General features: G+C 34.6%; 63 protein-coding genes (1 of these 63 running past the window's edge). 10 read left to right on the top strand and 53 right to left on the bottom strand.

Features of this window, described 5'->3' with window-relative positions:
- The 3 genes in view from ytaF to PBV87_RS16530 are tightly spaced (at most 55 nt apart) and all read right to left on the bottom strand, a layout consistent with a single transcriptional unit that may run on beyond the window.
- Positions 1–324, bottom strand: the 5' portion of a protein-coding gene (gene ytaF / locus PBV87_RS16540; RefSeq protein ID WP_053984022.1) for a sporulation membrane protein YtaF. 300 nt of this gene lie to the left of the window's left edge; 324 of the gene's 624 nt are visible here — the first part of the coding sequence; the start codon lies at positions 322–324; the stop codon falls past the left edge of the window.
- Positions 325–379: 55 nt separating this feature from the next.
- On the bottom strand, positions 380–1,288 hold the full coding sequence (locus PBV87_RS16535) for a radical SAM protein (RefSeq protein ID WP_271012995.1): 909 nt from the start codon (positions 1,286–1,288) through the stop codon (positions 380–382).
- Between the two features lie 16 nt (positions 1,289–1,304).
- Complete coding sequence (locus tag PBV87_RS16530; protein ID WP_271012994.1) at positions 1,305–4,238, bottom strand: insulinase family protein; 2,934 nt, start codon at positions 4,236–4,238, stop codon at positions 1,305–1,307.
- A gap of 152 nt (positions 4,239–4,390) precedes the next feature.
- Here PBV87_RS16530 and PBV87_RS16525 point away from each other — a divergent pair, with 152 nt between their 5' ends.
- On the top strand, positions 4,391–4,801 hold the full coding sequence (locus tag PBV87_RS16525; RefSeq protein ID WP_053984025.1) for a PaaI family thioesterase: 411 nt from the start codon (positions 4,391–4,393) through the stop codon (positions 4,799–4,801).
- Between the two features lie 67 nt (positions 4,802–4,868).
- Here PBV87_RS16525 and PBV87_RS16520 read toward each other — a convergent pair whose 3' ends face one another.
- From PBV87_RS16520 to PBV87_RS16510, 3 genes are all read right to left on the bottom strand, one after another.
- The gene (locus tag PBV87_RS16520) at positions 4,869–6,086 is read right to left on the bottom strand and encodes a metallopeptidase TldD-related protein (protein WP_053984026.1); all 1,218 of its coding nucleotides are present in this window, start codon (positions 6,084–6,086) and stop codon (positions 4,869–4,871) included.
- Between the two features lie 11 nt (positions 6,087–6,097).
- Positions 6,098–7,435: a TldD/PmbA family protein gene (locus PBV87_RS16515; RefSeq protein WP_271012993.1), complete on the bottom strand. Its 1,338-nt coding sequence runs from the start codon at positions 7,433–7,435 to the stop codon at positions 6,098–6,100.
- Between the two features lie 185 nt (positions 7,436–7,620).
- Positions 7,621–8,349 carry an S-layer homology domain-containing protein gene (locus tag PBV87_RS16510; protein WP_053984028.1) on the bottom strand — a complete coding sequence of 243 codons (729 nt, stop codon included), beginning with the start codon at positions 8,347–8,349 and terminating at the stop codon, positions 7,621–7,623.
- Between the two features lie 248 nt (positions 8,350–8,597).
- Here PBV87_RS16510 and PBV87_RS16505 point away from each other — a divergent pair, with 248 nt between their 5' ends.
- The gene (locus PBV87_RS16505) at positions 8,598–8,783 is read left to right on the top strand and encodes a hypothetical protein (RefSeq protein WP_053984029.1); all 186 of its coding nucleotides are present in this window, start codon (positions 8,598–8,600) and stop codon (positions 8,781–8,783) included.
- An 11-nt stretch (positions 8,784–8,794) separates the two neighbouring features.
- Positions 8,795–9,073 (top strand): spore coat protein, encoded by a 279-nt coding sequence (locus PBV87_RS16500; protein ID WP_053984030.1) that lies wholly within the window; start codon positions 8,795–8,797, stop codon positions 9,071–9,073.
- A 49-nt stretch (positions 9,074–9,122) separates the two neighbouring features.
- Here PBV87_RS16500 and PBV87_RS16495 read toward each other — a convergent pair whose 3' ends face one another.
- Genes PBV87_RS16495 through PBV87_RS16485 form a run of 3 tightly spaced genes read right to left on the bottom strand, consistent with a single transcriptional unit; the run spans position 9,123 to position 11,119 of the window.
- Positions 9,123–9,890, bottom strand: coding sequence for a sulfite exporter TauE/SafE family protein (locus tag PBV87_RS16495; RefSeq protein ID WP_271012992.1), 768 nt, complete (start codon positions 9,888–9,890; stop codon positions 9,123–9,125).
- Positions 9,891–9,914: 24 nt separating this feature from the next.
- On the bottom strand, positions 9,915–10,196 hold the full coding sequence (locus tag PBV87_RS16490) for a hypothetical protein (RefSeq protein WP_271012991.1): 282 nt from the start codon (positions 10,194–10,196) through the stop codon (positions 9,915–9,917).
- Positions 10,197–10,201: 5 nt separating this feature from the next.
- Positions 10,202–11,119, bottom strand: coding sequence for an MYG1 family protein (locus PBV87_RS16485; protein WP_053984032.1), 918 nt, complete (start codon positions 11,117–11,119; stop codon positions 10,202–10,204).
- Between the two features lie 257 nt (positions 11,120–11,376).
- On the opposite strand from PBV87_RS16485, the gene PBV87_RS16480 reads away from it, so the two are divergent.
- Positions 11,377–12,978 (top strand): peptide chain release factor 3, encoded by a 1,602-nt coding sequence (locus PBV87_RS16480; RefSeq protein ID WP_271012990.1) that lies wholly within the window; start codon positions 11,377–11,379, stop codon positions 12,976–12,978.
- 36 nt (positions 12,979–13,014) lie between these two features.
- On the opposite strand, the gene PBV87_RS16475 is transcribed toward PBV87_RS16480, so the two are convergent.
- The 5 genes from PBV87_RS16475 to PBV87_RS16455 all read right to left on the bottom strand — a co-directional run bounded on the left by PBV87_RS16475 (position 13,015) and on the right by PBV87_RS16455 (position 18,619).
- On the bottom strand, positions 13,015–14,610 hold the full coding sequence (locus tag PBV87_RS16475; RefSeq protein WP_271012989.1) for a potassium/proton antiporter: 1,596 nt from the start codon (positions 14,608–14,610) through the stop codon (positions 13,015–13,017).
- Between the two features lie 95 nt (positions 14,611–14,705).
- Positions 14,706–15,194, bottom strand: coding sequence for a thiol peroxidase (tpx, locus tag PBV87_RS16470; RefSeq protein ID WP_053984035.1), 489 nt, complete (start codon positions 15,192–15,194; stop codon positions 14,706–14,708).
- Positions 15,195–15,291: 97 nt separating this feature from the next.
- On the bottom strand, positions 15,292–16,209 hold the full coding sequence (locus PBV87_RS16465) for an aldo/keto reductase (RefSeq protein ID WP_053984036.1): 918 nt from the start codon (positions 16,207–16,209) through the stop codon (positions 15,292–15,294).
- Between the two features lie 387 nt (positions 16,210–16,596).
- Positions 16,597–17,472: a tRNA lysidine(34) synthetase gene (locus PBV87_RS16460; protein WP_408633740.1), complete on the bottom strand. Its 876-nt coding sequence runs from the start codon at positions 17,470–17,472 to the stop codon at positions 16,597–16,599.
- Positions 17,473–17,500: 28 nt separating this feature from the next.
- Positions 17,501–18,619 (bottom strand): cysteine desulfurase family protein, encoded by a 1,119-nt coding sequence (locus tag PBV87_RS16455; protein WP_271012988.1) that lies wholly within the window; start codon positions 18,617–18,619, stop codon positions 17,501–17,503.
- Positions 18,620–18,782: 163 nt separating this feature from the next.
- Here PBV87_RS16455 and PBV87_RS16450 point away from each other — a divergent pair, with 163 nt between their 5' ends.
- Positions 18,783–19,178, top strand: coding sequence for a hypothetical protein (locus PBV87_RS16450; RefSeq protein ID WP_053984040.1), 396 nt, complete (start codon positions 18,783–18,785; stop codon positions 19,176–19,178).
- A gap of 50 nt (positions 19,179–19,228) precedes the next feature.
- Here PBV87_RS16450 and PBV87_RS16445 read toward each other — a convergent pair whose 3' ends face one another.
- Positions 19,229–19,846: a cytidylate kinase-like family protein gene (locus PBV87_RS16445; RefSeq protein WP_271012987.1), complete on the bottom strand. Its 618-nt coding sequence runs from the start codon at positions 19,844–19,846 to the stop codon at positions 19,229–19,231.
- A gap of 175 nt (positions 19,847–20,021) precedes the next feature.
- On the opposite strand from PBV87_RS16445, the gene PBV87_RS16440 reads away from it, so the two are divergent.
- Complete coding sequence (locus tag PBV87_RS16440) at positions 20,022–21,404, top strand: hypothetical protein (protein ID WP_271012986.1); 1,383 nt, start codon at positions 20,022–20,024, stop codon at positions 21,402–21,404.
- Between the two features lie 118 nt (positions 21,405–21,522).
- On the opposite strand, the gene cls is transcribed toward PBV87_RS16440, so the two are convergent.
- The 21 genes from cls to PBV87_RS16335 form a co-directional block, all read right to left on the bottom strand.
- On the bottom strand, positions 21,523–23,061 hold the full coding sequence (gene cls / locus PBV87_RS16435) for a cardiolipin synthase (RefSeq protein ID WP_271012985.1): 1,539 nt from the start codon (positions 23,059–23,061) through the stop codon (positions 21,523–21,525).
- Between the two features lie 453 nt (positions 23,062–23,514).
- Positions 23,515–23,970, bottom strand: coding sequence for a cupin domain-containing protein (locus PBV87_RS16430; RefSeq protein ID WP_053984044.1), 456 nt, complete (start codon positions 23,968–23,970; stop codon positions 23,515–23,517).
- Between the two features lie 5 nt (positions 23,971–23,975).
- Positions 23,976–25,061, bottom strand: a complete 1,086-nt coding sequence (eutH, locus tag PBV87_RS16425; protein WP_053984045.1) for an ethanolamine utilization protein EutH — start codon at positions 25,059–25,061, stop codon at positions 23,976–23,978.
- 42 nt (positions 25,062–25,103) lie between these two features.
- Entirely contained in the window at positions 25,104–25,652 is a 549-nt protein-coding gene (locus PBV87_RS16420) for a BMC domain-containing protein (RefSeq protein WP_053984046.1), read from the bottom strand.
- Positions 25,645–25,920: a EutN/CcmL family microcompartment protein gene (locus tag PBV87_RS16415; RefSeq protein WP_053984047.1), complete on the bottom strand. Its 276-nt coding sequence runs from the start codon at positions 25,918–25,920 to the stop codon at positions 25,645–25,647. The genes PBV87_RS16420 and PBV87_RS16415 overlap by 8 nt, the downstream gene beginning before the upstream one ends.
- A 13-nt stretch (positions 25,921–25,933) precedes the next feature.
- On the bottom strand, positions 25,934–26,569 hold the full coding sequence (locus PBV87_RS16410; protein WP_053984048.1) for a hypothetical protein: 636 nt from the start codon (positions 26,567–26,569) through the stop codon (positions 25,934–25,936).
- Between the two features lie 18 nt (positions 26,570–26,587).
- Positions 26,588–27,211: an ethanolamine utilization phosphate acetyltransferase EutD gene (gene eutD, locus PBV87_RS16405; RefSeq protein ID WP_271012984.1), complete on the bottom strand. Its 624-nt coding sequence runs from the start codon at positions 27,209–27,211 to the stop codon at positions 26,588–26,590.
- A gap of 16 nt (positions 27,212–27,227) precedes the next feature.
- Entirely contained in the window at positions 27,228–28,037 is an 810-nt protein-coding gene (locus tag PBV87_RS16400; protein WP_053984050.1) for a cobalamin adenosyltransferase, read from the bottom strand.
- A gap of 83 nt (positions 28,038–28,120) precedes the next feature.
- Positions 28,121–28,408, bottom strand: a complete 288-nt coding sequence (gene eutM / locus PBV87_RS16395; RefSeq protein WP_053984051.1) for an ethanolamine utilization microcompartment protein EutM — start codon at positions 28,406–28,408, stop codon at positions 28,121–28,123.
- A 72-nt stretch (positions 28,409–28,480) separates the two neighbouring features.
- Positions 28,481–29,950 (bottom strand): acetaldehyde dehydrogenase (acetylating), encoded by a 1,470-nt coding sequence (locus PBV87_RS16390; RefSeq protein ID WP_271012983.1) that lies wholly within the window; start codon positions 29,948–29,950, stop codon positions 28,481–28,483.
- Complete coding sequence (locus tag PBV87_RS16385; RefSeq protein WP_082238707.1) at positions 29,950–30,591, bottom strand: BMC domain-containing protein; 642 nt, start codon at positions 30,589–30,591, stop codon at positions 29,950–29,952. The genes PBV87_RS16390 and PBV87_RS16385 overlap by 1 nt, the downstream gene beginning before the upstream one ends.
- Positions 30,592–30,594: 3 nt before the next feature.
- Positions 30,595–31,248: an ethanolamine utilization microcompartment protein EutL gene (eutL, locus tag PBV87_RS16380; RefSeq protein ID WP_053984054.1), complete on the bottom strand. Its 654-nt coding sequence runs from the start codon at positions 31,246–31,248 to the stop codon at positions 30,595–30,597.
- A gap of 14 nt (positions 31,249–31,262) precedes the next feature.
- Entirely contained in the window at positions 31,263–32,162 is a 900-nt protein-coding gene (eutC, locus tag PBV87_RS16375; RefSeq protein WP_271012982.1) for an ethanolamine ammonia-lyase subunit EutC, read from the bottom strand.
- Positions 32,163–32,180: 18 nt separating this feature from the next.
- The gene (locus PBV87_RS16370) at positions 32,181–33,545 is read right to left on the bottom strand and encodes an ethanolamine ammonia-lyase subunit EutB (RefSeq protein ID WP_271012981.1); all 1,365 of its coding nucleotides are present in this window, start codon (positions 33,543–33,545) and stop codon (positions 32,181–32,183) included.
- A gap of 29 nt (positions 33,546–33,574) precedes the next feature.
- On the bottom strand, positions 33,575–35,008 hold the full coding sequence (gene eutA, locus PBV87_RS16365) for an ethanolamine ammonia-lyase reactivating factor EutA (protein WP_053984057.1): 1,434 nt from the start codon (positions 35,006–35,008) through the stop codon (positions 33,575–33,577).
- 25 nt (positions 35,009–35,033) lie between these two features.
- On the bottom strand, positions 35,034–35,477 hold the full coding sequence (locus PBV87_RS16360; protein ID WP_271012980.1) for a EutP/PduV family microcompartment system protein: 444 nt from the start codon (positions 35,475–35,477) through the stop codon (positions 35,034–35,036).
- A 2-nt stretch (positions 35,478–35,479) separates the two neighbouring features.
- Complete coding sequence (gene eutS, locus PBV87_RS16355) at positions 35,480–35,830, bottom strand: ethanolamine utilization microcompartment protein EutS (RefSeq protein ID WP_053984059.1); 351 nt, start codon at positions 35,828–35,830, stop codon at positions 35,480–35,482.
- 10 nt (positions 35,831–35,840) lie between these two features.
- Positions 35,841–36,974, bottom strand: coding sequence for a 1-propanol dehydrogenase PduQ (locus tag PBV87_RS16350; protein WP_053984060.1), 1,134 nt, complete (start codon positions 36,972–36,974; stop codon positions 35,841–35,843).
- Between the two features lie 24 nt (positions 36,975–36,998).
- A complete protein-coding gene (locus tag PBV87_RS16345; protein WP_271012979.1) occupies positions 36,999–37,133 on the bottom strand; it encodes a hypothetical protein in 135 nt (44 codons plus the stop codon).
- Between the two features lie 215 nt (positions 37,134–37,348).
- Entirely contained in the window at positions 37,349–37,534 is a 186-nt protein-coding gene (locus tag PBV87_RS16340) for a 4Fe-4S binding protein (protein WP_082238709.1), read from the bottom strand.
- Positions 37,524–37,784, bottom strand: coding sequence for a hypothetical protein (locus PBV87_RS16335; protein WP_053984061.1), 261 nt, complete (start codon positions 37,782–37,784; stop codon positions 37,524–37,526). The genes PBV87_RS16340 and PBV87_RS16335 overlap by 11 nt, the downstream gene beginning before the upstream one ends.
- A 163-nt stretch (positions 37,785–37,947) precedes the next feature.
- Here PBV87_RS16335 and PBV87_RS16330 point away from each other — a divergent pair, with 163 nt between their 5' ends.
- Both PBV87_RS16330 and PBV87_RS16325 read left to right on the top strand, forming a co-directional pair.
- Positions 37,948–38,826 (top strand): DUF4405 domain-containing protein, encoded by an 879-nt coding sequence (locus PBV87_RS16330; protein WP_271012978.1) that lies wholly within the window; start codon positions 37,948–37,950, stop codon positions 38,824–38,826.
- Positions 38,827–38,909: 83 nt separating this feature from the next.
- Positions 38,910–39,371 (top strand): DUF3888 domain-containing protein, encoded by a 462-nt coding sequence (locus PBV87_RS16325; RefSeq protein ID WP_271012977.1) that lies wholly within the window; start codon positions 38,910–38,912, stop codon positions 39,369–39,371.
- An 88-nt stretch (positions 39,372–39,459) separates the two neighbouring features.
- On the opposite strand, the gene PBV87_RS16320 is transcribed toward PBV87_RS16325, so the two are convergent.
- The 14 genes from PBV87_RS16320 to PBV87_RS16255 form a co-directional block, all read right to left on the bottom strand.
- A complete protein-coding gene (locus PBV87_RS16320) occupies positions 39,460–40,182 on the bottom strand; it encodes an amino acid ABC transporter ATP-binding protein (RefSeq protein WP_271012976.1) in 723 nt (240 codons plus the stop codon).
- Entirely contained in the window at positions 40,179–40,928 is a 750-nt protein-coding gene (locus PBV87_RS16315) for an ABC transporter permease subunit (protein ID WP_271012975.1), read from the bottom strand. Before PBV87_RS16315 ends, PBV87_RS16320 begins: the two co-directional genes overlap by 4 nt.
- Positions 40,929–40,937: 9 nt before the next feature.
- Positions 40,938–41,759: a transporter substrate-binding domain-containing protein gene (locus tag PBV87_RS16310; RefSeq protein WP_271012974.1), complete on the bottom strand. Its 822-nt coding sequence runs from the start codon at positions 41,757–41,759 to the stop codon at positions 40,938–40,940.
- Positions 41,752–42,198 carry a MarR family winged helix-turn-helix transcriptional regulator gene (locus PBV87_RS16305; protein ID WP_053984067.1) on the bottom strand — a complete coding sequence of 149 codons (447 nt, stop codon included), beginning with the start codon at positions 42,196–42,198 and terminating at the stop codon, positions 41,752–41,754. Before PBV87_RS16305 ends, PBV87_RS16310 begins: the two co-directional genes overlap by 8 nt.
- A 203-nt stretch (positions 42,199–42,401) precedes the next feature.
- Positions 42,402–43,328, bottom strand: a complete 927-nt coding sequence (locus tag PBV87_RS16300; protein ID WP_053984068.1) for an ABC transporter permease — start codon at positions 43,326–43,328, stop codon at positions 42,402–42,404.
- Positions 43,329–43,338: 10 nt separating this feature from the next.
- Complete coding sequence (locus PBV87_RS16295) at positions 43,339–44,412, bottom strand: ABC transporter permease (RefSeq protein ID WP_242847658.1); 1,074 nt, start codon at positions 44,410–44,412, stop codon at positions 43,339–43,341.
- On the bottom strand, positions 44,405–45,961 hold the full coding sequence (locus tag PBV87_RS16290; RefSeq protein ID WP_271012973.1) for an ABC transporter ATP-binding protein: 1,557 nt from the start codon (positions 45,959–45,961) through the stop codon (positions 44,405–44,407). Before PBV87_RS16290 ends, PBV87_RS16295 begins: the two co-directional genes overlap by 8 nt.
- Before the next feature lie 37 nt (positions 45,962–45,998).
- Positions 45,999–47,129 (bottom strand): BMP family ABC transporter substrate-binding protein, encoded by a 1,131-nt coding sequence (locus tag PBV87_RS16285; protein ID WP_271012972.1) that lies wholly within the window; start codon positions 47,127–47,129, stop codon positions 45,999–46,001.
- Complete coding sequence (locus tag PBV87_RS16280; RefSeq protein ID WP_271012971.1) at positions 47,123–48,448, bottom strand: amidohydrolase; 1,326 nt, start codon at positions 48,446–48,448, stop codon at positions 47,123–47,125. Before PBV87_RS16280 ends, PBV87_RS16285 begins: the two co-directional genes overlap by 7 nt.
- 255 nt (positions 48,449–48,703) lie before the next feature.
- A complete protein-coding gene (gene yfcE / locus PBV87_RS16275) occupies positions 48,704–49,246 on the bottom strand; it encodes a phosphodiesterase (RefSeq protein WP_053984072.1) in 543 nt (180 codons plus the stop codon).
- A gap of 24 nt (positions 49,247–49,270) precedes the next feature.
- Entirely contained in the window at positions 49,271–50,038 is a 768-nt protein-coding gene (locus PBV87_RS16270) for a sugar phosphate isomerase/epimerase family protein (protein ID WP_271012970.1), read from the bottom strand.
- 13 nt (positions 50,039–50,051) lie between these two features.
- Positions 50,052–50,423 (bottom strand): TfoX/Sxy family protein, encoded by a 372-nt coding sequence (locus PBV87_RS16265; RefSeq protein ID WP_271012969.1) that lies wholly within the window; start codon positions 50,421–50,423, stop codon positions 50,052–50,054.
- 135 nt (positions 50,424–50,558) lie between these two features.
- Positions 50,559–52,259: an FAD-dependent oxidoreductase gene (locus PBV87_RS16260; RefSeq protein ID WP_271012968.1), complete on the bottom strand. Its 1,701-nt coding sequence runs from the start codon at positions 52,257–52,259 to the stop codon at positions 50,559–50,561.
- A 40-nt stretch (positions 52,260–52,299) separates the two neighbouring features.
- On the bottom strand, positions 52,300–52,617 hold the full coding sequence (locus PBV87_RS16255; RefSeq protein ID WP_271012967.1) for a rhodanese-like domain-containing protein: 318 nt from the start codon (positions 52,615–52,617) through the stop codon (positions 52,300–52,302).
- Positions 52,618–52,787: 170 nt separating this feature from the next.
- On the opposite strand from PBV87_RS16255, the gene PBV87_RS16250 reads away from it, so the two are divergent.
- Positions 52,788–53,471 carry a Crp/Fnr family transcriptional regulator gene (locus PBV87_RS16250; protein WP_271012966.1) on the top strand — a complete coding sequence of 228 codons (684 nt, stop codon included), beginning with the start codon at positions 52,788–52,790 and terminating at the stop codon, positions 53,469–53,471.
- A 52-nt stretch (positions 53,472–53,523) separates the two neighbouring features.
- Here PBV87_RS16250 and PBV87_RS16245 read toward each other — a convergent pair whose 3' ends face one another.
- From PBV87_RS16245 to PBV87_RS16235, 3 genes are all read right to left on the bottom strand, one after another.
- Positions 53,524–54,093 (bottom strand): YeeE/YedE thiosulfate transporter family protein, encoded by a 570-nt coding sequence (locus PBV87_RS16245; protein WP_271012965.1) that lies wholly within the window; start codon positions 54,091–54,093, stop codon positions 53,524–53,526.
- 1 nt (position 54,094) lies between these two features.
- On the bottom strand, positions 54,095–54,679 hold the full coding sequence (locus tag PBV87_RS16240; RefSeq protein WP_271012964.1) for a YeeE/YedE thiosulfate transporter family protein: 585 nt from the start codon (positions 54,677–54,679) through the stop codon (positions 54,095–54,097).
- Between the two features lie 89 nt (positions 54,680–54,768).
- Entirely contained in the window at positions 54,769–57,243 is a 2,475-nt protein-coding gene (locus PBV87_RS16235; RefSeq protein WP_271012963.1) for a CoA-disulfide reductase, read from the bottom strand.
- Between the two features lie 231 nt (positions 57,244–57,474).
- Here PBV87_RS16235 and PBV87_RS16230 point away from each other — a divergent pair, with 231 nt between their 5' ends.
- The gene (locus PBV87_RS16230; RefSeq protein WP_154668813.1) at positions 57,475–57,630 is read left to right on the top strand and encodes a DUF6132 family protein; all 156 of its coding nucleotides are present in this window, start codon (positions 57,475–57,477) and stop codon (positions 57,628–57,630) included.
- Positions 57,631–57,671 lie beyond the last annotated feature (41 nt).

Genomic DNA, 57,671 nt, shown 5'->3' with positions numbered 1-57,671 from the left:
AAAATGATAGTCCCAACATTTAAAACTTAGTCCCTGTACATGATTAGAATGGCGATTAAGTACATCTTTAATGACACCTTCACAAAATCTTGACAGACCTAAAAGTAATAAAAGCACAAAACATACTATAGCAGTCACTTGTGGTGGCAACCAATTACTTACAAGTGCACCACATGCCATAGATATAAGTAAAATAACTGAACTTACGCCACTTAAGGCAAATGCAGAACCAAAAGGAATTTTAATTTCATCTACACCATAAGCAACGCTTGCCACAAAAGCATCTATAGATAAGGCCATGACTAATAATAAGACTTCTATCATGTTATCCTAAACCACCTTCATTGATCTTCTCCTTATCTATTTATATGAAATTCCCTTAAAAAGGTTCTACTCCTTCTTCGTTAAAAGGTGGGATAAAACTTTCTTTATTGGTCTCACCTTCCTGAATAAAACCATTTTCTACACCTAATTCAATGGCATAATCCACTAAATAGTCATAATGTGCTGGCGAAAGTGAGCGATTTAACTCAGGATACTGGCTGACATGTGGCAAAGGCGTATATTGATTCATAATACTTATAAAAATTTTATCACCATAAGTATGATAAAGTGTCTCAATAATTTTTTTAGAATCAAATAACAACCCTGGCAACATAAGATGCCTTACAATAACACCTTTTTGGATAACCCCTTCTTCATTAAAACGTGCTTTACCTACTTGACGTACCATTTCTTCTAACGCTTCACTGGCATAGGTTTTATAACCTGGTGCAGAAGAATACTTTTGGGCATAGCTCTCTTTAAAATATTTGAAATCTGGTAGGTACACATCAATAGATCCTTCTAACAGTTTTAAAGTTTCTACCCTTTCATAACCACTGCTATTATAGATAATAGGCAGATGAAGACCTTTGCTTTTTGCCTGTTTTAAAGCTTCTATAATTTGTGGCACATAATGGGTAGGTGTCACTAAATTAATATTGAGTGCCCCCTGCTCCTGAAGTTCAATAAAAATTTGTGCCAATCTTTCTATTGTAATACCTTTACCTTTTCCAACTGTACTAATTTCATGATTCTGGCAAAATACACATTTTAAAGTACAGTGTGAAAAGAATACCGTTCCTGATCCTTTTTCACCTGATATACAAGGTTCCTCCCAGTAATGAAGTGCAGCACGGGCAATATATACCTTACTATCTGCCTTACAAAATCCAAGTTGTCCTTCTAAACGGTTAACCCCACATGCTCTTGGACAAAGTTTACATGCTTGTAATTTTTCTAACATTTTTATGCCCTCTCTTTTACAAACTCTCTATAGACTTAAAACGACTCGCTTCTTCCATAATCTTTGTACGATTACCAATAACACAAGTTCCATTAAGCTTACATACTGCTTCTACTAAATCTGCACAATTTCTTAAATCTTCTATGGTGGTATTTAAAACTTCTTGCCATTCTTTTTCAATGATATCCTTAGTGACATGGGTAAGACCATAAATAAGGACTTGTTCACTTTTTTGTTCCATTGTTAAAGGATTAGTCAGCCCACCTATTGTCCCAATAATACAACGTTCTAATTCCTTTAACGAAAGGTCTAGTTTCTGGATAAAAGCTACTGCCTCATTAAAAGCCTCTAATGTGGCACCCAGTTCCGGATCACACGAAGAACAAAAGACCATATTCCCATCTCTTCCTAACGTTAACTGAGCACCATAGGCACCCCCTTGTAATCTTACCTTATCCCATAAATAGGTGCTGTCTAAAATATGATTAAGTACATATAAACTTCCCGTAAAGTTAAAACCTAAATCTTTAAAGTTTCCTCCCATAGTAATAGCCTGCACACCTGTTGCGGTGTAAAAAGCTTGATTCTTAATCTCAGGCTCAAACTGATAAGTTACTTTTTGTAATTGTTGTACAGGTAAACAACCTATAAACTGCTCTAAATAATTTTTTACCGTAGGTTGTGACTGAGCTGGTGCTGTTACACTCACAAATAAATCTTGGCGCTGTATAATCTGTTTATAAAGTCTTTCTAAGTTTTCTACCAATCTCTTAAAGCCTTTTTTCCTATCTTCTATAAGCTCCACTTTTAATGCTTTAAGAAAATCATAATAAATCATCCCAGATACATAATCTTCATAGATTGCCGCCTGAGATCCATAAGTATAAAGAGTACGTGTTGCACGGTATTCAGGCGTACTTTTAAAGCTTCGCTCCATTTCATAGAGTATTAAATCAATCAATTCATGAACCTTCATCTCATCATTAAACTGAGTGTGACAAGTGATTTCTTCAAGTAAATGAGGTAAGCTTTCTAGTTGAGACATTAACACCTTTAAAGATATTTTTAAATAGGGTTTAAAAGCATGAGTATTGTTACATTCTGCATAAGCTTGAACACTACAATTAAGTCCACCTGTTTCTTTATTTATAGCATTTTCTAAGGCATGATAACTATAATGAGTTGTACCTACATAGGTAAGAAGATTGCTCAGTAATCCTAAATAATTTAAATCTTTCTGACTTACACTTGCCACATCAAATAGCACATGAATATAAGCAATATCTTGTGTATCTAAATGATGCCACTGCCATGTTATGCCTTCTTCTTGACTCGTTGTAAAGGTTGGGTACTTTGGATGGTTAGGTAGATCCTCTAAACTTAAATGAGGTAACTTCTCTAAGTCCTCAATAGCATTTTGTTGTTCTTGCAAATCCTCAAGCGTTTCACTTGCTAAAATTAACTTTGTAAGACCTTCTTGTGTTAAACTTTGTTTATAAGCTTCAAGCTCATTATTAAACTTTATTTCTTCCATCTCATACTGTTTTTCATCAGGTTCTAAAAGAGCACAAACTGCATGGGAATTGTTTAAAAAGTATGTTTCTATAATCTGTTCAAAGTAACCTTTATCTTTTTGCTCTGCAATCTCTTGAAGTGCCTTTTCATACTTTAAATGACTAAAAGGATGTCCATCGTATAATACACCCATTTGTACCTCTTCACTTAAAATAACGCCCTTAGCTTCCCAAGGTGTGTCCCCTTCTTTCAAACTAAACGTTACTGTATTAAATGCCGCATCGATTAAATCTTTTGAAATACCTTCTTTCACTAACTTTTTAAACACGTTAAATATACGTTTTTTAAAGGTATTATGATGTGCCTTGTGTGTTCCATTTAATATAATAGAAAAAGTCGGTTGACGTTTCCCTGTATCATAGCCACTTTCGTCTATACTTTTACCGATACTCTTTTTACCAAGTAACACCTCATATAGAGGTGAAGCTGGACTTTTAAGAAGCATATGTTCTAACATTTCAAAAGCTAACCTTAACGTAACATTATGGATTTCTCCAACTACAAAAGTTAACGCTAGAAGTGCTTCTTCTTTTTCTTCTTTTGCTTCTATAGGATAATACCCCTGACACATTTTTAATGTTTCAAAAGGCTTTTGAAGAGGAATATCCGCTCTTATTTCTTCTTTTACAAAAGCTTGTAGTACTTCATCTAGTTGCTTAAGCCTTGCTTGTAAATCACACTTCCCATACAAGAAGAAAGTACAGTTGCTTGGTTTATAATAAGTATCATAAAAACTTAAAAATGCCTTTTCATCTAATTTTACAATCTCTTCTGGCTTTCCACCTGAATCATATTTATAGCATGTATCTGGGAATAAATTTTCATGAATAAGATGCTCAAGTCTTGTAGAAGGCTCCATATATTCACCATTCATTTCATTGTAAACAATTCCTGTATAACTTAAAGGACTTTCAGCATCTTCTATACTATAGCGCCATCCTTCTTGCTTAAACAAATAAAGTCGCTCATGAATTAATGGATGAAAGATTAAATCTAAGTACACTTCAATCAAGTTACCAAAATCTTTTTCATTTTGGCTCGCACAATAATACATGGTCATATCTTTATAAGTACATGCATTTAAGCTAGTATTTAGTGAACCTTTATCTAATTCCATAAATGTATCTTTCAATGGATATTTTTTAGAAGCGCAACACACCGTATGCTCAACAATATGGGCCACACCTGTATTATTTGTAGGCAGTGTCTTAAACGATGCTGTAAAAACTTGATGATTATCTTCATTGTCAAGTTGTATAAGTCTTGCTCCACTTTTTATATGCTCATAAATACGTGCATAACTTCCTATCTCTTCAATCCATTCTTCTTCTATAAGTAAAAACCCATTTTCTTGGGCTATTTGCTGTAATAACATAAGGTATTCCTTTCTATTTTCCTAGTTCTTTATAGAACTAGCCATCTTACATTATAGCCTAGGTACAAAGCTTTTAAAAGTATTCTGCTTAACCATTGACCTGGAAATTTATATCCTATACTATAAAAACATACTAAACAGGAGGGATACCTATGCCAAATATAGAAAAACTTAAGCAATTTTTTGCTAAAGATCTTTTTGCACTTTCTCTAGGTATTGAAATTGTAGACATAAAAGAACACCAAGCGACTTGTGAACTCATACTAAAGGAAACCCATTATAATGCTGGTGGAAGTGTACAAGGTGGCGTACTTTTCACCCTAGGAGATTTTGCCTTTGCTGTTGCTAGTAATTCGGCAGGCTTTTTAACAGTCTCACTTAATAATACCATCTCTTATTTTTCACCTCCCAAGGGGAATAAACTCACTGCTACTGCAACACGTTTAAATAGTACAAAACGTACTTGTATTTATGAGGTCTCATTACTGGATACCTATGACACTTTAGTTGCCAAAATGACTGTAACAGGATATATCAAAGACATCCCTCTCGATGTGGTATAAATTTCAATAATTTTATATATAAAAAGGAGTAGCCTCTTACAAATTGCTACTCCTTTTTCCTATTTCATTAAGCTAAACTTACATTCATATCTATAACAAGAGCCCTCATATTGTCCTTAACCGTGTCTTTAGTACATCCTCTAAAGTCATTACCAAACATATCATAAACATTACTTGCAATATTAATCATAGGTAAACGGCCATACATTTTTTCACCATCTGTTAGAATGGCATGCTGAACAGGATAACCAAAGTTTCCTTCTGGTGTATAGTCTCCTCCACTTGCCATTACAACAAGTACTCCCATCTCACCATTCAATAATTCTTTAAGTGTTTTATCTGACGGTTCAACATAGGTATCGGTTAGTCCTAGCATGGGTACACCATCGTAGTCACATACGCTACTTCCCGTATAATCGTAACCATAGACTCTTGCAGTCTTTTTATCTGTATAAGGTGTTACGATTTTACCTTTTTCTATTAAATTAAATGTATAATCAGGATTAATACGCCCTTGGGCATCAAAGAAAGGTGTACCATAAGCTTCTTTTGTACTTTGTCCATATGTAAAATGCTCATTAAACTTTTGCTCACCTATACAATCTTTAAAAAGAGAACTTGACCTTCCTACACTTTCTCCATTTAGCTCTTGACGAAGCTTACTTTCTACTAATTGTAAATCAACAATGACTGGCATCTTATCTTGTTTAGGCAGTGCGACTTCCGTTCCATAACAGCCTACAATATGTTCAAATTCTTTTTGAAGTTTTTCTGGATTCCACTCTCTATCTATTTGGAATACACCTGTATCAAATACATTGACTGAATGTTCTTCTCTAACCAAAAGACTTGTTATAATAACCAAGTCTCGACTACATAAATTAAGACCACAATCATTTTTAAGTGTAACACAAGTTTCTTCCATATTAATCTTATTAGAAAAACTATAGTTTGGATAACTACGTCTTAAGTAATTCAAGAAGTTTTCAACTTCTTGAATAAAATCTACTTCATCAAATTCAATTTCACGAAGATCCATATACTCATCACAATCTTTAGCGACTTCTTCTTCATAAGGTATTTTTAAACTTAAATTAGCAATAGCCTCTTTTTCTAATTCCCCTAAATCTACTGTTCCAATACCACCAGCAACACCAATATAACCTTTATCATAAACTCTATAGCCTGTTTTAGTAATATTTTTCTTTCTTACTGACTCTAATTTACTATCTACTACATTTAATGAAATTTGTTTAACTGTCCTTGTGTAGATTTCTTTAATCATGTCTGTACCCCCTATTGTACGTCTAGATTTTGCACTCTAATATATGGTCCTCCAAAGCCTACTGGTAAAGGATATTGTTCCATTTTTCCGCAACCTCCACCTGTAAAGCTAAAAATTTCAACTTCATCGGAAATCCCATCAATAAGATGTAAGGTTTCCATTACATTTCCTGTTACAACAGCTACTGTAACAGGTTCCGCTATTTTGCCCTCACGAATTCTATAGGCTCTTTTAGGTGCAAGTGTAAAAGCTGTCATCCCTGAACCATGGGAAATATCATCTACATAGATCCCATCTTTCACTCCTGCAAAAAGTTCTTCTTTTGTGAGTGGCCCCTTATCAATATAAGTTGTTGTCATTCTAACAATAGGCTCAAACTCAAAGTTCATTGCACGTCCATTCCCTGTTACAGTTTCCTCTAATAGACCGGCTGTAGCAGTAGTATGCAACCTGCCTGCTAACTTACCATCACGAATCAAATAGTTCACTTTAGCAGTATTACCTTCATCATCATAAGGTGTATAACCCGATCCTACTAAATCTCCACGGTCTATAATATTTAAAGTATCTACACCTACAACTTTACCAATAGCCCATTCTGCTTTCATGGTTTCACTACCAAGCATCAAGTCCGCTTCGCTCTTATGTCCAAAGCTTTCATGAGCAAAAACACCGGATGCTGTTGGTGAAAAGACTACGGTATACTTTCCAGGTTCTACAGCTACTGCCTCTTTTATATAGGTACAGTCTTTTTTAATATTTTCTTCTACTTGATTATGTAATGTTTTAAGTGCTTCAAAGTTTTCTTGTGAAGTATTATAAGCATTATCAAAACGTTTCCCTTCTACGTTTAATGTATAAGCTACAATAATCCCAGCAGTCTCTTTGTCATACTTAATATTTGCTCCCTTACTTGAACAAAAAGTCTTACGAACAGATTTACCTATGTATCTAATATGATATTCCTTAACTTCACTAAACTTTTTGACTGTGTTTCCATATGCTTGAAGTAAACCAAACTGATCTTCTTTAGAAACATTTCTTAAAGTGTCTTCTTCAAACTTCATACAACTTTCTTGATGAACTTCTAACCCCATAACAGTTGGATGCTCCATAATCTGTGGGTTAGGTGTTGCCATCTGAGCTAACAATTGAATTTCTTCATCTATTTGCTCAAGTTGGGTTGTTGAACTATAGTACCATTTGTCTCCGTCAAATATACGGATAAATGCCCCTTTGTACTGGCGTTGTTTGTTTTCTTTCAGCGTATCATTTTGTAATCTAGCCTGTGCTTCAAAGACATCCTCAATACGCACATCTGTATACAAATCTTTTGGAAAATTAAACATAGCAAACCCCCTTTTACTTTTTTTAGACTCTTCCATTATAATCCAAATAATTACCCTTGTATATACAACACCTCATAATCAGCATTTTCCATTAATTCATTAAATATTAGTATTTTTAGGCTTATATAAAAATTTTTATTACAAAAAATACGTTGTATCTGACGAATCAGAATACAACGTATTTACTATTTTTCAATATGTGTATGTTCTACTGCTGCAAATAAAATATCATTGTATGCCCAATGTGTTGATTCTAAATCACTAAACTGATTTTGAATTTCAGCATCGCTACAATCTCTTTCAAAAATGCTATTGAGTGCTGTTACAGCTTCTGCACGTGAAATTGTATTGTCTGAATTAAATGTCACGACTTTTCTTGTCTTTCTAATTTGTTGTATTTTCTCAACCATACTTTGTGCTTCATTTTTTGTAATTGCATCAAATGGTCTAAATGTGCCATCTGCATAACCTGATACAATTCCAAGACTTTCTAGGTAACCTACGTAAGCATTACTGTAACGATTTGGACGGATATCTTCAAAAGAAGAAAGATCCCCGTGTTCATTTCCTTCTAATAATAGACGTGCGACCATTGTTGCAAACTCTTCACGTGTTACTGCACGTTCTGCTCTAAATGTACCATCTTCATAGCCTACTATATAAGGTAAATGTTTAATTTCTTTAGGTTCTTCTGGTTTAGTTGGTGGTTCTGGTACTTCAGGACAAACTGGTGGTTTTGGAAAGCTTGGCCAATTAATATCTGGGCACTCTTTATCTGGTTGACTTGGTTGTGGTACATAAAGGTTTTCTTCATCATCACAACCTGTTTCATAAGCATATGCTGGTACTTGTGTTATTGCTAAAGCCCCTAGAATGAGTGTTGCTACAACTTTTTTATATTTTAAGAATTTCATTTAAAACCCCTCCTCTTATTCTCGCTAGGCTAAATTATAACTTACCCCTTGACAGCATGTCCATGTTTTAGGAGTAATTACAAATCATTACCAATCCCTATGAAATTTTATTTGTTATATTTTAATGCTTACAAGACTTAATCTATTTTGCACTTTACAATTTTCCTCTTTTTGTATGTTCAATTTCGCTATATTTTTTTATAGTTAGGAGATACTAACTTTAATTCTTAGTAGAGGAGGTAAACATTATGTCACAATTAACAGCAAAAGAGCTTTCATGTTTTCAAGACTTATTAAGTGGCGAAGAACTACTTATTAAAAAGTTTAAAATGTTAGCAGATGCTACAACTGATGCAGAACTTAAAAATCAGTTTACAGACATTGCTAATCACCATCAACAACACTTTGACACAATTTATGCACAACTTCAATAGGAGGAACTACTATGAGCAATATTCCTGGATTTACAGAAAAAGAAATCTTAGCTGATGCTTTAGAAGCTCAAAAATCTGCTACAGCTCTTTATAATCTCATTGCTAACGAATGTGCAACAAAAGAGCTTAAAGATACTATGGTCAATCTATTAAACGATGAACACAATTTACAATATGGTGTATTTACATCTATGCACAATCGTGGATTTTATCCTACACCAGCTGCAGAACAACAAAAGGTAGATCAAGCTAAACAAACCTTTGCACCTCAAGCACATTGCAACTGCTAAAAATATTTATATAAAAAGAGGATGAGTAGCTAATCTACTCATCCTCTTTTTATGCTAAAAATAAGTCATAGCCAATCTTAACCATAAGTAAAGCTAACACAAGCATAAACATAGGTCTTATAATCTTCTTACCACCTTTAATTGCGAGTCCTGCTCCAATCCAGTTCCCTGCAATCCCAAATAGTGCTGCTGGGATTCCTATGCTCCACACAATCTTTCCATGGAGTGCAAAGGTAATAAACGCTGCTACATTAGAAGCTAAGTTTACAACTTTTGCATTCCCTGATGCTGTAATTAAGTCAAAGCCTATGATACCTGTATAAATCAAGATTAAAAAAGTACCTGTTCCAGGTCCAAAGAATCCGTCATATATACCAATGATAAATCCTGAAAGAATAGAGAGTACTATAACTTTCACACGATTCTCTTCTTGTAATGACTCATTCTCACCAAAATCCTTTTTAAAAAGAAGAAAAATTGCAATAATAGGTAATAAAACGAGCATAGTATAACTTAAATAACGCTCATCAATTACCATATTAATCATTGCCCCAAGAGGAGAGCCAACAAGTGCCGCCCCTGCTGATGTAAATGCTGCTATGTAGTGAATCTTTTTGTTCTTCATAAATCTAAACGTAGAAAGCAATGTACCAAATGTAGAAGAACATTTATTGGTACCAGTCGCTAAGTGAGGTGGTAAACCAGCTACCATATATGCTGGTAAGGAAATGATACCACCTCCTCCCACCATAGCATCAATTAGACCTGCTAAAAAAACTAATGGACATATCACAATCAACATTTTTATAAAATCCATATTTATCCCTTTTCTATCTATACATTAATTTTCTTTCTGATTGGTTACCTGTAACCATAATGAATGACTCCTTGGAAACTCTATACGTCCCAACATTTTAAGTAACTTCTTTAACTCATTTTCTTTAATATCCTTATAAACTTTATTCTCAAAACCTTCTTCATAGACATTAACTTGTTCATCTTTTAACCGCTCTATGGTAAGGCTTCTGTCTTTCTTATAGGTTTTAATAATGATGCATTGTCCCTCTTCTAGTTTTTTAAGCCGTTTCATCGTTGTTTCAATAAAATTGTCTTTTGTTATCATAAATCTTATTGCTTACCTTTATTCTTTGCTTCTTTTACCGCAAGTTTTGCCATTTCAAGTGCACCTTCTCTTGTTTGATTTCCACAGATAAATAAGTTTGGATGGCAAAATACGCATCCTTCAATACCAGTCAAATGTGAAAGCTCATCCTCTCGTTTAGCCCCCCAACTTACTGGTAAATCTACACGTGATTCAAAACTATCCTTTTGTTTAGGTACCGTTTGAACACGATAAGAACCTGCAATATCTTGGAATACTACAAACCATACAGCTTCATCTGTATCTTGTTCTAAAAGTAGGTCTTTCCATTTTACAGATTGAGTAAGTTCTAAAATATGTGTTTCATGGATAGGTTGCGTCTTTAGTGCTTCTTCTATATAATAGGCACTTTCATAATACTCTCCAAAACGTATCACTAATCGGCTTAAATAATAGTTTGCAAAATTTATCGCATCAAAGAAGGCTTGATCTACTGTGCGTTCTTCATGTGCTAATGGCATAAATCCACTAATGACTTGTGAAAGTGTTGTAACAGGGGATTCAAACGTATTAAGGGCAATACCATTATCTCCTGCATCAATTTGAATAATAAATTCATCTGCCACTTTTTTTGCTAATGTTTCTTGTTCTTTCACCTTTAAATGAGGACACATTTTAGCTACATAGTCTTTTCCAAAATCTCTCCAAAGTAAACCAAAAGCACAATAAGGAATCCCATCTTCTCTTAATTCCTTATCCATTTGATGATGGTCGTAACGTCCTTCTCCAACATCTGCAACTAAATCACATATTGCAAGTTCCTTTTCATCTCTTGTACGAATGACCTCTACATCTGGATATAATCCTTTAATCAAAGCAACACCGAATACTTCATCCGCATGAAAGACACCATTATGAACAGCCATTTTTTTTATATTCGTCATTTTCTTCCTCCTCATGTGTCTTTTTACACATCTAACTTGCATTATACTTGTTCTTTTTCCTATTAAAAAGGCTATAATGCTATACATTTTTCTATTTTACACTTTTTTTAACGAAAAAGGTAGTAACTTATGCTTGACTTTTCATCTAAAGGATATAATAATTACAGAGATTGCACCCTTTATTTCCTTACTTTATATATGGATTTAAATACATATGTTAAAAAAGGAAATTTAAATATAGATAAGGATGGTTGAATATGTCACAAGCAAATACTATGGATGAAATCCAAAAAAGAAGAACCTTTGCCATCATTTCTCACCCTGATGCTGGTAAAACAACATTAACTGAAAAATTCCTTCTTTACGGAGGAGCGATCCGTACTGCAGGTTCTGTTAAATCTAGAAGAACGCAAAAACATGCTGTATCTGACTGGATGGAAATCGAAAAGCAAAGAGGGATCTCTGTTACATCAAGTGTACTCCAATTTAACTATGATGGTTTCTGTATCAATATTCTTGATACACCTGGACATCAAGACTTCAGTGAGGATACTTACCGTACACTTGTTGCGGCTGATAGTGCTGTAATGGTTATCGACTCTGCAAAAGGGGTCGAAGAACAAACAAAAAAACTTTTCAAAGTTTGTAAAATGCGTGGGATTCCCATCTTTACTTTCATCAACAAATTAGATGCACAAGGTAAAGATCCACTTGAGCTTATTGAAGATATCGAAAATGCTCTTGGTATTCGTGCTTTCCCTATGGATTGGCCTATTGGTTGTGGTAAAGGCTTTAAAGGTGTTTACAACCGTCTTAAAAAACATATTGAGCTTTTTGATGATGGTGACCATGGTCAATCTATCGTTAATACAGTAGAATGTGATTTACAAGACGAAAACTTAGCAGATCTTTTAGGACAAGATTTACATGAAAAACTTCTTGAAGATATTGAACTTTTAGATATGGCTGGTGATGACTATAGCTTAGATCAAATCTTAGCTGGAGAACTTACACCTGTATTCTTTGGTAGTGCTATGACAAACTTTGGGGTTGAACCTTTCCTTAAAGCCTTCTTAGACATTACTCAACCACCTCAACCACGTAAAAGTAACTTAGGTGATGTACAACCAACAAAAGATTACTTCTCAGGCTTCATCTTCAAAATCCAAGCAAATATGAATCCAGCACATCGTGACCGTATTGCTTTCCTTCGTATTTGTTCAGGTAAATTTGAAAAAGGTATGATGACCAACCTTGTTCAAAAAAATAAAAAAGTAAAACTTGCTCAACCTCAACAATTCTTAGCACAAGATCGTGCTATGGTTGAAGAAGCTTATCCTGGAGATATTATTGGTATCCACGATCCTGGTATCTTTAATATTGGAGATACCCTTTGTAGTTCTGACCTTAAACTTCAATATGAAGGTATTCCACAATTTGCTCCTGAACACTTTATGAAAATATCAACAATCAATGCGCTTAAACGTAAACAATTCTTAAAAGGTGTTTCTCAACTTGCAGAAGAAGGTTCTATTCAAGTCTTTAAACCTCGCTTCACAGGTGCTGAAGAACTTATTATAGGAGTTGTAGGCGTACTTCAATTTGAAGTTCTTGAATATCGTCTTAACAATGAATATGGCGTAGAAATTAAAAAGCAACACTTACCATATAACTATATTCGTTGGATTGAACAAGAAAACTATGATCCTTCTAAATTTAAATTGACATCAGATGCTATCGTAGCAGAAACTGAAGATGGCAATCCAGTATTACTTTGCCAATACGAATGGTCTATCCGTCAAGTTATTGAACGTAATGAAGGGGTTGTGCTTCACGAGACACATCTTAGAACAAACTAACAAAAAGACACTCAAAATTTGAGTGTCTTTTTATGTTTATAATTGGCTCATTACTAGTATATCATTTTCTTTTATAATCGTTTGACCATTGGGAATTAATACATTATCCTCTCGTTTGATGAGAATAATTAATTTTTCAGGTCCAAGTGCTATTTGAGATAAAGATTTTCCTAACCAGTCGTTACCTTTTTCAACTTCTACTTCTGTAAGGTAAATACCTAACTCTTCTTCCAATGAAAGTGCACTAAGTATGACGCAGTCCCCAGCTTGAATAAGTGTATGCCCTTTAGGCACAATACGTCTATCTCCTCTTAGAATTAAGACTAATAGAACATCTGGTAATAAGGGAATATCTTTTATTTTTTTGCCGTTCCATGAATGATTTGATGTTATAGGGAGTTTTATAAATTGTACAGGTACTTCATCTGAATAATCACTAAATGTTTTCAAAACATTATCTTCATCATCAATCATATCCCATTTTTTTGCCATAAAAGGTATAAGGGATCCTTGCAGACTTATTGAAAAAAGGACAATAAAAAATACCATATGGAAAATATCATTTTTCATATAAGTTGGGCTAACAGTAGCCATAATTGCAAAAACAATTGAAGCCGCCCCTCTTAATCCTGACCACGAAACAAGTAGCTTTTGATTTAATGTCCCCTTAAATGGTGATAAAATTGCAAAGACTACTAAAGGGCGGGCAATAAAGGTTAAAAAAATTGCAATAGCCAATGAAGGAAGTAAGATTGCAGGGAGCTGAGATGGAAACGCTAAAAGGCCCAGTAAAAAGAAGATTAACATTTGCATAAGCCCTGTTACCCCATCGAAGAAATGAACAAGAGACTTTTTGTTAGGAATAGATTGATTACCTAAAATAATACCTAAAATATAAACACTTAAATAACCATTCCCACCAATAAGAGTAGATAGAGCATAAGCAATCAGTGGCATACTAAATACAAATATTGTATCAAATCCATCTGTAGAAAACTTTATTTTGGTTAGTATCCATACAGCTACTACAGCAACCACTATCCCCAGTAAGATACCATATACAAGCTGTGCAAAAATCATATAAGTAAGTTGACCACCACTTAACTCACCACTCATAGTAGCTAAACATATAACCGTTAACATATAGGAACATGGGTCATTACTTCCACTTTCTACTTCTAGCATTGAAGCTGTATTATCTTTCAAATTAAGACGTTTTGAACGTAATATTGAAAACACAGAAGCTGCATCGGTTGAACTTATTACAGAACCGATAAGTAAACTCTCAAAGAATTCAAACCCTAAGACATAGAAGCAAAAAAGCCCTGTTATGAATGCTGTCAATATAACACCAATTGTTGATAGTAAAACAGATTTTATAGCAATAGGTCGAGCCTGATTCCAATTGGTACCAAATCCACCATAAAACATAATAAAGATTAAAGCTACTGAACAAATTTGTTCAGCAATCACATAATTATCAAAGGGTATTTTTACTACACCATCTGACCCAAATAGCATTCCTAAAATAATAAAAGCAAGTAACATAGGGATACCTAATTTACTAGAAATTTTATTGAGCAGGATACATATTAATATGACACATGCTATTAATAAAATATATAACGACATTTTTACCTCCTTCTATTTATTGAATAATTTATATTTTCATTAGAAGCTATTCAAGATATAATAAAAGACTGTTTAAAACAGTCTTTTATTATATCTTATTTATTTAAAGCATCAAGAGCTGCTTTGTAGTCTGGTTCATTTGTAACCTCACTACAATATTCTACATATACTACTTCGTCCTCTTCATTAATAACAAAAACTGCTCGAGTAAGTAAGCCCAGTTCTTCAATATAAGTTCCAAAGTTATGTGCAAAACTATGATCTTTATAATCTGATAAGGTCATTACCTTATCTACACCCTTTGCACCACACCATCTAGCTTGTGCAAAAGGTAAGTCCATAGAAATGACATAAACTTTAGCCCCTTTTAAGTTAACTGCCTCTTCATTAAAACGACGTACTTCTAAGTCGCAAACATCTGTATCAATCGAAGGTACACTCACATAAATACGCTTTCCCTTAAAAGTCTCTGCAGATACAGTTTCTAAACTGTTATTTACTGCTAAGAAATCTGGAACGCGTTCACCAACTTTGACCTCATGACCTGCTAAAGTAATCGGATTACCTTGAAATGTAACTGGCATAAGCCACCCCTTCTCTTTATCATCATTTAATAATAACTTTCTAAGTTATTATAATGAGTTCAAGAAAAATTTATTCAATGTAAGTTCCTTTTAATCCTTATGGTAAAATATTGCCTGCTGCTCTATAAATTTCATACCATTCTTGTCTTGTAAGTTCAATTTCAGTTCCTTTAGCGATTGCTTTAAGACGTTCATGATTCGTTGTTCCTACAATTGTTTGAATACGAGCTGGATGTCTTAAGATCCAAGCTACAGCAAGTGCACTATTGGTAATACCTTTTTCAGCTGCAATACGGTCAATAACTTGATTAAGCTCTGGGAACTTAGGATTATCTAAAAATACACCTTCAAAGAAACCATATTGGAAGGGTGACCAAGCTTGAATCGTAATATCTTCAAGACGACAGTAATCTAACACACTACCGTCACGGTTTACTGCAGCTGCATTTTCCATATTCACATTAAGCCCTGCATCCATCATTGTTGTATTGGTAATACTTAGTTGAAGTTGATTAATAATAATTTTTTCATCTAAATAGCGATTTAAAAGTGCCATTTGCATAGGATTTTGATTACTTACTCCAAAGTGACGTACTTTACCACTTTCACGAAGTGTACGGAAAGCTTCTGCTACTTCTTCTGGTTCCATTAAAGTATCTGGACGATGAAGTAAAAGAACATCTACATAGTCCATTCCTAAACGTTGTAAACTTTTATCTACTGATGATAAAATATGCTCTTTTGAGAAGTCAAAGAACCCTGGACGAATACCACATTTTGTTTGAATCACTAGATCTTCTCTTTTAATTGAAGTTTCTTTTAATGCTTTTCCAAATAAAGACTCTGATTCACCTTGTCCATATATATCTGCATGATCATAAAAATCAATACCAACTTCATGAGCTGTTTCTATCAATGTACGTACTTCTTCTACTGTATGACCAGCCATACGCATACAGCCTAATGAAATTTCTGAACCATGTAGGCTACTTGTTCCAAGTTTAATGCTCTTCATATGCATCGCCTCTTTCTTATCTATTATAGAATTTATTATTTTTATACTTTATTTCATACTCTTCTATTATATAAGATTTTACTACTTTTTTACAAGTTTAGGATAATACAAGGATGAGTATCATTTTATCTATTGATTTATCTGGATGAAGCAATAGATATGACAAAACGCACAAAAACCAACCCCAATCGTCTCCCTCTTAAACACATAGACAGGCTCAACTCACATCTATTAGTGTTCCTTTGGTGAAAGGGATGCTTTGCATTTATCATTGCTTTTACTTTATTCATTTGCTCCCCTCCCTCTTCTATTATACATAAATAAAATATTAATTTATGATATTAAAAATAAAAAAGATATAGAAACCGAAGTCTCTATATCTTTTTACTATTCTTTATCATATTCATCTAAAAAACTATGGTCTTTTCCATCTTTACGATATCCTATAATGGTTTCTAGATTCACATTATGGACACTTCTAAAGATATTCATATCAATATGAGGATTTGTTTGTCTAAACTTCTTCACAAGATTTTTCATTTCTTGGCGTTTAGAACCGCCACCTTGATCACCTAATAAGCAGCTTTCTGTTAAACGACATGCACATTGAATAAAACGTAAATCATGTGTATTTTTCCATGCAATAATATCTTCTTCCTTTACTAAATAAAGCGGACGAATAAGTTCCATACCTGGGTGGTTGGTACTATGCAGCTTTGGCATCATGGTTTTGATTTCTCCACCATAAAGCATACTCATTAAAATCGTCTCAATAGCATCATCAAAATGATGACCTAAAGCAATTTTATTACATCCTATAGACTGTGCATATTTATAAAGGTAACCACGTCTCATTCTTGCACATAAATAGCAAGGTGTTTCATCTACTTCTGCTACTACTTCAAATATATTACTTTCAAAAATCTTAATTGGAATATTTAAGTACTCTGCGTTATCAATAATCACTTGACGGTTATAGGCATTATAGCCTGGATCCATAACAACAAATTCTAATTCAAAATTACGTTTTCCATGACGGTAAAGCTCTTGCATACATTTTGCAAGAAGCATAGAGTCTTTCCCTCCAGAAATACATACCATAATCTTGTCGCCATCTTTAATCAGTTCATAATCATTCACTGCACGAACAAACTTTGTCCAGATGGTTTTACGATACTTTTTAATAATACTACGTTCAATTACCTCATATTTTTCAAGTTCTCTTTTCATCTTCATATCCTTATCTGATTTATCATTAAATATACGTATTTGTATTAATCTCTCTTTCCCTCTAGAAACTTGCTAAAACTTGTCCTAGCTGAACTAAAAAGGCTTTGACTTCTTCCTCAGTAGTTAAATGACTTAAACTTATTCTTAATGTTGATAAAGCCATTTTACGATCTTTTGTAATGGCATATACTGGTCTAGAAGGACTATTTAAAGTACAACATGCTGACTTAGTTGCTACATAGATTTCACGTTCTGCCAATCTTTCTTGTACTTCACGTGCTTTAATCCCTATAATACTTAAGTTTAAAATATAAGGACTTCCTTCTAGCGGGCTATTAATGATTACATTTTTATAAGCTCCAAGACCTTTTCTTAAATGGTCATTGAGTCTAGATACATATTCATAACGTGTTTCTCTCGTTGTTTCTGCCAACTTTAAAGCCTCACCTAAGCTTCCAATAAGAGCGAGGGTTGGTGTACCACTTCTAAAGGCTGTCGTGCTTGTCCCTCCATGGATAATAGGCTCTAACATGACTTTATCCTTTTTGATTAGGACGCCACAACCATTTAATCCATAAAATTTATGAGCTGAGAAAGTTAAAAGATCAACATGTTCCATTGGCACTTTTACTTTACCTATAGCTTGTGTTGCATCCACATGTAAAAGACAATGAGGGTATTTGCTATCTAGAAGTTCACGTATCTTACTTATTGGCTGTCTTGCACCAAGCTCACTATCTACTTCACTAAGTGCAATCATAATGGTATCTGACCTTAATAAACTTTTAAGATGCTCTAAATCAATTTCACCATTTGGCAAAATGTCTACAAACTCAATTTCATAGCCTTCGTTATGCAGTGAAGTGGCTGTACTTGATACAGATGAGTGTTCTAGATAAGTTGTAATAATATGTTTACCATATCTCTTATAATAATGACACGCTCCAATAATAGCTAAATTATTAGATTCTGTGGCACCAGACGTATAAATAATTTCTGATGGTTTAACTTCTAATAACAAAGCAATTTCTGCTGTATAATCATCTAATTTATCTTTTGCTGCCTTCCCTAACGTATGTGCTGCATTAGGATTGGCAATATATTCAGTAGAAAGTTTTGTAAAGCTTTCTAATACTTTTGGATCTACAGGGGTATTTGCTGCATAGTCTAAATAAAGCATAAGTCTACCTCTCTTTTTATATACTCTGCCCTTCATCATAAAATTTATCAAGCTTTTTGTCAATACGAAAGGATTTACACGTGATTTTGTTATCTATATATTTTCTTAATGTCTCTTCATTATACTTAAACTAATAGATAAAGACTTTGAAAGGAGCTTTAATATGAAAGAAAAACTCAAACAATTCATGATTGGACGCTATGGTGTAGATCAACTAGGACTTGCCATCTTTACAACAACTTTTATAGTTGCTATTTTAGGTCTCTTTACACGCAGTATCATCCTGACTGTATTAACTATTGCCCTTCTTGTTCTCTTTTACTACCGATCACTTTCTAAAAACCTTTATAAACGTCAACAAGAAAACTTTAAGTTTATACGTTTTTATACGCCTATTCAAAAGCAACTCAACATTTATAAAAAGCGTTTTAAAGAACGTAAGACTTATAAATACTTCAAATGTAATCATTGTCATCAAACCCTTCGTGTACCTCGTGGAAAAGGAAAAATTTGTATTACCTGTCCAAAATGTAAGCAAGAACTTCACAAACGTTCTTAATAACTCCATATAAAAGAGGTGATGCCTTCTTATTGGCATCACCTCTTTTATCATTCACTCCTCTTGATTTTTAAATAAGCTTTTATGACTTCTATACATTTCTCATAGCCTAGCGCACTACTGTCCAAGCATAAATCATAATTATTTGCATCTTTCCAATCTTGCCCTGTAAAATAATGATAATAAGCTGCACGACGTTTATCTGTTGTTAAAATATACTGTTTAGGATTTTTGACAGGTGCAATCTTCTCTACTCCTTGTATACAAGCTTCTAATGGTGCATGAATATAGACAGAAATGACCTGCTCATCATCTTTAAGTATATAATCTGCACAACGCCCAATAATGACACATGATTCTTTCATAGCTAATTCTTTAATTATTTTGGCTTGATAATTAAAAAGATTTTCGTTTGAAACAAAGTCATCCCTATCTGGTGGTATAATTTCTCCTTTATACACATTTTTTGCAACCTTATAAAGTAATGTATTCTTCACTTTTTCATCTGCTTCTATAAATAGCTGTTCATTAATGCCACTATCATCCGAAGCCAGTCTTAGTAAGTTGCGATCATAATATGGAATATCTAAGTCTGCTGCAAGCATTTTCCCTATTGTACGTCCTCCACTTCCATACCCTCTTGCAATTGTAATAACAAAGTTCTTCATGCCATTCCCTCCATTTTATAAACTCATATTTTTCATCCTATACTTCTATACTTTTCAAATGACTTATTCCTTATATGCTTATTTAAATCATAAAAAAAATATAACCACCCTCATTTTTCTTGCATAAAATGAATTATCATCATTTCCTTATTATGGAAAATTGGAGGCATCTTAGATGGTTGAGCTTACAACACTACATCTTATTTTTTCATTATTCCTTGGTTTTATCATTCTGTTTTTAATTACGCGACAAGACACTTCTCTTATTTGTATTGCAGGGGTATTTGCCTTGGCACTTGTTGCGACAGGTACTTTAACAGGTTCTATATCTGGTATATTTAATAGTTTTAGTTATGCCATAAAAGAACTGACACCTACAATCTTAGTCATCTCTGTTATTGTAGCTATGAGCAAGGTGTTAGAACAAACAGGTATTATTGACGTTATGGTTAAACCTTTTGAAAAACTTATGAAAAATGCGAACGTGACCTTTTGGGTTGTTGGTATTCTAATGATGATTGTCTCTTTCTTCTTTTGGCCCTCTCCAGCTGTTGCTTTATTAGGTGCTGTACTTTTGCCACTTGCTATAAGGTCTGGCCTTCCTCCTATTGGTGTTGCTATTGCAATGAACCTATTTGGTCATGGTATTGCCCTTTCTGGAGATTTTGTTATTCAAGGTGCACCTAAAATTACAGCTGATGCAGCAGGGCTTCCTGTTAGTGAAGTTGTATCAGCTTCTGTTCCTCTTGTTATTGTTATGGGAGCTGTCACAACCATTACAGCCTTTATTATGCTTAAAAGAGATATGAAAAGAGGTAAAATCGATACAACGCCTACTGTTAATGCTGAAGTCAAAAAGGAAGCCGGGCTTCTTAAATCATGGCAAAGACGCCTATTTGCCATTTTAATTCCTATCATTTTCGGATTAGATATTGTAGCCATGTTCTACTTTAAGCTTCAAGGTGGTGATGCAACTGCTCTTATTGGTGGTACAGCTGTTATCATTCTCCTCTTTTTATCTATGCTCACTTATAAGAAAAAAGGGCTAGAAAAGGTTACAGAATCCTTTATTGATGGTTTTCAATTTGGCTTTAAGGTTTTTGGTCCCGTTATTCCTATTGCAGCCTTTTTTTATTTAGGCGATTCAGGTTTCTTCCAAATTCTTGGTAATGCCTTACCTGCAAACTCAACAGGTATAGTCAATGACTTAGGTTTAGCGCTTGCACATAGCATGCCTATGAACTCTGGCGTTGCTGCTGGTACTCTAACATTAGTAGGTGCCATAACCGGACTTGATGGCTCTGGATTTTCTGGTATATCTCTTGCCGGTTCTGTTGCAGCTCTTTTCTCCCACGCTATTGGTGGAGGTGCAGCTGTCCTTACTGCCTTAGGTCAAGTTTCAGCTATTTGGGTAGGTGGTGGTACACTTATCCCATGGGCACTTATTCCTGTAGCTGCTATTTGTAATGTAAGCCCATTTGAACTAGCACGTCGTAACCTTATTCCTGTTGTTGTCGGCCTAGTTGTTACTACAATTGTTGCTATGTTTTTAATTTGATATAAAATGTAAAAAGGTAGATTAACTTTCCATACTAGAAAGTTAATCTGCCTTTTTTGTAAAGCCTATTGGCAAAAAGTTATGCGCTTTCCTCTACATCGTATAACCTTATACCTTACTACATAAGTGGTGCAAAAATACGAAGTACAGCACGTCCCAATTTTCTATACCATTTCACATAGTGAGATTCTGCTAAGGTTACTTCTTTACATACTTTTAGTGTTTCTAAATAGTCTGCTTTCACATCCATTACAGTATCTGTCTTATAGAGCCATACGCCACATTCAAAATGTAAATAGAGGCTTCTATAGTCTAAGTTAATTGTACCTACTACACTATAAAGATCATCTACAACAAATGTTTTTGCATGAATAAAGCCTGGTGTATATTCATAGATTTTAACACCACTTTCAAGCAATACATCATAATAGGCTCTTGTTACGGCATGTACATACCATTTATCTGGGATGTGTGGTGTGACAATCCTTACATCTACGCCTGATTTTGCTGCTACACAAAGTGCTGTAATCATTTCATTATCAATAATCAGGTAAGGGGTATTGATATAAACATATTTTTTAGCTCTATTGATAAGATTTAAATAGACTGTTTCACCTACTGGCTCATGATCATGTGGACTATCTGTAAAAGGTTGAACATATCCATTTGCCTGAACCACTTCTTTCATATGCACATGGGGACGATATATCTCGTAATCCTCATCTGTATTTGCAATATAGTCCCATAATGTAAGGAACATGTTGGTCATACTCCATACGCCTTCACCTTTTAACATAATCGCAGTATCTTTCCAATGCCCATGTTTTTCATAAGCATTAATGTATTCATCTGCTAAGTTGATCCCACCTGTAAAACCTGTATGGCCATCTATAACCAGAATTTTACGATGGTCACGATTATTAAATCTAGCAGATAGAATAGGAACAAAAGGATTGAATACTTGACATTTAATACCCATTTTTTCTAACTTTTTGTTATATCCATAAGGTAGGGTTAAAATACACCCCATATCATCATAAATGACACGTACATCCACGCCTTGCTTTACTTTTCTTTCTAATATTTCAAGAATACCATCCCACATTACACCTTCTTGAATAATAAAATATTCCATAAAGATATAATGCTCTGCTTTTTCCAATTCTTCTTTCATACGCTCAAATGCTATTTCACCCAATGGCAAATACTCTGTATATGTATTTTTATAAGGTGGACATAGCGCATAATCACAAATATAACGTGATTGTGTTGAAGCTGTTTCACTTACACTCTTAATCTCATTCCATACAGGGTCTTCTTGTTTCAGTAATTTAGTCATTTTATTTCCAATACTACTCATCTTTTCTCGCTGCTTTTTACTTAGTTTGTTTTCTCCAAACATAACGTAGAAAAGCCCACCAAAGATAGGAAATAAAAGAATCAATATAATCCATGCAATCTTATAACCTGGGTTGCTTTTATTACTAATAATATATAAAACAACACCTGCACTTAACAAGAGACAAAAAGCATAGAAATAAACAAAATAACTATTGAATTTCCAAATCATTCCAATCAATATAGCGGCTTGAATTGCTATAAACGTTCCAACGATAACTACACGATGTAATAGAAATTTAAGTAATTTTCTTAACATATTTCCTCCTATTGTTCTAATAACTCATATCAAACTTAGAACTTATTTTAACTATTATAACTTCTCTATATGAAGTTTGTTATAATCCAAAATAACCTTTTAATCGCTATTTTTAGACTATACCTATCATATTATATTTTTACTCTATCGTCTATAAAATTAATTTTGATAATTATCACAGACTAATCAGTCTTTGTTCAAAAATCTATCACTTTCTATTTCTATACTCAGTATTATCAATCTATCGTAAAAATAATCCATATTTATTTAGGAGGTTTATTATGCATTATACTAATGAGATTTAACTATATGTGAGATTGCTACATATGCTACTGATTCTGTAGCTAAAATCACTACTGAAACCTTTACTTTTATTTTATTCATTAAAGGCAGACTAGAATATATTAAATATAAATAAAAAGGCTATTGCATCATTGCAATAGCCTTTACTTTTTAACCTTGGTTTGCCCAGTCAGCAGGATACGTTACATAGATAAAACGTGCATAATCTGGAACAGAGAATTTAATGGTTGAGCCTTTTGGAATAAGGATAAGTTCTCCCGGACCTGCTGTTACTGTTTTACCATTTATAATAATGCTTAAGCTTCCTTCAATTACATAATCAATCTCATCATAGTTAAGTGTCCAGTCAAATGTAGTATGTTTCATTTCCATAATACCACATCCAAGTCTTGGGCTTTCCTCAAGAGTAAATAAATCCTTTGTATAAACGATATCAGAAGGAACACCAGTATCCATACGATCATTTTCGCTTACCTTAATTTGTGGTACTTTTACAGCCATAACACCTGATGCTACTTGACGTTCATTACAGCATCCTGTACCAGATAATTTTTCTATTAAAACTTCTTTGATAAGCGCTTCAAGTCTACTTTTATCTAAATCCATTGAATTTATTCCTTTCCAAGTGTTTTATTTGCAATAAACATAGCTACAAATATAGCTGTAATACCGCCTACTAATTTACCAACAATCATAGGAAAAATCATAGCTGGATTAAATCCTGCTGTAAATCCTAAATGGTCACCAAAGACGAAAGCTGCAGAAACTGCAAAGGCAACGTTTAGGATTTTACCACGATTATCCATATCTTTCATCATCCCAAACATAGGAATACTATTGGCTAAGCTGGCTACAAGACCTGCTGCAGCTACATCATTCATTCCCATTACTTTACCTAATTTCATAAGTGGTGTCTTGAATACCTTTGTAATTACATAAACAAGTGGGAATGCACCTGATAATACAATAGCAATATCTGCTACAATCTCAAATCCTTCACGAATTGGATTCATACCTGGTATAAGTACGATACCTGTAAGTTGTTCCACAATACCAGCTGCAAGACCAATTGTAATAACAGCTACAACAAATTTTCCAAAATAGGTAAAACCTTTAATCATGGCATCTTCAAATTTCCAAAGTCCGAGTGCAATTAAAATTGCAAAGATAATGATTGGAACAAGGTTACGAATAACCATCATGAATGGGAATCCTGCCACAAGTCCACCTACAAATGAGCCAATAGGAATAGTAATTACACCAGCAAGTACACCTGTTGCTAAATATTTACGATCTTGTTCTTCAATAATTCCTAAAGCTACAGGAATAGTAAATACAATAGTTGGACCAAGCATTGCCCCTACAATTAAGCCACCAAAAAGTCCTGCATTTGGGTCAATTGCAAGTGCTTGTGCAAGAGGTGCACCACCCATATCATTAGCGATAAGTGAACCTGCAAACATGGCAGGGTCAGCTCCTAAAAATCCAAAAATAGGTACGACAATAGGTTTTAAAAGTGTTGCAATTACTGGCGCTAAGGCAATAATCCCAACCATTGAGATAGCAAGAGCACCTATTGCCATAATACCTTCTTCAAATTTTTCTCCTAAACCAAATTTGTTGCCAATAATTTTATCTAATGCTCCTAATACTGCAAAAAATACCATGATGTAAATGATAATTTCATTAATACTCATAGGGTCTTCACTCCATTTAAATTGTTTTTGTAAGATTTTTGCTTAAACTAAGAATTTGGTCATTTCTTCACTAGGTGAAGGAATAATTGAGATATTGGTACGTTCTGTTTGATTAAGTGCAAGTTTAGCCTCTTCAAAACCATATTCTATACTACTCAAAGTGCCTGTTATCATGTAGACGAGCTTTCCTCCTATGCCAAAAGCGAGTTGTAGTTTTATTAATTTCACATCACCTGCTTTTAATGCGCGGTCTAATGCGCGGATTCCAGCACATACCTTACTTGTCTCCATAATACCTATAGCATCATGTATCGTCTTTGATTCATATTTATTTTTAAAAGCTTGAATAATGGGCGTACTTACAGCATGTACCTTAAAACTATCTACTAAAGTACCATCTGCTATATCTTCACCATAATCAATCGCTACATTCACTTCACCTTCATCACCAGTAACAACCACTAAAAACTTTCCAGGACAAATGGTTTTAAAATAAATAATTTCTACACTTGCTTTTTTTACTACCTCATTGGAGACTTCAATGCCTTTACTTATGCTTCGAAATTCTAAAGCACCTATACTTTTATTCATAATCTAACACCTCAATAGAATCTACAATGCCTACGACTGCACTATCTATAGGTGCCTTTGAATTTCCAACTGCATGTCTAGCCCCTCCACCATGTGAAATAAGAACTAGATCTCCAACACCTGCTCCAACAATGTCTGATGCAACAACAAATCCATCACGCTCATGTTCTTTATCTAAAAGAATCTTTATGGCAAGAAGTTTTTGTCCATTTAAGTTTTCATCTTTTTTAGTGGCCCATACGTTGCCAATAACTCTTCCAACGTCCAATTTAAGTCCTCCCCTATATCTTTTGTACACTCAAGTGATGTGTGCGTATAAATTCCTCTGCTAAAGGTGTAATCTTACAATGAGATGTTAATTCTAATGTATCATAAAATCCTACTCTCGCTGCAATCAGATCCTTTTCTAGTAAGAATTTTTTTTGAAATACATGAGTCTTTTGTTTTGTTTCTTCTAAAGGTTGTATCTCTTCTTTTCGCCAAGTTACACATTCACTTGTGTTTTTGATTATACGAACCCCATATTGACGTAATGTACTTTCATATTCATGATAAAGTGCATATAACTTGAGAGGGGCTGTATCTTTAAACTTTCTATATTCAAGACCTCTTTCTAATAAAAAGACTTCCTTACCTTGTAAAAGCATCTCTAATATAGTTTGTTCCAAAGGTGTATCATAATATCCTAAAGCAATATGAGTCATTTGAGGGATAGTAAGTTCACAAAGTAGCAATTTATTGCCATTCATTTCTTTTGAAAAAGGCAAAAGCGTATAGTGCTCCAGCATCTTTTCCTCTTCATTTGTTAATACTCCCATGACCATAAGAGGATTACTTATATTTGTTTTGCAAAGCTCCTTTGAAAAACGTTTACATATTTCATTCACAATGTCTTCAATAAGTGCTTCTCGTTCCATAAGTCACCTACTTTCTGATCATTTTAGAATAATTCCAAAGCTATCCTTATTATAGCCACAGCAATTTGCTTCATCATAATCAATATGCATATAGGTTCTAAAATTTTTATTAACACGTATAACCGTATCTTCAAAAATGACAGGACGTTCACCCGTTACTTTAACTTTAACAATTTCTCCATCTGCTACATTAAATTTCTTTGCATCTTCAGGTGTCATATGCACATGACGTTTTGCTACAATCAATCCACGATTTGCACTGACTGTCTTATCTCCATTACAAATTGTAATACCTGGGGTATCTATAATTTCTCCACTTTGTCGTATAGGCACCTTAATTCCAAGTGATAATGCATCAGTAGAAGAAACTTCAATTTGTGTATCCCCTCTGAGTGGCCCTAATACAATAACATTATTAATAGTCCCTTTAGGTCCTACAATCGATACACGTTCTTTACAAGCATATTGTCCTGGTTGAGATAAATCTTTTATTTTTGTAAATTCATAGCCTTCTCCAAATAGGGTTGCAGCATCTTTTGCGCTTAAATGAACATGCCTACCTGATGCTTCTACAGGTATAAATACTTCTTTTTTTAGGGCTTCAATCACTGCATCTGCAATGGCATTTGAAAGTTGTGTCATAATATCTCCTTTCTAACTAAGATTCCTTATAGCGGTCAGTTAAATATTTAAACATCATTATCCAAAATAGTGAAGATAAACGGTTAAAAGCTTTTATAATATCTTCTCGTTCAACTTGTCCATATTCATTACTAAAAGCTTTATAGGCTACAAGCTCTGCCTCTCTTGTAAGCGTACGTAATTTATTCAGATAAACAACGATTTCACCTTGTTTATAATTGGGCAAGAAATGACGCATGCCATAATATTGACTTGGATGATGTGAATGTTGACGTAATTCCTCTGCACTTAATCCTTGCAAATTAAATTCTCCAACGGGTTCACCACTTACTTCACAACGTAATAAGTTTCTGATGAATCGTATAATTTCTTCTAAGTCTTTAATCATTTGCTTCAAGCCTTGTTTTTCAGCTATAATTTGTACAACTAAGATTTCTGCTTCTAGTGAATCAATAGCACCTCTTAAAGCAATACGCGGATGATCTTTAAAAACTAATACATTTCCTCTTAAATGAGTCATATGTTCCGGTTTAGTCGTTAAAGTTGCTCCAAAAAGCGTCTCATACGTTTCTTCTTGTGATGCCATCTCTTTCACTTCCTTTTTATTTCCTCCATCTTTAGATTCATGATGATTTTTCTGTTCTATTAACGTGTCTTTTGTATCATCATCTTGACCTTTTATCTTAAGCTTAATACCCTTTTCCATTAAATAGGCACGTGCCGCAGGGGTAACAATTTGTTTCGGTTCTAGATAGAGGGCATCTTTTTCTTTTAGCTCGTGGTGAGCGAGCATCATTCTAATGGCTTCTTCAGTTAAAACAGACATACTAGACCTCCACCCTATTTATTATCCCTATAAAGGAGAAGCTTGCTTTGTACAAACTTCTCCTTTATAGAGTTTTCCCTTACTTAGGCTTGTGGTCCTTTTGGAAGGATAACATCCACTTCTTGATGTGGTCTAGGAATAACGTGTACAGAAATAAGTTCACCAACACGTTCTGCTGCTGCTGCACCTGCATCTGTTGCTGCTTTAACAGCACCTACATCTCCTCTTACCATTACAGTTACAAGACCACCGCCTACTTGTTCTTTGCCAACAAGTGTTACATTGGCTGCTTTAACCATTGCATCTGCTGCTTCGATTGCACCTACTAAACCTTTTGTTTCAATCATTCCAAGTGCATTTGTATTTGCCATTTTGTTTTCCTCCTAATTCTGCATGAGTGATAAAAATAGTAATACGCTGTTAGTATTCTACCTTTTCACCTTTTATATTAATTCTTGCATAATTTTTTTAACGATTGCATCTACCATAGCTTCTGAGTAATCACCTTTGTTACAGCAACCACTTCCACTTGGTGCTTCTTGTCTAATTTCTTCTAATTCTTTTGTACCATAAGCAACACGTTTAATATTGATGACATCAAGTGGTCCAATATTATTAGAAGATGAACTTCCACCTACAGCTCCACATCCAAGTGTAAGTGCAGGGAAAAGGTTCGTTGTTGCTCCAATACCACCAAGCGCACCTGGTGTATTAATTAAAATACGAGAAGCTGGTACACGAATTGAGAAACGTTTTACAAGTTCTTCATCATTTGCATGCATACAGAATGTATGACCACTACCTTCAAAATGAAGAATTTCTATACATTTTTCAAGAACTGCTTCTACAGAGTCTTCTACATAAAATGCTAGGATTGGTGCAAGCTTTTCTCTTGAGTATGGTGCTGCGTGTCCTACTTTACATTCACGTGCAACAAGTACACGACTAGAAGCTGGTACATTTGTGAGCCCTGCAAGTTTAGCAATATGTTCAACACTTTTTCCTACAATTGCTGGATTCATGGAACCATTTGGTCGTAAGATAAAGTGAGCAAGTTTATCACTTTCTTCTGCATTAAGCATATAAGCACCTTGTGCTTTAAGTTCAGCTGTTACTTTTTCTTCCATGCATTTTTCTACAATAATAGATTGTTCTGATGCACAAATTGTACCATTATCAAATGTCTTAGAATCTAAAATACGTTTGACAGCTAAATGTATATCTGCACTTTTATCGATATAAGCTGGACCATTTCCTGCGCCTACTCCAATAGCAGGTGTACCTGAAGAATAAGCTGATTTAACCATTGCTGGTCCACCAGTAGCTAATATAAGACGTGTATAATGGCTCTTCATAAGCTCTTCAGTTGCTTGCATTGTCGGAACTGTAATAATACCTATCGCACCTTTTGGCATACCAGCTTTTTCTGCTGCTTCACTAATCACTTTAACGGCTTCTAATGTTGCATTTTTTGCACCTGGATGAGGTGAGAATACAATGGCATTACCACCTTTTAGAGCAATTTGTGCTTTATACATAACAGTTGAAGTTGGATTAGTAGAAGGAACAATACCTGCAATAACCCCAACAGGAACACCAATATCAATGGTTTTGTTTGCTTTGTCTTCTGCTAAAATACCAATTGTTTTTTCATCTTTAATTGCTTCATAGATTACTTTTGAACCAAAAATATTTTTAATGACTTTATCTTGCCATAAACCAAACCCTGTTTCTTCGTTGGCCATTTTTGCAAGGCGTTCTGCGTGTGCATATCCTGCATCTGCAATCGCTTTAACAATACGATCTATTTGTGTTTGGTTTAATGTAGATAGTTGTTGTTGTGCTTGGTACGCTGTTTTCAAAAGATTACGTACCTCTTGAATGGATACTAAGTCTTTATCTAATAACTCCATTAAACTTCTCCTTCTTCACGTTGATAATAATCACTTAAAATACTTATAAGATCTTGTTTTTTGGTAGCATTGAGTTTTTTAGCAGGTATATCAATACCCTTTTCTACAACAAGCGCTCGTAATTCAGAATTACTCTTTGCCTCAAGACCTATAATACGTTCTTCTACTACCTTAGGCGTTTTCTTTTCTATCTCATCTTCAGCAAGGTCATCTATTTCCACTTCTTTACTTGTTGGCATCTTTGGAGGAAGTATAATTTTTACTTCTTCATCAGATAACGTCTGAGTTTTAGTAATCGTTGTGTTATCTTTTTGCATGCCTTTTTCGCTAAGAGATATTTGACCTTCGGGTACCTGCGGTATTGTCTTAAATTTGAGAACAGTGTCAAACAAAGACGCTTCTACTCTTGGAATAACATGCGTCGCACGAACCATTCCAACTCTAGCTGCTGCCATTCCACCTGCTTGCACAGCGGCTTGTACAGCACCTACATCACCCAAGATTTGTACCGTCATAATTCCACCATCAACTTTAGTAATGCTTGCTAACTTTACATTGGCTGCTTTAAGAGCAGAATCAGCTGCTTCAATAGCTGTTGGATAGCCAATGACTTCAATAAGACCTAATGCCTCTGTGCGCATGAATTAATATTCCTGTGGATTGTCTGCAACGGATCTTACTGCTTCTGCAAAAGCACTGCATGCAGCATTGCAAGCGGATTGAGAACCTGTTAAAAGTCCACCACCAAAGTTAGTTTCAGATGGAGGTCCAAAGAATTCTACTAAACGTACATCTGCTGCTTTCATAGCTGCATCAAGAGCATAAATTGATTCAAGTGGTGGTGCGATAAGATAAGCTAAAGGTTCACCTTCACTAATACCTGCAACTTTTGAAAGATAAGTGCCTGTACGAGATACAGTATGTGCATAATAAACGATAGAATCATCTTCATTTGCACTTGTAAAATGTGCACCATCTTGCATAAATGTAAGCGCAGCTTTAAGCCCACTTCTTACTTCTGCTGGACTTGGTCCACCTATAATACCAATTACTTCTCCAGCAAGTTTTGTAGAAGCATTACCTGCGCCTGCATACATAGAACGTGCATATACTACATCTACGTCTGCATCTTTTGTTGCTTCATCAAGTGCAGTATAAGTGACATCGTCCATATCAGCTGTAATGATACCTAAACTTTTATGTCGAGGTCCAAGATCTAATTTTTTCGCAAGTTCTGGACTTACGTTTGAAATCATGCGTACCCCTAAAATGTTAGGGCGTATTTTATCGTTCTTCACGTTATAAACCTCCTCTATTTAAGGTTGATACCTGATGCTTTCTTATCTAGCATCTTCTTAATAAGTTCTGCAGTATATGCACCTGCTTCAACTGGTGTTGTACCACCTTTATGAATGTTAGAAATAACTGTACGATTTGCTTCTGGTAACCCATGGCGTGGTTCATAAGCAATATAAGCTGACATAGATTCAGCTGTTACAAGACCTGGTCTTTCACCAACAAGCATACAAATAACTTCTGCACCTGTAATTTGTCCTATATCATCCATAGCACCTACACGGGCATACTTGATGAAAAGAATAGGTCCCACTGTAATACCATACATTTGTAACCCTTGTTTAATAGATGGAATCATATCTTCTACGTTTGCTTCAATAGCTGAAGAAGAAAGGCCATCACCTACAATAATGAGTACTTTTGGATTTTGCCCACAAGTTTTCTTAATGATTTCTTTTTCTTTTTCATCAAAACGACGACCAAGGTCAGGTCTTGTTAAATATTCATCTTTGTCTTTACAAAGTGTTTGGACAAAAACAAAGTCATTTTTCTTGATAAATTCTTCTGATACATCTGAGAATACTGCATCTTGTGCTGCAGCATGATCAGCACGTACACGAAGCATAGTCGCTGTACGATATCTTGCTCCTGCTTTACCAATACCCAATCTAGCTGGTGTTTTACTTTTCATTTCAAGATAAGCATCTTTATTTTTTGCATTTTTGATTAGAAATTGTTTTTTAAGGTCAATTGCAGTAATGTCTTCAAGGCATCCGCTACGGTCTATATGACTTTCATTATAGCTAGATTCATTTGTTTTTGTTGGAGCAGATACTGCTGTAGGGGTTGCTGTTTCTTTACCAATCATTTGATCTACAAGTTGTTCTACCATTTTTCTTAAATCTTGTTCATTCACGTTTTATGCCTCCTTTACCTAGAACAATATTGATGCGTCGCCAGCTCTTTCTGTTAAATGGCCACGTTCGTCTACGAAGCCCATTTTAAGAAGCCATTCATGGAATGGTTTAATGGCTGTTAAACCAAAAATTTCACGAAGTGCTGCTGTTTCATGGAATCCTGTTGTTTGATAGTTAAGCATAACGTCATCACCATGAGGAATTCCCATAAAATAATTACATCCTGCTGTTGTTAAAAGAACAGATAAGTCTTCAATACTGTTTTGATCTGCTTTCATATGGTTGGTATAACATGCATCGCATCCCATTGAGATCCCTGTTAATTTACCCATAAAATGATCTTCAAGACCTGCACGGCTTACTTGGCGCCCGTCATATAAATACTCTGGTCCAATAAACCCAACTACAGTGTTTACAAGGAATGGGTCAAAACGTTTAGCAAAACCATAACATCTTGCTTCCATTGTTACTTGGTCAGTATCAAAGTGCGCTTCTGATGAAAGTTCAGATCCTTGACCTGTTTCAAAATACATAACGTTTGGTCCTTCAGCTGTACCTTCTTTAAGTGCAAGTTGTCTTGCTTCTTCAATTGTTGCAGCATTAAAACCAAATGCAGTATTACCTTTTTCAGAACCTGCTATAGATTGGAAAATAAGATCTGCTGGTGCACCTTTACGGATAGCATCCATTTGTGTTGTAACATGAGCAAGTACACAAGTTTGAGTAGGAATTTGGAATTTTTGTTTAATCTCTTCAAAGCGTTTAAGCACACGTACAACGCTTTCTGTAGAGTCATCTACAGGATTTAAACCAAGAAGTGCATCCCCTGCACCATAGGTAAGTCCCTCAAGAAGTGACGCCATAATACCATCTGGATCATCTGTAGGATGATTTGGTTGGAGACGGTTAGATAGAGTACCTGGCATACCAATAGTCGTATTACAATGTTTTGTAATGCGAATCTTTTGTGCACCATAAATTAAATCCATATTAGACATTAATTTTGCAACAGCAGCAACAATTTCAGAAGTTATTCCTCTTGATGCTCTTGTAATATCTGCACCTGTTGTTTTTTCATCCAGTATCCATTCTCTAAATTCAGATACTGTCATATGCTTGAATTCATTATAAATCTTTTCATTAACGTCATCTTGAATAATACGTGTTACTTCATCTATTTCATAAGGTACTGCAGGATTATTACGTAAATCCTCTAATGTAACATTGGCAAGAACAACTTTTGCTGCCACACGTTCTTCAGCAGATTCTGCTGCAAGTCCAGCAAGTTTATCTCCTGATTTTTCTTCATTTGCTTTTGCCATGACTTCCTTGAGTGATTTGAACTCATAAGTGTGTCCAAATAGTTTTGTTTTTAAGATCATTGAGATCCTCCTTTCACAATTTCACACCTTTAACTAAATACTAATGTTTTAACTACAACAGGTAAGACACTTCCTTCAGCAATAGGGCTACCAATATCAATATAATCACCATTATCTAGCTTTACGCTATCTAAGCAGATCACATCTTTTTTGTACTGGAGTAAGTTGTACATACTTTGTCCTAAAGCTTTTGCCATATCTTCTTCCACAATAATAATGAGCGGTAATTCACGTTCAATCAGTTCTTGCATACCTCTTACTAATCCTCTTGCATAAGTTTGTATATCATTAAAACTTGGATTAGCTTTACCTTGTAGCGCTACTGCTACACGTTGTAAGTCTCCCTCTAACTTAAACCAGTCTAGTTTTTTGTGTAAAGCATGTACTAATGCTTCTTCACCTTCTGTCTCTTCATCAAGAGCTAATTTTAAAATAGGTAAGTTTTTAATTGGAAAGACATTATTGGTATACGTAATGGTACTTCCACTTATTTCTGTTGTGTGTGTCCCTGCCCCTACTACTGTCGCACGAATGGTTTCTGTGCTCCTTACAAGTTTTAGCTTTTGGCATAAAGAGGATGCTTTAATAGCTTCTCCTAATAGGATGCCAATGTCCCCGAATTTAAAATCATCGTCTATTTCCCCTTCATAATAAACATAATCAGCCACACCACCAGAGAAAGAAATACATTCTATAGGCACACTAAGTTCAATATTTTTATTTGTCATAATAAAACTTAATAGATTGTCTTGCTTGCGAAGCCCTACACTTTGTTCAAGTACTTCTACCATGATCTCTAGTATAGGTTTCAAATTTTCTCTAGTAGCAATAGTGCCTATGGCAAGTCCCAAGTTTCGCTCATGAATGAGTCTTTCATATTTTGGTGCGATATACGTAATCTTATGCGTACTTGGGTCAACTTTAATGAGGCGACCGCCTACATCTAAACATCCTGTCTCTTTAACATCTCCTCTTAAAAAGACAGCTAAATTACTTGTCCCACCTCCAATGTCTATATTGACAACACTTGTACTGTGGTCCTTAGAATACAGGTGCGCCCCTGCACCTTTCCCTGAAATAATACTTTCAAGGTCTGGTCCAGCAGTAGCTACTACAAAATCTCCAGCTAAGCCACTTAATGTATTCAGTACTTCAGCGGCATTTTCTTTACGTGCTGTTTCTCCTGTAATAATGACTGCACCTGTATCAATTTTAGAGGGTTCAATACCTGCTTTTTTGTATTCACCTTCTATAATTGAACGGACTTGTGGTCCATCAATTTCATGAATTGATAGTAGAGGTGTAAAGTAAATCTCACTTCTATAGATAATTTCTTTATCTACAATAACAATGCGTGGGACTGTATAGTTTGATGCCATATTTTCTACAATTATTTTAGAAAAGATGAGCTGAGTTGTGCTGGTGCCAATATCTATACCTACACTTAAAAGTTCTTCTCTCACTCTTCCTCCTCCTTAGTAATGCACCTTATCCCTTTAATACTTCTTGTAGATACGTAAAAAGTGGCTCAATGCCTACTCCATCTACTGTATCTACTTTAAAGATGCGACTAGTACCTCCAGCCTTTAGTCCTTCTTCTACTTTGATCATTTGTTTTTCATCTGTTATAAGATTAATCTTTGTGATAATACCAATCACTTCTTTAGCAAAACTCCCTGCAAAAGCTGGTGGAATAAAATGATCATAGGCTGTTGGGTCTGCCACAAGTGCAATAATTTTTGCATCTACAGCACTCATGATTAATGCACTATAATAATGACGATTTTCTAGATATTCACCAGGTGTATCAATTGCATTCTCATAGAGTTCTACAGCTTGAGTCTTTTTATACTTTATTTCTAATTCATTAAGTTTTTGACAAAGTGTTGTTTTGCCACACCCTGTCTTACCAATAAAAATAATACGCTTCATTTTTAAGTCCTTGTTATATTCGTAGGTGTAAAACCTAGTATATTTTCGAGTACACGTAAAATATCGTTCATAGCAGCTTCTACAGAACCTACATCACCAGAAAATACAAGTGCACCACTAAAACGGTCTATAAATCCTATCCGTATATCTGAAGCTTTTGTGGCTACATCTGCAGCTATAATCGCACCTTCACTTGGTGTAATGGTTAAAATGCCTATAGCTTCTATATTTTCATCTATGAGTCCTAGTTTTTTATAGATCTCATCTGTTGGATGTGCAATGACATGAGCCAATGTAACTTGTTTCCCTGGTACAAATTCTTGAATAATACGCTGTTTGGGTTCAAATTCCATTTTCTAACTCCTAACTTGTAATTTGATGAATAATTTCTAAAACATCTCCTGTTGTCGCTACACGTGGATTGGTTAGTATACATGCGTCTTCTAAAGCACCTTTTGCAATATCTTGTTTAAATTCTTGAATACTTTCAGTTGTAACATTACATTCCTTTAGACTCATTGGCATTTTCATTAACTTTTGAAGCTTAATAATTTCAGCCACAAAGTTCTTTACAAGTGCACGTGTATTAACACCTTGTATACCAATAAGCTTTGCAAGATTTGCATATTTCTTAGCTGCTACTGTATACTCTTTAGGGTTAAATCCATCAATATGTGCGTTGAATTCAATCACATAAGGTAATAAGAGTGCATTGGTACGTCCATGAGGTATATGCAACTTCCCACCAATATTATGAGCAATTGCATGATTGATCCCAAGAGAAGCTAGATTAAAAGCAATACCAGCTAAACATGATGCATTATGCATTTTTTCTTTTGCTTCCATGTCCTCTGCACTTTCATAGGAACGTCTTAAATACTCAAAAACAAGTTCTACAGCTTTTTCAGCTAATGCATCAGAAAAATCTGTTGCTTTTGTTGAAACATAAGCTTCAACTGCATGTGTTAATACATCCATACCTGTATCTGCTACAATAGCCGCTGGTACACTCTTTACAAGTTCAGGTTCTAAAATAGCTACATCTGGTAAAAGGCTATCTGATACAAGAGGATATTTGACACCTTTTTGTTGGTCAGTAATCACTGCAAATGAGGTTACTTCAGAACCTGTTCCACTTGTTGTTGGAATCGCGATAAAACGCATATCATTTAGATTTCCAATTTTCTTAGAGAAATCCATAATAGCTTTTGCTGCATCTATAGATGATCCTCCACCTAATGCAATCATTGTATTCGGTTTAAAACCTAGTACTGCTTCTACACCTTTTGTAACAAGTTCCATTGGCGGGTCTGGTACAACTTCACTAAACACCTCATAATTCCCGTCCTGCAAACGTTCAGTTATTTTATTAATCATTCCAGACTTAACCATAAAAGGATCTGTTACGATGAATACTCTTTTACCTTTCAAGCTCTCTAAATATTCTAATGCCCCTTTGCCAAATTTAATTTTGGTTGTAATTTCAAAAGTCTCCATGTTCATCATCCTTAATGTGTTTAATTATAAGAAATCATCTTCTTCTAATTCATTAGTGTACAAATCATCTAATGTAAGTCCTAATTCACTACACATTTCTAAATGAGAGCCATAGTGGGTATCCAGCATCTCTTGATAATAATCATGTATTTTAGGCATAATTTCACCTCCTTTGGTTAGTATGTCACTTTTTAGAAAAATATACCTAAAAAAGTGATTTAATGACATTTTTTATTTTTCACATATAACCTTGTTAGTTTCTTACTAGAATGGATTTTATATACTTCATTTTTCTTATTTTCTCATTAATATAAAAAATAGGTGAATAAAAGGCTACTAAATCTTTTAGTTTAGTAGCCTTTTATTCACCTATTTTATTGAACAGTTTCTTCTTTTATATATTTACGCCAACATCTTGAAACACAACGTCCACAGCGTATACATTTGATCTGATTAATACTATAAGGATTGCCCCGACTGATGCAATGAACGGGACATACCTTCTTGCATGCCCCACATCCATTACACCTTGCATCTATACGATAGTGCTTATTCTGCATCAAAATCTACATGAATGATGCCATCTGGTGTATTAATATTGATATAAGCTAAGTTAAATTCATCATCCATAATATCAATTTTATATTCAAAGAAAACATCATCTTCTACCTTAGACATAAAGATATAAGAACCATTTTCTTTGCCTTCAATCTCATCACAAATCTCATCATAGATGGCCATCCCATTCACAGCACCATCATATCCCGCTGCTTTAATTTTTTGTTCTATTGCTTCATAAATGGCTTCCATAGTCCACCTCTTTCTTATTCATTTCAACAATAGTCTACTTCTAACCCTTAAGTCTTGTCAACACTCTTTAATATTCATTTTCAGTTTTTCCTCAAGACTTCGTCACTTGTCCATCACATTTCATCTTTATTCTTTCTATATAACACGCTAAGGAGGAATTTTTGTGAAAAATAAAAACTGGCTTAAAATCATTCTAGATTGTATCATGGCTATTCTTTTAATACTTATGTATAACAAACGTGTCATTAGCATGTCTTTCCATGAAGTTGGAGGACTCTTTGTCTGTGGTCTTTTTATTATACATACATTTATCAATTGGAAATGGATCAAAGGTGTTACCTCAAAACTCTTTTCAAAGCAGCTTCCTTTAAAAACTAAGATAAGTTGGATCATTAACTTCTTGCTACTCTTATGTACCCTCTTTATTGCTTTGAGCGGTATTATGATTTCTAAAACAATCTTCACCTCTATAGGTACCTCTTCGATGTTCTTTAAAATAGGTCATCAAGTCATCCCTGCCTATATGCTTATTTTAATAGGACTTCATGTAGGCTTACATTGGACATTTATAAAAGGTATGTTTAAAAAGATCATCAATCTACCAGAAGCTCTTACCAAACCACTTGGACTTCTTTGTATGATTATCCTTTTATTACTTGGTAGCTACAATATGGCAACTTCTAGTTTTGCTAAATGGATGGCTATGCCTTTCCAAATATCTACCATGTCCAAGTCTGGACAAGGTGAAAAAGGTAATCGTCCAGAAGGCGAACATAATGAAAATATGCCTTCAAAAGACAGTATCAAAGAAGATATATATCGTCAAGATGGTAAACATAGTAAAGGTGATATACCAACCAATATGGCTGATGGAAAAGGGAGTATGCCATCTCAAGGTGGGATGACAAGTACATTCTCTGTGGGACAGCTCATCAATGTGCTCTATACCTACTCTACCATTATGAGTGTTTGGGCAATTATTGCTTATTGGATTTCTAAGCTTCTTCATCAACTCCATAACAAAAATAAAATCTCTAGTTAAGCACCAGAGATTTTATTTTATATTCCATGAATTTATATTTTAAATCTACGTATACTATTTTATAAAGTTTTTAGAGGTGCTTTATGAAAAAGTTAAATGTCTTGTTATTTATTTTGTTATTGTGTTGTTCGACTTTTGTATTTGCATCATCTGCTCCTGCGGATACAAAAGCTGGTATACCCTATCCTTACACGCCTGCAGAAGGTTCTATAGAAGAACTTTATAAAGATATGCTTGTAACTACTTTAGATCCTGTGATTTCTGCTGAAATTGAAAAGCAATATGGCATGCCCTTACTTTATGGACTTTACGATGTAGATTTTCTTCACATAGACAGGGAAGCATACCGTGGTTTTTCATTTATACTTAAAGTACGTGTTAAGCCGTTTGTAGGTCCTCATAATACTATAGGTATTGATGAAATCACTTTATCCATTACACCTGCTGGAATTAAAGTAGAAAACTTTGCACATAAAAAATCCTTTGAAGTTCCTGATTATAAGAAGGATAATTATCCTAATCTTAAAATGCCACCTATTTCATAATTCCTAGCTACATTTAATTATACTAGAAAATATTCATCTATCTTACATCATATAAAAAGGGACTGTACTTAACAGTCCCTTTTATCATCTATTTAAATGTAATCTTATTAACAAACTCTTGAATACGACTATTTTCATGTGCAAAGAGTTGCTCGATTGGCCCATGTGCAAGAATTTTCCCCTCTTCTACAAAGAGATAATAGTCGGCAAAACGTCTTGCAAAGTTAAGTTCATGGGTAACAATAATCATATCAGTTTCTTCTTTCATATGCATTAATGTCATCATCACCTCATAAGCTAACTCTGGATCTAATGCACTTGTTGGTTCATCTAGCATTAAAAGCTTTGCACCTGTAATCAATGCTCTTACAATAGCTGCCCTTTGTGCTTGTCCACCACTTAACTGATGCACTTTTTTATCTTTATGTTCTAATATACCTACTTTATTTAACCATTTTTCGGCAAGAGTTGTAGCTTCTTTTTCATCCATTTGATACGTATAGATTAGATGAATGGTCACATTTTGTAATACTGTTAAATTAGGAAAAAGATTATCATGTTGAAAAACAAAGCCTATTTCATGAAGATAGCTTTTAGGATCTTTTAATCCTACAATCTCTATTCCGTTTACTTTTAAAGAACCACTATCCGCTATTTCGATAGTCCCAAGAAGTTTAAGTAAGGTACTTTTCCCTCCACCACTTGGTCCAACAATAGCAAGGGTATGGATATCTTTTAAATCCAATGTATCAATATGAATGGCAGACTCTTTCTCATACGTTTTAATTAAATTTTGTATTTCTATATTCATCTTTGCACCACCTTTTTATTAAGCCAGTTTGCACAGATACTAAGTGGAATAGTAATAGCTAAATAACCTATTGCAAGTAATACATAGCCTGTTACAAACTCTAATGTTTTGGAGTTAAATAAGTTAATCATTTGCGTAAATTCTGGTACTGAAATCAATGAAAGAAGGGCTGTACTTTTCACCAATAACGCAAAGTGACTTGTAAGCGTTGGTAATGTTACTTTAATCATTTGAGGTAGAATAATTTTTATCATACAAATGTGCTTTGGTAAACCTAAAATATGCATCATCTTAAATTGCTGAGATGAAATATCTTTATAAGCCCCTTCAAATGTTTTTGCAAAGTAGCAAGACATATACAAAGATAAAATCAATGTTCCACCAACAAGTGGATTACGAATCCCTATTGCAGACGTTAAGAAGAAATAAAGCACAATAATATGCACCATAAGTGGTACACCTAAAGCAATTTGTGTAAAGCAAGTATAAAAATAGTTCAGCCATTTATGCTTAGAAATACTCATTGCAAATAATAAGCCACTAAAAACTAAACTTAGTATAAGTGAAATGATACTAATCCCTATTGTATAGAAATAGCCTTGTCCCAATAACCCTACATATTGTCCTAAAATGATACTATTAAATTTGAAATCTGGGTTTTTATAAATCACTAGCAAAAAGATCATATTAAAAATTGTAAAAACAACTAATAGATCCCATATTTTCTTTAATGTTTTTTCTTTCATACCTTCCTCCTAGAAGAAGTATTTAAGTCCATAAGACTCATACTTTTCTACATCCTCTTTTAAATATTTTTCACGCATTTCATCATAGAAGCCTTCTTCTTTAATCTCCATTAATGCTTGATTAATGGCTTGTTGTAAAGCTGTTTCACCTTTACGCATGCCTACACCCCAACCTTTTGTTCCTGGTAGAGGATTTAAGTTCAACTTAATTTGGCTTAGATTTTTAGAACTTTCAATAAGACTTAATGGATCATAAATAAACGCTGTACTTTGTCCACCGTTTACATCTAAAAGCCCTGCTGATACTTCTGTAAAACTTTTAATTTTAGCATCTGGCAAATTATTCATTGCCCACATCTCACCAATAGTTCCTTGCTTAACTGCAACTGTTACATCACTTCTATTTAAATCCTCATAACTATTCACATCTGAACCTTTATAAATCGCTAATGCAATATCAGAAGATGCATATTCCTCTGAGAAATCTATAGTCTCTAGACGTTCCTCGGTAATACTCATTGAGGAAATAATCAAATCAATATTTTGTGTTTGAAGTGCTGGTATGAGCCCTACCCAATCTAAACTTCTAATCTCTATATGCTTTCCTAATTTTTCACCAAGCTTTTGTGCAAGTTCTACGGATACGCCCATAGGATTCCCATTAGCATCTACAGTCTCAAAAGGTGGGAATTTAAGCTCCATACCTACAATAAGTGTATCTTTATCCAGTGTAGTCGTTCCTTCCTTATGACGGGTTAATACATAAGTGTTAATTGCCACTAAAAACACAAGTAGCAAAGCAATCCTTATTTGATATTTTCTCTTATTCACGCTCTAGTCCTCCTTGTTGGCACGTTAAATTTTCGTACATCTTTATTAAGACTTTTCTAAAAAGAATCAGTTCTTCTTCTGTAATATCTTGATAAAGCTGTCTAAAAACGCTTTCTGTTATATGATTAAAGATAGGCTTTAACGCCTTCCCTTTCTCCGTAAGTCTGATTGGATTTGCTCTTTTATCTTGAATATCTGCCACTCGTTCGACATACCCCATCGCTATAAGTTTTTTCACTAGGGTTGTAACAGTAGAAGGATCTTTGTTAATTTTCTTAGCCAATTCTTTCATAGTTTGAGTTTCATGCTGAAAAAGATGTACCATAATATCTCCATGAGAAGGCACAATACCTTCTACTCCTTCACGCACTAAAGCTTCTGTAATATAACGTTGTATCGCATGTCTTACCTGACTAATAAGACGTAATGTATTATCCATTTTAATTCCTCCATCACAAAATACTTGGACATCAAAACTTATATTACTTGGATACCCAATTATTGTCAAGTTTTTGTTCTGATTTTGCTCCGTACTTTATCCCCCAAGATGCTCATACCACCTTTTCTACCCTTATCTTCAAGATAAATTGCTTATTTATAAAAAATCCCCCTTAGATTGTAAGCCTATCTAAGGGGAATCTTTTAATCTATTTTTTTCTTTTCTTCTTTCTTACTTTGTCTTGCTGTGTAAATTACATAGATAATAATAATCGTTAAGTAAGGAAGCATTTGAATAAATTCTATTGGTAAACTAAAGCCTTGTAAGTAATTGGATAAACTCTCACTAAATCCAAAGAGCATAGATGTAAAGAGTCCAACGATGGTGTTTCCTGCTGCCATTGCTTGTGTTGCAAGAGCTACGTAACCACGTCCTGCAGTCATTCCTGCAGAGAAGAGCTTAACATATCCCATAGATAAGAAAGCACCACCAAGGGCTGCTAAGATCCCACTAAGTGTTAAGGCGATATAGCGCATTTTATTTACAGAAATCCCTACTGACTCTGCTGCTTCTGGAGATTCTCCTACTGCACGAATACGCATCCCAAGAGTTGTGTACTTAAACATTGCCCAAATAGCTACTACTAGAATCAATCCGATATACGTTAAAATGTGGTGTCCTGATAAGATGCCACCAATGACAGGTATATCTTTGATAATAGGAATTTCTATACTTGGTAATACAAGAGAATTTAAAGAAGTTGAAGCGCCTTTATCTCCTGTTAAAAGGTAAAGTCCAAATACTGTACCACCGGATGCCATTAAGTTTAAGGCAATCCCTGAAATAATAATATTTGATTTTAGCTTAAGTGCAAAGTAGGCTAAAATATTACTCATAATGACTCCCATAAGTACAGCTCCAAATAAACCTACCCATGCATTTTGAGTGAGTGCACTCACTACAACGCCCATAAAAGCTGATGCAAGCATTGTTCCTTCTAAAGCAATATTACTTGCTCCAGAACGTGAAGCAATAATTGCCCCTAGCGTTGTAAGAAGTACTGGAGTGGTCGAACGTAACATAGCAAAATAAAAATCTTGGTTGGTAAAAATATCAAGTAAATCGTTCATGTCCGCCTCCTTATGATGAATAATTTTCTAGTGCTTTTTTAGATTCTTGACGCTGTTTAACAACATAGAGGAATCGCTCCGCTGTAATCAATAAGATAATGATTCCTTGAATAATGGCAATAAGCTCATTAGGTACGTCACTCTTTCTAGACATAATATCTGCACCTACACGGATATAAGCTAAAAAGAAGGCTGCAAACGGTACAAACTTTGGATTGTTACCCGCAAGTATAGCAATAATAACGCCATCCCAAGCATACGTCGGTGCATCTGCCCAACCAAATCGTGTATACATTCCTAGTTTTTCACTAGCACCGCCCATACCTGCAATGGCACCTGCTAACATTTGTGTCATAATAATGACTTTAGCTGTATTAATTCCTGTATGCTTAGCAAATTCTAAGTTACTTCCTACAAGGCGAATTTCATACCCCCACTTTGTCTTATACACAAAAATATAAAGAAGAATCCCTACAATAAGCATTAAAACAAATCCCCAATGGAGACGTGTACCTTCTACAATCTTACCAAGACTTGCAGTCTTTTCAAATTTCAAAGATGCAAAGTTTCCTGCTTGGCGGTCAATGATAAAACGGTTTACCACATAAAGACCTGAGTAGAAACATACATAGTTTAGCATGAGAGAAGTTACAAGTTCATTAGACTTATACTTTACTTTTAATAGTGCTGGAATTGCACCAATTAAACCACCTACTACTGCTGCTACTGCAATAGCTACAATAGGATGAATCCCTGCAGGTAGTGGTAGCTTAATAGCAATAACTGAAGCTACAACCGCCCCTAAATATAATGAACCATCTGCTATCATTGAAAAGTTGCCTGATTGATAAATTAAGCTTAGTGCAAAACCTGTAAAGGCAAGTGGTGTTGCCATTTCTAATACATTAAAGAAGTGACGCTTTGAACCAAGTGGGCCTGTAAATAACGCACTTAGTGCCTCTACTGGTGTCTCACTGACTAAGAAAACAATTGCTGTAGATATAGCAAGTGCAATGGCAATTGCTACAGACAGTCTTAGTGCATTAAAACTATTTTTGTCAAACCAATTTTTTATATTACTCACTGTATGCACCTCCAATAATTTCTGGTGCATCTACTCTAACACCTAACATATAAAGTCCTAAATCATTTTCTGTTACATTTTTTACATCTTCAATGTAACCTACGATCTTACCTTCATTCATAACAATAATTGTATCACTTAGTGATAAAACTTCACCTAAGTCTGCAGATACAAGTAAGATTGCTTTTTTTCTAGCACGTAACTCAATAATTTTGTGACGAATAAACTCAATGGCGCCTACATCAATCCCACGTGTTGGCTGATTAATAATGAAGAGCTCTGGATCGTATACATATTCACGCCCAACAATAAGCTTTTGAATATTTCCTCCAGAAAGTTCTTTAATACTTTGTTTACTTGAACTATGCTTTACCTTAAAATCTAAAAGAATCCTATCTGTAAAAGCTTTAATTTTTTTAGCATCTAACAAGCCAAATTTACTCACTTCATTTGTACGATAGACTTTTGAGATGGCATTATCCTCTAAAGATAATTTAGGTGCTGCTCCAAATACCATACGATCTTCAGATACATGAGATAAACCAACTTGTTGACGCTTTAAGATATTCATATGAGAAATATCTTCACCTTTAAGTGTAATCATTCCTTGATCTTGTTTTAAGCTTCCAACGATTGTTTCAATAAGTTCTGACTGACCATTGCCATCAATCCCTGCAATACCAAGTATTTGTCCTTCTTTTACACTAAAAGAAATATGGTCTACCTTTTTCTTTCCAAATTTGTTTGTATACGTTAAGTCCTTAACATTTAAAACGCTTTTTCCAAACTTAGATTCTTCCTTTGGAATATCTAAGCTGACATCACGCCCTACCATAAGACGTGAAATCTCTTGTTCTGTTAAGTCACTCACCGGATGTGTCCCCATTGTTTTACCATCACGTAAAACAGTTAGACGGTCACTTAAAGCTTTTACTTCATTTAACTTATGTGAAATAAAGATAATCGTATGTCCTTTTTCACGAAGTAATTTAAGCTGTTCAAAAAGTTCATCTGTTTCTTGTGGTGTTAAAACAGCTGTTGGCTCATCTAAAATAAGAATTTTAGCACCTCTATAAAGCGCTTTTAAAATTTCTAATTTTTGTTTCATTGCCAGGGAAATATTGGCTACTAACTCTGTTGCATTCACTTCTAAGTTATAACGTTTTGAAAGTTCTTCCGTAATTGCAATAGCTTGTTTACGGTTAATGATGCCTGCCTTTTTAGGTTCATGTCCAAGGACTAAATTCTCCGCAACAGTAAGAGATGGCACCAACATAAAATGTTGATGAACCATCCCAATTCCCTTTTCTATCGCTTGTTTTGAGGAAGTAAAGTGCACTTCCTCACCTTTTACATAGATTTTACCGCTTGTAGGTGCGTTCATTCCAAATAGCATTTTCATTAAAGTTGATTTTCCTGCACCATTCTCTCCAATAAGTGCGTGAATTTCACCTTCTTCAATACTAATATTTACCTCATGATTTGCAACTACTCCACCTGGGTAAACTTTAGTTAAGTCTTTCACTTCTAGTATTATTGGCTTTTTCATTTCATTCACCCCTATGCTTTGTAGTATACCTTCTTACTTATTGTACACTTTTGATAATTGCTTGTAAGTCTTCTTGAGACATACCTAGTGCTGTTTTAAGTTCTACTTCTCCATTAAGTAAAGCTTGCTCTACTTCTTCTACTTGTGTACGAATAGCTTCTGTTACAACAGCTTCATAGATTGCATTATTTGCAAGCCCTACAGCTTGATCTTTAAGCCCTAACTCTTCGTGTGCACCAAATGTTAAACCATCTTGAAGATATAATTCTACACCACGTGCAATCGATGTATCTAAGCGTTTAAGTGCTGAAGAAATGATATGGTTTGCTTCTTCTTTACCTTCATAAGCTAAAGCTTGATCTGAGTCTACACCGATAACATATTTTTTAGCTGATGATGCTGCTTCGATTGTACCTGTTGAAGCTGGACCTGCCGCTACGAATACAACATCTACACCTTTTGCATATTGTGCAAGTGTTAATTCTTTTGCTTTTGCTGTATCTGTGAATGAACCTACATAAGAAACTTCTACTTTCATTTCTTGATCAATAAATTGTGCACCTTGGATATACCCTACTAAGAAGTCATTGATAACTGGTGATGTATCACGTGCACCAACGAAACCAATTTTTTTGTCTGCATTAGCAAATTCCATATCTGAAGTTGTTGCAAGTGCAGCAAGTGCACCAGCTAAGAAACCAGCTTCATTTTGTTTATAACTCATTGAATATACGTTGTTTAAGTCATATTCATCATAAGCTACATCTGTATCAAACACGATGTATTTTTTGTCTTGGTATAAAGGTGCATTGTTTTCGATATGTTCTTTCATATCCCATGGACCTGTTACGATAATATCTGTATCTGATTCTGATACGTCAATAAGTGCTGGTTCAAATTTTGTTTTATCAAAACCAATTTCAATGGTTTCTGTTTCAACTTGATCACCAAATTCTGCTTTAATTTTCTCCATACCTGCTTGAGCTGAATCGTTGAATGCTTTATCTCCTAGAGAACCTGTTACTAAAAGGGTTACTTTTACTTTTTCACCTGTAGCTTCTTGACTTTCACCTGCTGGTGTTGTCCCTTCACCACTGCTACATCCGACAAGTGTTGTTACCATCATCATACCTGCTAATAATAAACTACCAAATTTTCTGTTTAACATTTTGTGTCCTCCAGTTTATACATTCTAGTTTGATTTAAGTTTTCTAATGTTTTAAGATATTCATCTCTTGTAAAAATTGGCTTAAAGTTTTCTTTAATCTCATAAACCTTTTGCCCTTTATCACTTAATAAGTCTACAATCGTACCAATGAAATAGTGAATTGGAATATTGTAAGCCATATTAGCATCTTCTGTTTGGAAATCCTTGCCGTGCATTGTTCCTACAAATCCACCTGTTCCAATTTCAACAGTTGGAATAATCATAGAAATATCTCCCATGTCACCAGAAGCAAATCCATGCCCATCTCTTAAAATACGTTCTGCCTGAATATAGTGACGCATATTATCTTCAACTACTTTAGTCAGGTTACGATCTTGTCTTAATGGGAAGTAACCAGGTGTATCTGTAATTTCTACATCACATCCTATAGCAAGACCACCCGCTCTTAGAGCACGGTCTACTTTCTCATTGGCATTCATAATCGCCTCTACAGATTTTCCACGTATGTACATATCTAATGTAGTACGCTCCGGAATGGTATTAACAGATTGTCCACCTTCAACAAGCATAAAGTGTACACGAATGGCATCTTCTTCTTTAAATGTTTCCCTTAAGAAGTTAATCCCTGTCATTGCTAAGTTCGCTGCATTTAAAGCATTAATTCCTTGTGATGGATTAGCACCTGCATGAGCTGCCTTACCATGGAATACTGCACGTTTTTTAATAAATCCATTTAATGTTGCATCTATTTCTGCATCATATGGCATGCCTGTTCCAAGTGTATGACAAGATAGAACTAAATCTACATCTTCAAATACACCCAAATGAATCATTTCTTGTTTTCCAGATGCATATTTGATTTTACCTTGTGCCATGAGCTCATGACGATAATCAAAGTCTACAAACTCTTCTGCTGGTGTTCCAATAAAGCTCACTTTACCGCCTAATGCTTCCACAATGCCTGCTTCTTTAATGGTTCCGAGTACACCTAACATAACACCTATTTGTGCGTAATGCCCACATGTATGTGCACCGTTGTCTTGTGGATTGCAGTAAGGATGTCCATTAGTTGGTACTGCATCTAAATCGCATACTAAACCAATATGTGGACCTTCCTTTCCACTATCTATTGTTGCGATAATCCCTGTATAAGCAACTTCTTTTGTATAAGGAATATTGTAAGCTTCTAAAAACTTTATAATTTCTCCTACTGTTCTTACTTCTTTATAACCTAATTCTGGATTTTTAAAAATTTCTTCAGCTATATCAACTACTTTTTCAATAATCGGCATAGCTACTTGTTTTGCATTTGTTTTCATGTCAAATCTCCTTCTAAGTCTCCTATGCTAAATGCTTTTTCCGAACTTTCATCACTTCTAAGACAATAATATTCGATTTTTATATTATAGGCAATACCTTTTTGTGCTCTTACAAAAAGTTCCTTTTTTATACATTTTAGTTATTTTTTAAGAATAATATAATTCTTTTATTTCTTATCTTTATTGTTTGTCTATTTCCAAACAATAAAAAACCAACAACTTCTCTTACCTCAAAAGAAATTGTTGGTTTTAGTCTTATATCATTAAAGCCTTTAAACATTCGCCGTCTAATGTGTAAACTTCTAACTTCCTATTTTCATAAAGTGCATAAGTTGCTGGACGCCCTTCTTTCGGTAAGCTAATAGAGCCCGGATTGCATTGAATAACGCCTTCCTTTTCTTCTATTTCCCAAAGATGTGTATGTCCATAAAGGAATACATCTCCTTGATTTAATACAGGAAGCTGTTCTGGGCTATAGTGATGTCCATGGGTCGCAAAAAGTTTAATGCCTTGGTCCATAATGATTGTATACTCAGCAAGACATGGGAAGTTTAGCACCATTTGATCTACTGTTGCATCACAGTTTCCTCCCACACATACAATTTTATTTTTATAAGTATTAAGAAGTTCTACCACTTCTTTTGGATTATGCCCTTCTGGCAGAGGATTACGTGGGCCGTGATACAATACATCACCTAATATAAGCATTAGATCACAATTTTTTTCTTCAAAAATCTCTAACATTCTTTTGGTACAGCTACTTGATCCGTGTATATCTGAAAAAATTAAGTATTTCATTGATTTCTCCCTTCAATTCTTTATTTACTTGCTCATCAACTTATTGTGTACTAACCAGTCTAGTGACGCCCTTAAGGCTTGTTCATCAGATACTTCTAAACTCCAATGTGCATGAGGTGCCTTTTCTTTTAATAATTTCAAAATCATTTCCATAGGAATCGTACCTTCTAATAATCCACCATGGGCATCACGACTTTTATCATTATTATGGAGATGAACATAACCTATACGTTCCCCTAATGCTTCTATCCATTCTTCTATTGGGTAAGGACTATAAGCATGTACATGTCCTACATCCAGGCATATTTTTAAACTAGGATGATTAATCTCATCGATTAACCGTTGCATCAACTTCCAATCTAAATCTAACACATTCTCAATATAAACTGTAAAGTCATCTGGCTTATCTTTTAAAAAGGCTCTCCAAAAATCTATTACATTCTGAAGCCAATACTGATCTGGGTAAGTATTGGGCATATATCCTGTATGGAAAATCATTTGATTCACACCAAAACTTAAGGCCGCTTCATAGGCTGCTTCAAATCTTTCTTTTACCAATGCTTGTACTTTAGCATCACAACTTCCTGGTAATAAATCTAGAAATGGCCCATGAAAAGTAAGTGGTGTACCTAATGGTAGTTCTAAAAACGCCTTTTGATAATGCTTAATTGAGGTCTCTAAATCATCTAGAATATAGCCAATACTAAAACTAATCACTTCTAATCCTATAGCATACTCCTCCAGTATTTTTATCAACCTAGGTGTTTCTAATAACTGTGAAATATAGATCATATTATACCTCCATTTAAATTAAAGGTAACCTTTCTTCTTTAATCTTTTTACTTGCCTTTTCCTTTTTAGGTTTTGGAAAAGGCAACGCTTCATAAGTTACACCCATAAAGGCTCTTACAAATACTTCTTCTTCAAAATCATCTAATATAAAGTGTGGTTTTGCCCCTGGATAAGGGCTTCCCTCTATTATTTCATGATTATATTGTTCAAGTATTTGTCGACCTTCTTGTGTGGGTTTTACAAACAGTTGATCCTCACAGACTAAAGCAAAAAATTTTCCATTGCAGTATAAACCATATTCTCCGAACATTCTCTTAAAAGTAATCTCTCCTGCAACCTTTAACTTTTCACATACATACTTTACAAATTCTACAGATGAAGCCATCTACTTTCCTCCCTTCTTTAAACCTAGTAAAAATTCCCTCTTGTATATGTTCTATAATAAACCTTGTCATACTATGCGTAAAGAGGTGAATATAAAAAGAAGGTCACTACACTCGGTGTAGTAACCTTCTTCAAACTATTTAAAATTATATGCTGTAACAATGGGTTCTCTTGCTGTTTGCTGATCTTTGAAACATTCATAGGCACAAATGCCTAAAAATCCTCCTGTTACATTTACTACATTATTAAACCCTCTTTGTTGCAATGCCAATACGGCATTATAACTACGTTGACCCGTTCTACAGTGAATATATACTGGCTGATCTTGTGGGATTTCATCTAGACGTTCACGTAATTCACTCAGTGGAATATTTTGAACACCTTTTAAATGACCTAATTTGTATTCTCCAGGCTCTCTTACATCTATAAATGTTGCACCACTTTCTAAGAGTGGTCTTACATCATCCACCGAAACTTGTTTAAAGTCTCCAGCCAATAAGTTGTCTGCAATAAGCCCTGCATAATTGACAATGTCTTTTGCCGTACCAAATGAAGGTGCATAACAAAGCTCTAATTCTTTCAAATCATAGACTGTGCCACCAAACTTAATCGTTGTGGCAATGACATCAATACGTTTATCTACATTACCTTTTCCAACTGCCATAGCACCTAATACTTTACCACTTGGCACTTCAAAAAGGAGTTTGAAGTACATCGGATGACTGTCAGGCATAATCCCCACTTTATCACTTAATATAAAGTACACTTTATCATATTGAATATCTAAGTTTAAGGTCTCAATTAATCCTTCGTTAAGTCCTGTACTTGCTCCATTGTAATCAAATACTTTAATTGCAGAACTTCCTATATAGCTCTGTGGTACGACCTTTTTACCATGAATGGCATCTGCCACGAGACGTGCTTCCTTTTGTGCTGGACCAGCTAATGTTAACTTTGTCTTTTGTCCTGTTAACTCATGTGTAACTTCTATGGCATCTCCTATGGCATAAATATCTGGATCATTTGTCTCATAAAGGTCATTTACCTGAATAGAACCATTTGTACTTACTTCTAAACCTGCCACTTTAGCCAGCTCACTCTCTGCCTTAACCCCCACTGCCATAACAACTGCTTCTGCCTCTATCACTTCACCTGAACTAAGAACAACTTTTCCCTCTTCAAAATGACTTACTGGTTGCCCTAAGACTAAATGAACTTTATGGTCCATTAATACTTTATGGAAAATTTGAACAATATCTTCATGAAAAGGTCTTAAAATTTGTGTTGCCGCTTCTATAACCGTTACTTCATACCCTGCTTCTTGTAAATTTTCTGCAGCTTCTATTCCAATAAATCCACCACCAATCACAGTGATTTTTTTCACTTGGTGTGCCGATATATATGTTTTAAGCTTCTCAATATCTACCACATTACGTATAGTGAAAATAGGTAGTGTATCCATTCCTTTGAATGGCGGTACAACGGGCTTCGCACCTGGAGATAGAATAAGTTTATCATATGTTTCTGTATACTTTTCTCCTGTTACATGGTTCTTAACGGTAACTGTTTTCTCTTTACGATTAATCCCTATCACTTCCTGATTAATACGTGCGTCTATATGATATTGCTTTTTAAATTTATCTGGATTCATTAATACAAGTTTACTTGCTGGTTCAACGATTCCACTTAAATGATAAGGGAGTGCACAGTTTGAAAAAGAGACATGCGGTCCCTTCTCAAACATAATAATTTGATCTGTTTCACCTAAACGACGTAATCTTGCAGCTGCTGAAGCACCACCTGCAACACCACCTACTATGACTATTTTTTTGCTCATTCTTATTCACTCCTTTAATGTTAAAATCTTTAACCTTTTATTATTTTGTATATTTACCTCCATAAGCACCATAGCCACCTTTTACATTAATCACGTTATAACCCACCTTTTTTAAAGCAGATGTGGCACGTGCACTTCTCATACCTGATTGGCACATTAAATAATAAGTTTGATCCTTTTTTAAATACTTATCTGGATGCTCTAATAAATTTCCCATTGGAATATTCGTAGCTGTTTGGATGGTTCCAAACCCCACCTCACCTGGTTCACGTATATCTATTAAATTAATTTTTCCAATTAAATCGTCTAATTCATTTACAAAAATAGTATGATAATCTTTCTTTAAAAATGAAAACATTTTGTTTCCTCCTCTTGTATTGCTGCTCTAATGTAACCTTAATATATCTTCATTATAACGCCATTTATAAATGTTGTATGTGACACAGTCACTAAGTTCTATTGAAGGCTAGCATAAAAACTTTTTTCCTTTTATACTATATCTATAAAAAGAAGAAAGGTAGGCCTATTATGATTTCTCAAGAAGATCAAAGTTTTTTAGTTCAACATTTAAGTTTTTGGGAGCATCTCACTCCTAGCCAACAAACTTTACTTTTTGAACACACCCATTTGGTTCATTTTTCAGCAGGGCAGACACTACATAGTGGTGATAAGGATTGTATCGGAATTATATTAATCAAAAACGGTTCTTTACGTACTTATATGCTTTCCGAAAAAGGTAAAGATATTACACTCTATCGCCTTTTTGGAGGTGATTTATGTACCCTTTCTGCTTCATGTATTTTAAATCATATTACTTTCGATGTGCATATTGATGCAGAAGAAGATACAGAGGCCCTACTCATTCATACTTCTATTTTCTCTCAACTTATTAAAGAAAATATCTATGTTGAAAACTTTTCTAACAAAACCACTGTGGAACGTTTTTCAGATGTGATGTGGGCTATGGAACAAATGCTCTTTATGAGTTTTGATGAACGCTTAGCACTCTTTTTACTTGATGAATCTGCAAAATGTGGATGTCCTACTTTAAAGTTTACCCATGAACAGATTGCTAAATATATTGGCAGTGCAAGAGAAGTTGTTTCTAGAATGTTAAAATACTTTGAGCAAGAAGGACTTGTAAAACTCTCTCGTGGTGGTGTAACTATTACAGATAAAGCTGCTCTTAAACAACGCTTTTTCACACATTAATCTTACGATAAGCAAAAGGAGTTTAGTAATCACTACGATTACTAAACTCCTTTTAATTTTTATTTTTTGTAAAGGGATGAAGTGGAAGGCTTACTGCAATCAACATAAATAAGATGCCTACCCCAAGTAATCCACTATACCCTATGCTAAATACTGATGGGAATTGGTCTGATATATTAAACCATGTAAGTTTACCTAAACTCATTGTATCAAATAATCCCATATTTTTGAGTGGCCCATAGCTTATTGAAAATACAAATGCACCTATGAGTCCCCCTAATACTGCTACAATCGCTTTTTTGAATCCGCCACTAGAGGTAGCTACTACACAAGTTCCTGGACATGTTCCTAGTCCACCAAAACCTATACCAAAAATGAGACCACCAATAACGACGCCTAAATGTGTAGATTTAATACTTAAATGAGAAGGATCAAAAATCCCTACTAAACTTGCAATAGAAAGAAGAACACTTGCAAATCCTATTGCAAAGAAAATAATTTTCATTAAGCTTAAGTCTTGAAAACGTAACATGCTTAAAAGTTTTTGTGGATGAGATGCACCAACATAATAAAGTACAGCGCCGAATAATCCTCCTAAAATAACTCCAAAAAAGATATTCATCTTATCGCCCTACCTTTCTTTTATTGTACGCATCCACAAGTAAAGCTGTTGGAATGGCTACTGCAAATACAGCACCAGCAAAAATATAACCACTTACACTACCTTGCATCATACCACTCATCATATGTCCACTTGTACAACCATCTGCCATTCTAGCGCCAAATAAGATTAAAAAACCACCTATAAAACTTGGTAAATAGTATCTTATAAAACTTTGTTTTGAACCTGGAATATTTTGCTTTTCTCCTACGTTTGCCATATGTGAAGGTTGCTTCTTACGATTAAGAAGATAAGCCATATAAGCCCCTAATGGCATGGCTAATACAAAGACAAAATCATAGTTCCAAGGATTTTTGATATGCCCTGCTAATTTTCCTTCACTCTTGTCATAGTAGGCATTACTACTTTTATAACCACTTTCACGAGTAGGGTCTGCTGTAATCACATTGGGCTCTATGGTACTATGCACCATACCACTTAATACACTAAATTGTGTTGAAACACCTACTGGTTTCATAATAAAAATTGCTAAGAAAAAAACAAGTCCTAATAAAAGGGCATTTTTTAGCCAACTGGAATCTTTCATTTAACATTCACTCCTTTAAATTTTATCCTAGTTTTATTATGCCCTTATTTTATCATTCATTCTGTAACTACATCACAATTCCTATTTATCTAAATAAATAAATTCAGACCTGACTCTTCTGCTGCTCCTAAGTAGGATGCTACTCCACCAATTTCTACCCCCTCAATAAACTCTTCTTTTTTAATACCCATTAAGTCCATACTCATGGCACAAGCAACTACTTTTACACCCATTTTAATAGCATTTTCAATTAATGTATCTAAGCTATCTACATTGTGTTTTTTCATAATCTGCTTGATCATAGCTGGTCCCATACCTCCCATATTCATTTTAGAAAGGCCTAATTTATCTGTATGACTAGGCAACATCATATCAAACATTTTTTCCATTGTATCTTTTTGCACTTTAGGTCTATCTTTACTTTTTAAAATACTAAGTCCCCAGAAAGTAAAGAACATAGTCACTTCTTTTCCCATAGAAGCTGCACCTGTTGCAATAATAAAAGAAGCTATGGCTTTATCCAAGTCTCCACTAAATACAACAAGTGTAGCACCATTTTTATCATTTCTTGCTACTGAACAAGATAGTGCCTCTGTTTTTTGTGCGCCTTTTTGAATCGTGGCTACAAAAGCTTTACGTTCCTTTACATACTCCGCCTTTAAAAGTGTATGATGGGTTTTTTCACACCACGCACCAATATCTTTTGAAAAGCCCGGATCACTCGCACTTACTTCTAAAATTTCTCCTTCTTCCATGGTATTCATCTGCTCAAATACTTTACGGATAGGTCCTGGGCATTGTAAGCCACAAGCATTCAATTGATACTTTGCTTCCATAGTTACATTCTCCTTTACATGCTCAACTTGACTTGGTGGATTGTTTTTTTCTTTTATTTGTTGTGCGTTGTAATCTTTTTCTCCACGTTGCATATATAAATAGGTTTTAATACCGCCATCAATATTTTTGCACTTAAATCCATATTGACTTAATAATCTACACCCTACATAACCTCTTTGCCCAACTTGGCAAGTAACATAAATGATTCTATCTTTTGGAAGCTCTTCCATACGTTCACGAACTTGCCCCAGCGGCATATGAATTGCATCTGGTACTTCACCCGTTGCAAGTTCAAATTCTTCTCTAACGTCTAAAATAACACCTCCATTTTTCACAGCTTCATCTATTTCATCCCATTGTATAACTTCTACTAATCCATCTAAAATATTGCTCCCATAATACCCCATCATATTGACAGGATCTTTAGCTGAATTATAAGGTGGTGCATAACATGGTTCTACATCTTGTAAATCATAAACTGTAAATCCAGCTTTAATAGCTGTTGCTAGTACATCAATACGCTTTTCTACACCTTCCATCCCTACACCCTGAGCACCTAAAACACGCCCCGTTTCTTTATCAAAGAGAAGTTTAAAAGCAATTGGGAAAGAACCTGGGTAGTAACCTGCATGAGAACCTGGATGAATGTGTAGTGCTTGATAATTTTTCCCTAGACGTTTTAATGTTTTTTCGTTATTGCCTGTTGTAGCAACTGTGTAATCAAAAACTTTGGCTACTGATGAGCCCAGTGTTCCTTTATAACGTTCCTTACGTCCACATAAGTTATTTGCAACAATATGTCCTTGTCTATTGGCTGGCCATGCTAATGGAATCATCACTTGTTCTCCACTTACAAAGTCATTTACTGCAACTGCATCACCTAGTGCATAGATTGACTCATCTGATGTTTGCATATAGTCATTGACAAGAATTGACCCACGTGGTGTCACTTCAAGTCCAGCTTCTTTTGCAAGACTCGTTTCCGGTGTTACACCAATAGAAAGAATAATAAAATCTGTTTCTATTACTTCACCATTTTGTAAAATAATCTTATTTCCTTCATCTTCAAATTCTTTTACACCGTTACTTAGAATAAGATGTACACCTTTATCTATTAAATGAGAGTGAATGATACTTACCATTTCAGGGTCTAATGGCGCCATAACCTGATTACTTGCTTCAACAAGTGTTAACTCTACCCCCAACTCATGTAAGTTTTCTAACATTTCAAGCCCTATAAAGCCACCACCGATTACAGTAGCTCGTTTAGGTTTTTCTTTTTCAATATAGGCCTTAATTGCATCTGTATCTGGTATATTTCTTAATGTAAATAAATTCTTACAGGCCTCTATACCTGGAATCTTTGGAACAATAGGATGAGCACCTGGAGAAAGTACTAATTGGTCATAACTTTCTTCATAACTTTCACCTGATTGAAGATTTTTTGCAACGATCTTTTTACCTACTCGGTCAATGCTGACCACTTCAGTTAATGCACGTATATCTAAATTAAATTTATGGCTCATTTCTTCTACACTTTGTAAAATAAGCTGACTACGTTCACCAATAACATCACCGATATAATAAGGTAATCCACAGTTTGCAAAAGAAATATATTCACCTTTTTCAAATATAATGATTTCTATAGACTCATCTAATCTTCTAAGTCGAGCAGCAGTAGATGCACCACCTGCTACACCACCCACAATAATGACCTTTTTGCCCATATTTTCACTCCTATTCTTTATTATAACGTTACTTAAACGCTTATATTTGTATTGCTATTTCTTCAACTTTTTAATTTAAATGTATATCCCTATTTTAGCCATTTTTATTTTTATTTTCTGTGATTAAGTTACATTCAACACGTTTTCTCTGTAACTTAATTACAGAATTTCATCCATTTATCATCTATACTTGCCTTATTCCATTTTCAGACATTCAAAAGGAGCATTTCTATGTTACAGACATTAACTTTCCCATTAATAGGCGGCCTACTTGGTTTGGGCTATTATAAACTTATTGGCTGCTCCTCAGGTAGCTGTCCTATTACTTCTAGCCCTTATGCCTCTATTCTTTATGGCATCTTTCTAGGCATACTTCTAGCTGCTTAATAACTAAAAGGCAAGACTCTATTTAAGAGTCTTGCCTTTTA

The sequence above is a fragment of the Holtiella tumoricola genome, from assembly GCF_027857615.1.
In the GTDB taxonomy this organism is placed as follows: Bacteria; Bacillota; Clostridia; order Lachnospirales; family Cellulosilyticaceae; genus Holtiella; species Holtiella tumoricola.
This window is presented reverse-complemented; position numbering and strand designations above follow the sequence as displayed.

What these genes read in the sequence shown, in the direction of transcription:
- PBV87_RS16490 (WP_271012991.1), bottom strand. Translation starts at nt 10,196, where the DNA reads ATGATAACAAAAGACAATTTTATTGAAACAACGATGAAACGGCTTAAA.
- PBV87_RS16420 (WP_053984046.1), bottom strand. Translation starts at nt 25,652, where the DNA reads ATGAATAAAAGTATAGGTGCTTTAGAATTTCGAAGCATAAGTAAAGGC.
- PBV87_RS16440 (WP_271012986.1), top strand. Translation starts at nt 20,022, where the DNA reads ATGGTTGAGCTTACAACACTACATCTTATTTTTTCATTATTCCTTGGT.
- PBV87_RS16300 (WP_053984068.1), bottom strand. Translation starts at nt 43,328, where the DNA reads ATGAACGATTTACTTGATATTTTTACCAACCAAGATTTTTATTTTGCT.
- PBV87_RS16495 (WP_271012992.1), bottom strand. Translation starts at nt 9,890, where the DNA reads ATGGATTTTATAAAAATGTTGATTGTGATATGTCCATTAGTTTTTTTA.
- PBV87_RS16235 (WP_271012963.1), bottom strand. Translation starts at nt 57,243, where the DNA reads ATGGGCAAAAAGGTCATTATTGTGGGTGGTGTAGCAGGTGGTGCATCT.
- PBV87_RS16455 (WP_271012988.1), bottom strand. Translation starts at nt 18,619, where the DNA reads ATGCTTTATTTAGACTATGCAGCAAATACCCCTGTAGATCCAAAAGTA.
- PBV87_RS16530 (WP_271012994.1), bottom strand. Translation starts at nt 4,238, where the DNA reads ATGTTATTACAGCAAATAGCCCAAGAAAATGGGTTTTTACTTATAGAA.
- PBV87_RS16515 (WP_271012993.1), bottom strand. Translation starts at nt 7,435, where the DNA reads ATGTTTAATTTTCCAAAAGATTTGTATACAGATGTGCGTATTGAGGAT.
- PBV87_RS16315 (WP_271012975.1), bottom strand. Translation starts at nt 40,928, where the DNA reads ATGAAAGAAAAAACATTAAAGAAAATATGGGATCTATTAGTTGTTTTT.
- PBV87_RS16240 (WP_271012964.1), bottom strand. Translation starts at nt 54,679, where the DNA reads ATGAAAGATTCCAGTTGGCTAAAAAATGCCCTTTTATTAGGACTTGTT.
- PBV87_RS16430 (WP_053984044.1), bottom strand. Translation starts at nt 23,970, where the DNA reads ATGGATTTAGATAAAAGTAGACTTGAAGCGCTTATCAAAGAAGTTTTA.
- PBV87_RS16260 (WP_271012968.1), bottom strand. Translation starts at nt 52,259, where the DNA reads ATGAGCAAAAAAATAGTCATAGTAGGTGGTGTTGCAGGTGGTGCTTCA.
- PBV87_RS16340 (WP_082238709.1), bottom strand. Translation starts at nt 37,534, where the DNA reads ATGCAGAATAAGCACTATCGTATAGATGCAAGGTGTAATGGATGTGGG.
- cls (WP_271012985.1), bottom strand. Translation starts at nt 23,061, where the DNA reads ATGTTAAGAAAATTACTTAAATTTCTATTACATCGTGTAGTTATCGTT.
- PBV87_RS16465 (WP_053984036.1), bottom strand. Translation starts at nt 16,209, where the DNA reads ATGAAGAGCATTAAACTTGGAACAAGTAGCCTACATGGTTCAGAAATT.
- PBV87_RS16320 (WP_271012976.1), bottom strand. Translation starts at nt 40,182, where the DNA reads ATGAATATAGAAATACAAAATTTAATTAAAACGTATGAGAAAGAGTCT.
- PBV87_RS16230 (WP_154668813.1), top strand. Translation starts at nt 57,475, where the DNA reads ATGTTACAGACATTAACTTTCCCATTAATAGGCGGCCTACTTGGTTTG.
- PBV87_RS16410 (WP_053984048.1), bottom strand. Translation starts at nt 26,569, where the DNA reads ATGGAACGAGAAGCACTTATTGAAGACATTGTGAATGAAATATGTAAA.
- PBV87_RS16255 (WP_271012967.1), bottom strand. Translation starts at nt 52,617, where the DNA reads ATGTTTTCATTTTTAAAGAAAGATTATCATACTATTTTTGTAAATGAA.
- PBV87_RS16290 (WP_271012973.1), bottom strand. Translation starts at nt 45,961, where the DNA reads ATGAAAAAGCCAATAATACTAGAAGTGAAAGACTTAACTAAAGTTTAC.
- PBV87_RS16510 (WP_053984028.1), bottom strand. Translation starts at nt 8,349, where the DNA reads ATGAAATTCTTAAAATATAAAAAAGTTGTAGCAACACTCATTCTAGGG.
- PBV87_RS16450 (WP_053984040.1), top strand. Translation starts at nt 18,783, where the DNA reads ATGAAAGAAAAACTCAAACAATTCATGATTGGACGCTATGGTGTAGAT.
- PBV87_RS16485 (WP_053984032.1), bottom strand. Translation starts at nt 11,119, where the DNA reads ATGACGAATATAAAAAAAATGGCTGTTCATAATGGTGTCTTTCATGCG.
- eutD (WP_271012984.1), bottom strand. Translation starts at nt 27,211, where the DNA reads ATGACACAACTTTCAAATGCCATTGCAGATGCAGTGATTGAAGCCCTA.
- PBV87_RS16350 (WP_053984060.1), bottom strand. Translation starts at nt 36,974, where the DNA reads ATGGAGACTTTTGAAATTACAACCAAAATTAAATTTGGCAAAGGGGCA.
- eutS (WP_053984059.1), bottom strand. Translation starts at nt 35,830, where the DNA reads ATGGAATTTGAACCCAAACAGCGTATTATTCAAGAATTTGTACCAGGG.
- PBV87_RS16535 (WP_271012995.1), bottom strand. Translation starts at nt 1,288, where the DNA reads ATGTTAGAAAAATTACAAGCATGTAAACTTTGTCCAAGAGCATGTGGG.
- PBV87_RS16400 (WP_053984050.1), bottom strand. Translation starts at nt 28,037, where the DNA reads ATGTCTGTTTTAACTGAAGAAGCCATTAGAATGATGCTCGCTCACCAC.
- PBV87_RS16475 (WP_271012989.1), bottom strand. Translation starts at nt 14,610, where the DNA reads ATGTCGTTATATATTTTATTAATAGCATGTGTCATATTAATATGTATC.
- PBV87_RS16370 (WP_271012981.1), bottom strand. Translation starts at nt 33,545, where the DNA reads ATGATCTTAAAAACAAAACTATTTGGACACACTTATGAGTTCAAATCA.
- eutM (WP_053984051.1), bottom strand. Translation starts at nt 28,408, where the DNA reads ATGGCAAATACAAATGCACTTGGAATGATTGAAACAAAAGGTTTAGTA.
- PBV87_RS16245 (WP_271012965.1), bottom strand. Translation starts at nt 54,093, where the DNA reads ATGAATATCTTTTTTGGAGTTATTTTAGGAGGATTATTCGGCGCTGTA.
- PBV87_RS16345 (WP_271012979.1), bottom strand. Translation starts at nt 37,133, where the DNA reads ATGCCTAAAATACATGATTATTATCAAGAGATGCTGGATACCCACTAT.
- yfcE (WP_053984072.1), bottom strand. Translation starts at nt 49,246, where the DNA reads ATGAAATACTTAATTTTTTCAGATATACACGGATCAAGTAGCTGTACC.
- PBV87_RS16505 (WP_053984029.1), top strand. Translation starts at nt 8,598, where the DNA reads ATGTCACAATTAACAGCAAAAGAGCTTTCATGTTTTCAAGACTTATTA.
- PBV87_RS16250 (WP_271012966.1), top strand. Translation starts at nt 52,788, where the DNA reads ATGATTTCTCAAGAAGATCAAAGTTTTTTAGTTCAACATTTAAGTTTT.
- PBV87_RS16280 (WP_271012971.1), bottom strand. Translation starts at nt 48,448, where the DNA reads ATGAAAACAAATGCAAAACAAGTAGCTATGCCGATTATTGAAAAAGTA.
- PBV87_RS16500 (WP_053984030.1), top strand. Translation starts at nt 8,795, where the DNA reads ATGAGCAATATTCCTGGATTTACAGAAAAAGAAATCTTAGCTGATGCT.
- PBV87_RS16305 (WP_053984067.1), bottom strand. Translation starts at nt 42,198, where the DNA reads ATGGATAATACATTACGTCTTATTAGTCAGGTAAGACATGCGATACAA.
- PBV87_RS16390 (WP_271012983.1), bottom strand. Translation starts at nt 29,950, where the DNA reads ATGGAGTTATTAGATAAAGACTTAGTATCCATTCAAGAGGTACGTAAT.
- PBV87_RS16445 (WP_271012987.1), bottom strand. Translation starts at nt 19,846, where the DNA reads ATGAAGAACTTTGTTATTACAATTGCAAGAGGGTATGGAAGTGGAGGA.
- tpx (WP_053984035.1), bottom strand. Translation starts at nt 15,194, where the DNA reads ATGCCAGTTACATTTCAAGGTAATCCGATTACTTTAGCAGGTCATGAG.
- eutH (WP_053984045.1), bottom strand. Translation starts at nt 25,061, where the DNA reads ATGAGTATTAATGAAATTATCATTTACATCATGGTATTTTTTGCAGTA.
- PBV87_RS16385 (WP_082238707.1), bottom strand. Translation starts at nt 30,591, where the DNA reads ATGCGCACAGAGGCATTAGGTCTTATTGAAGTCATTGGCTATCCAACA.
- PBV87_RS16525 (WP_053984025.1), top strand. Translation starts at nt 4,391, where the DNA reads ATGCCAAATATAGAAAAACTTAAGCAATTTTTTGCTAAAGATCTTTTT.
- PBV87_RS16480 (WP_271012990.1), top strand. Translation starts at nt 11,377, where the DNA reads ATGTCACAAGCAAATACTATGGATGAAATCCAAAAAAGAAGAACCTTT.
- PBV87_RS16285 (WP_271012972.1), bottom strand. Translation starts at nt 47,129, where the DNA reads ATGTTAAACAGAAAATTTGGTAGTTTATTATTAGCAGGTATGATGATG.
- PBV87_RS16520 (WP_053984026.1), bottom strand. Translation starts at nt 6,086, where the DNA reads ATGATTAAAGAAATCTACACAAGGACAGTTAAACAAATTTCATTAAAT.
- PBV87_RS16270 (WP_271012970.1), bottom strand. Translation starts at nt 50,038, where the DNA reads ATGATCTATATTTCACAGTTATTAGAAACACCTAGGTTGATAAAAATA.
- PBV87_RS16265 (WP_271012969.1), bottom strand. Translation starts at nt 50,423, where the DNA reads ATGGCTTCATCTGTAGAATTTGTAAAGTATGTATGTGAAAAGTTAAAG.
- PBV87_RS16325 (WP_271012977.1), top strand. Translation starts at nt 38,910, where the DNA reads ATGAAAAAGTTAAATGTCTTGTTATTTATTTTGTTATTGTGTTGTTCG.
- PBV87_RS16360 (WP_271012980.1), bottom strand. Translation starts at nt 35,477, where the DNA reads ATGAAGCGTATTATTTTTATTGGTAAGACAGGGTGTGGCAAAACAACA.
- PBV87_RS16335 (WP_053984061.1), bottom strand. Translation starts at nt 37,784, where the DNA reads ATGGAAGCCATTTATGAAGCAATAGAACAAAAAATTAAAGCAGCGGGA.